The 56,445-nt window shown below is 70.7% G+C and carries 51 protein-coding genes and 3 pseudogenes (1 of these 54 only partly in view); 18 read left to right on the forward strand and 36 right to left on the reverse strand.

Annotated elements, in window-relative coordinates; translation table 11 throughout:
- The 10 genes and pseudogenes from ACIPSA_RS10945 to ACIPSA_RS10990 all read right to left on the reverse strand — a co-directional run.
- Positions 1-165 (reverse strand): annotated as a pseudogene (locus ACIPSA_RS10945) (sulfate adenylyltransferase small subunit); the annotation flags it as partial.
- Positions 162-731: an adenylyl-sulfate kinase gene (cysC, locus tag ACIPSA_RS10950; RefSeq protein WP_402631787.1), complete on the reverse strand. Its 570-nt coding sequence runs from the start codon at positions 729-731 to the stop codon at positions 162-164. The pseudogene ACIPSA_RS10945 and the gene cysC, both read right to left, overlap by 4 nt.
- 1 nt (position 732) lies before the next feature.
- The gene (locus ACIPSA_RS10955) at positions 733-1,443 is read right to left on the reverse strand and encodes a phosphoadenylyl-sulfate reductase (RefSeq protein ID WP_402631790.1); all 711 of its coding nucleotides are present in this window, start codon (positions 1,441-1,443) and stop codon (positions 733-735) included.
- Positions 1,440-1,631, reverse strand: coding sequence for a hypothetical protein (locus ACIPSA_RS10960; protein ID WP_402631793.1), 192 nt, complete (start codon positions 1,629-1,631; stop codon positions 1,440-1,442). Before ACIPSA_RS10960 ends, ACIPSA_RS10955 begins: the two co-directional genes overlap by 4 nt.
- Entirely contained in the window at positions 1,628-3,325 is a 1,698-nt protein-coding gene (locus ACIPSA_RS10965) for a nitrite/sulfite reductase (RefSeq protein ID WP_402631796.1), read from the reverse strand. The genes ACIPSA_RS10960 and ACIPSA_RS10965 overlap by 4 nt, the downstream gene beginning before the upstream one ends.
- 147 nt (positions 3,326-3,472) lie before the next feature.
- On the reverse strand, positions 3,473-3,556 hold the full coding sequence (locus ACIPSA_RS10970) for a putative leader peptide (RefSeq protein WP_309486338.1): 84 nt from the start codon (positions 3,554-3,556) through the stop codon (positions 3,473-3,475).
- A 127-nt stretch (positions 3,557-3,683) separates the two neighbouring features.
- Positions 3,684-4,256, reverse strand: a complete 573-nt coding sequence (locus ACIPSA_RS10975) for a GNAT family N-acetyltransferase (protein ID WP_402631799.1) — start codon at positions 4,254-4,256, stop codon at positions 3,684-3,686.
- A gap of 17 nt (positions 4,257-4,273) precedes the next feature.
- Positions 4,274-5,608, reverse strand: a complete 1,335-nt coding sequence (locus ACIPSA_RS10980) for a hypothetical protein (protein ID WP_402631802.1) — start codon at positions 5,606-5,608, stop codon at positions 4,274-4,276.
- Between the two features lie 187 nt (positions 5,609-5,795).
- Complete coding sequence (locus ACIPSA_RS10985; RefSeq protein WP_402633712.1) at positions 5,796-7,070, reverse strand: GAF domain-containing protein; 1,275 nt, start codon at positions 7,068-7,070, stop codon at positions 5,796-5,798.
- A 324-nt stretch (positions 7,071-7,394) separates the two neighbouring features.
- Positions 7,395-9,032, reverse strand: a complete 1,638-nt coding sequence (locus ACIPSA_RS10990) for an acyl-CoA dehydrogenase family protein (protein ID WP_402631805.1) — start codon at positions 9,030-9,032, stop codon at positions 7,395-7,397.
- Positions 9,033-9,184: 152 nt separating this feature from the next.
- On the opposite strand from ACIPSA_RS10990, the gene ACIPSA_RS10995 reads away from it, so the two are divergent.
- Positions 9,185-10,342, forward strand: a complete 1,158-nt coding sequence (locus ACIPSA_RS10995; protein WP_402631808.1) for a YihY/virulence factor BrkB family protein — start codon at positions 9,185-9,187, stop codon at positions 10,340-10,342.
- A 148-nt stretch (positions 10,343-10,490) separates the two neighbouring features.
- Here the strand turns inward: ACIPSA_RS10995 and ACIPSA_RS11000 are convergent, their stop codons facing one another.
- Entirely contained in the window at positions 10,491-11,339 is an 849-nt protein-coding gene (locus ACIPSA_RS11000) for an NmrA family transcriptional regulator (RefSeq protein ID WP_402631811.1), read from the reverse strand.
- 81 nt (positions 11,340-11,420) lie between these two features.
- On the opposite strand from ACIPSA_RS11000, the gene ACIPSA_RS11005 reads away from it, so the two are divergent.
- Positions 11,421-12,395 carry an AraC family transcriptional regulator gene (locus tag ACIPSA_RS11005; protein ID WP_402631814.1) on the forward strand — a complete coding sequence of 325 codons (975 nt, stop codon included), beginning with the start codon at positions 11,421-11,423 and terminating at the stop codon, positions 12,393-12,395.
- A gap of 10 nt (positions 12,396-12,405) precedes the next feature.
- On the forward strand, positions 12,406-13,095 hold the full coding sequence (locus ACIPSA_RS11010; RefSeq protein ID WP_402631817.1) for a helix-turn-helix domain-containing protein: 690 nt from the start codon (positions 12,406-12,408) through the stop codon (positions 13,093-13,095).
- Here ACIPSA_RS11010 and ACIPSA_RS11015 read toward each other — a convergent pair.
- From ACIPSA_RS11015 to ACIPSA_RS11025, 3 genes are all read right to left on the reverse strand, one after another.
- Complete coding sequence (locus ACIPSA_RS11015) at positions 13,066-13,479, reverse strand: VOC family protein (RefSeq protein ID WP_402631820.1); 414 nt, start codon at positions 13,477-13,479, stop codon at positions 13,066-13,068. The genes ACIPSA_RS11010 and ACIPSA_RS11015 overlap by 30 nt on opposite strands.
- Positions 13,480-13,586: 107 nt before the next feature.
- Positions 13,587-14,480 carry a DUF1963 domain-containing protein gene (locus ACIPSA_RS11020; RefSeq protein ID WP_402631823.1) on the reverse strand — a complete coding sequence of 298 codons (894 nt, stop codon included), beginning with the start codon at positions 14,478-14,480 and terminating at the stop codon, positions 13,587-13,589.
- Between the two features lie 57 nt (positions 14,481-14,537).
- Entirely contained in the window at positions 14,538-15,170 is a 633-nt protein-coding gene (locus ACIPSA_RS11025; RefSeq protein ID WP_402631826.1) for a VOC family protein, read from the reverse strand.
- A 107-nt stretch (positions 15,171-15,277) separates the two neighbouring features.
- Between ACIPSA_RS11025 and ACIPSA_RS11030 the strand changes: the two genes are divergently transcribed.
- From ACIPSA_RS11030 to ACIPSA_RS11040, 3 genes and pseudogenes are all read left to right on the forward strand, one after another.
- On the forward strand, positions 15,278-15,847 hold the full coding sequence (locus ACIPSA_RS11030; protein WP_402631829.1) for a membrane lipoprotein: 570 nt from the start codon (positions 15,278-15,280) through the stop codon (positions 15,845-15,847).
- A gap of 51 nt (positions 15,848-15,898) precedes the next feature.
- Positions 15,899-16,324 (forward strand): annotated as a pseudogene (locus ACIPSA_RS11035) (ThuA domain-containing protein); the annotation flags it as partial.
- 569 nt (positions 16,325-16,893) lie between these two features.
- Entirely contained in the window at positions 16,894-17,649 is a 756-nt protein-coding gene (locus tag ACIPSA_RS11040; RefSeq protein ID WP_402633715.1) for a class I SAM-dependent methyltransferase, read from the forward strand.
- A gap of 122 nt (positions 17,650-17,771) precedes the next feature.
- Here the strand turns inward: ACIPSA_RS11040 and ACIPSA_RS11045 are convergent, their stop codons facing one another.
- From ACIPSA_RS11045 to ACIPSA_RS11060, 4 genes are all read right to left on the reverse strand, one after another.
- The gene (locus tag ACIPSA_RS11045; protein WP_402631832.1) at positions 17,772-17,966 is read right to left on the reverse strand and encodes a hypothetical protein; all 195 of its coding nucleotides are present in this window, start codon (positions 17,964-17,966) and stop codon (positions 17,772-17,774) included.
- Between the two features lie 136 nt (positions 17,967-18,102).
- Positions 18,103-18,318: a hypothetical protein gene (locus tag ACIPSA_RS11050; protein WP_402631835.1), complete on the reverse strand. Its 216-nt coding sequence runs from the start codon at positions 18,316-18,318 to the stop codon at positions 18,103-18,105.
- 47 nt (positions 18,319-18,365) lie between these two features.
- On the reverse strand, positions 18,366-19,544 hold the full coding sequence (locus ACIPSA_RS11055; protein ID WP_402631838.1) for a hypothetical protein: 1,179 nt from the start codon (positions 19,542-19,544) through the stop codon (positions 18,366-18,368).
- 59 nt (positions 19,545-19,603) lie between these two features.
- A complete protein-coding gene (locus ACIPSA_RS11060; RefSeq protein WP_402631841.1) occupies positions 19,604-20,743 on the reverse strand; it encodes a tyrosine-type recombinase/integrase in 1,140 nt (379 codons plus the stop codon).
- Positions 20,744-20,897: 154 nt separating this feature from the next.
- On the opposite strand from ACIPSA_RS11060, the pseudogene ACIPSA_RS11065 reads away from it, so the two are divergent.
- The 3 genes and pseudogenes from ACIPSA_RS11065 to ACIPSA_RS11075 form a co-directional block, all read left to right on the forward strand.
- Positions 20,898-21,128: pseudogene (locus tag ACIPSA_RS11065) on the forward strand (ThuA domain-containing protein); the annotation flags it as partial.
- Between the two features lie 122 nt (positions 21,129-21,250).
- Positions 21,251-22,117 (forward strand): oxaloacetate decarboxylase, encoded by an 867-nt coding sequence (locus ACIPSA_RS11070; RefSeq protein WP_402631843.1) that lies wholly within the window; start codon positions 21,251-21,253, stop codon positions 22,115-22,117.
- Positions 22,114-22,374 (forward strand): hypothetical protein, encoded by a 261-nt coding sequence (locus tag ACIPSA_RS11075; RefSeq protein ID WP_402631846.1) that lies wholly within the window; start codon positions 22,114-22,116, stop codon positions 22,372-22,374. Before ACIPSA_RS11070 ends, ACIPSA_RS11075 begins: the two co-directional genes overlap by 4 nt.
- A 100-nt stretch (positions 22,375-22,474) precedes the next feature.
- Here the strand turns inward: ACIPSA_RS11075 and ACIPSA_RS11080 are convergent, their stop codons facing one another.
- A complete protein-coding gene (locus ACIPSA_RS11080) occupies positions 22,475-23,542 on the reverse strand; it encodes a LacI family DNA-binding transcriptional regulator (RefSeq protein WP_402631849.1) in 1,068 nt (355 codons plus the stop codon).
- A 387-nt stretch (positions 23,543-23,929) separates the two neighbouring features.
- Between ACIPSA_RS11080 and ACIPSA_RS11085 the strand changes: the two genes are divergently transcribed.
- The gene (locus ACIPSA_RS11085; RefSeq protein ID WP_402631851.1) at positions 23,930-25,501 is read left to right on the forward strand and encodes a carboxylesterase/lipase family protein; all 1,572 of its coding nucleotides are present in this window, start codon (positions 23,930-23,932) and stop codon (positions 25,499-25,501) included.
- A 159-nt stretch (positions 25,502-25,660) separates the two neighbouring features.
- On the opposite strand, the gene mmuM is transcribed toward ACIPSA_RS11085, so the two are convergent.
- Positions 25,661-26,608, reverse strand: a complete 948-nt coding sequence (gene mmuM / locus ACIPSA_RS11090; protein WP_402631854.1) for a homocysteine S-methyltransferase — start codon at positions 26,606-26,608, stop codon at positions 25,661-25,663.
- 157 nt (positions 26,609-26,765) lie between these two features.
- On the opposite strand from mmuM, the gene ACIPSA_RS11095 reads away from it, so the two are divergent.
- Positions 26,766-28,154, forward strand: coding sequence for an amino acid permease (locus ACIPSA_RS11095; RefSeq protein ID WP_402631857.1), 1,389 nt, complete (start codon positions 26,766-26,768; stop codon positions 28,152-28,154).
- Between the two features lie 11 nt (positions 28,155-28,165).
- Here the strand turns inward: ACIPSA_RS11095 and ACIPSA_RS11100 are convergent, their stop codons facing one another.
- Positions 28,166-30,271, reverse strand: a complete 2,106-nt coding sequence (locus tag ACIPSA_RS11100) for an autotransporter (protein WP_402631860.1) — start codon at positions 30,269-30,271, stop codon at positions 28,166-28,168.
- 224 nt (positions 30,272-30,495) lie between these two features.
- Between ACIPSA_RS11100 and ACIPSA_RS11105 the strand changes: the two genes are divergently transcribed.
- Entirely contained in the window at positions 30,496-31,905 is a 1,410-nt protein-coding gene (locus ACIPSA_RS11105; RefSeq protein WP_402631863.1) for an RICIN domain-containing protein, read from the forward strand.
- A gap of 116 nt (positions 31,906-32,021) precedes the next feature.
- Positions 32,022-32,468: an SseB family protein gene (locus tag ACIPSA_RS11110; protein ID WP_402631866.1), complete on the forward strand. Its 447-nt coding sequence runs from the start codon at positions 32,022-32,024 to the stop codon at positions 32,466-32,468.
- Here ACIPSA_RS11110 and ACIPSA_RS11115 read toward each other — a convergent pair.
- Positions 32,425-34,104, reverse strand: a complete 1,680-nt coding sequence (locus tag ACIPSA_RS11115; protein WP_402631869.1) for a rhamnogalacturonan lyase B N-terminal domain-containing protein — start codon at positions 34,102-34,104, stop codon at positions 32,425-32,427. The two genes, ACIPSA_RS11110 and ACIPSA_RS11115, sit on opposite strands and share 44 nt — an antisense overlap.
- A 190-nt stretch (positions 34,105-34,294) precedes the next feature.
- Between ACIPSA_RS11115 and ACIPSA_RS11120 the strand changes: the two genes are divergently transcribed.
- Both ACIPSA_RS11120 and ACIPSA_RS11125 read left to right on the forward strand, forming a co-directional pair.
- A complete protein-coding gene (locus ACIPSA_RS11120) occupies positions 34,295-35,359 on the forward strand; it encodes a rhamnogalacturonan acetylesterase (RefSeq protein ID WP_402631871.1) in 1,065 nt (354 codons plus the stop codon).
- A gap of 70 nt (positions 35,360-35,429) precedes the next feature.
- Positions 35,430-37,148 (forward strand): DUF2264 domain-containing protein, encoded by a 1,719-nt coding sequence (locus tag ACIPSA_RS11125; RefSeq protein WP_402631874.1) that lies wholly within the window; start codon positions 35,430-35,432, stop codon positions 37,146-37,148.
- On the opposite strand, the gene ACIPSA_RS11130 is transcribed toward ACIPSA_RS11125, so the two are convergent.
- Positions 37,093-38,472, reverse strand: coding sequence for a hypothetical protein (locus tag ACIPSA_RS11130; RefSeq protein ID WP_402631876.1), 1,380 nt, complete (start codon positions 38,470-38,472; stop codon positions 37,093-37,095). The two genes, ACIPSA_RS11125 and ACIPSA_RS11130, sit on opposite strands and share 56 nt — an antisense overlap.
- An 80-nt stretch (positions 38,473-38,552) precedes the next feature.
- Here ACIPSA_RS11130 and ACIPSA_RS11135 point away from each other — a divergent pair, with 80 nt between their 5' ends.
- Entirely contained in the window at positions 38,553-38,921 is a 369-nt protein-coding gene (locus tag ACIPSA_RS11135) for a VOC family protein (protein WP_402631879.1), read from the forward strand.
- 80 nt (positions 38,922-39,001) lie between these two features.
- Positions 39,002-39,934: an isocitrate lyase/phosphoenolpyruvate mutase family protein gene (locus tag ACIPSA_RS11140; protein ID WP_402631882.1), complete on the forward strand. Its 933-nt coding sequence runs from the start codon at positions 39,002-39,004 to the stop codon at positions 39,932-39,934.
- Here ACIPSA_RS11140 and ACIPSA_RS11145 read toward each other — a convergent pair.
- Both ACIPSA_RS11145 and ACIPSA_RS11150 read right to left on the reverse strand, forming a co-directional pair.
- On the reverse strand, positions 39,894-40,475 hold the full coding sequence (locus ACIPSA_RS11145) for a TetR/AcrR family transcriptional regulator (protein ID WP_402631885.1): 582 nt from the start codon (positions 40,473-40,475) through the stop codon (positions 39,894-39,896). The two genes, ACIPSA_RS11140 and ACIPSA_RS11145, sit on opposite strands and share 41 nt — an antisense overlap.
- Before the next feature lie 79 nt (positions 40,476-40,554).
- Positions 40,555-42,087 (reverse strand): hypothetical protein, encoded by a 1,533-nt coding sequence (locus tag ACIPSA_RS11150; RefSeq protein WP_402631888.1) that lies wholly within the window; start codon positions 42,085-42,087, stop codon positions 40,555-40,557.
- A gap of 145 nt (positions 42,088-42,232) precedes the next feature.
- Here ACIPSA_RS11150 and ACIPSA_RS11155 point away from each other — a divergent pair, with 145 nt between their 5' ends.
- Positions 42,233-43,480, forward strand: coding sequence for an MFS transporter (locus tag ACIPSA_RS11155; RefSeq protein ID WP_402633718.1), 1,248 nt, complete (start codon positions 42,233-42,235; stop codon positions 43,478-43,480).
- On the opposite strand, the gene ACIPSA_RS11160 is transcribed toward ACIPSA_RS11155, so the two are convergent.
- The 11 genes from ACIPSA_RS11160 to ACIPSA_RS11210 all read right to left on the reverse strand — a co-directional run.
- Positions 43,449-44,042, reverse strand: a complete 594-nt coding sequence (locus tag ACIPSA_RS11160) for a hypothetical protein (RefSeq protein WP_402631891.1) — start codon at positions 44,040-44,042, stop codon at positions 43,449-43,451. The two genes, ACIPSA_RS11155 and ACIPSA_RS11160, sit on opposite strands and share 32 nt — an antisense overlap.
- A 27-nt stretch (positions 44,043-44,069) precedes the next feature.
- Positions 44,070-44,870: an ABC transporter permease gene (locus tag ACIPSA_RS11165; protein ID WP_402633720.1), complete on the reverse strand. Its 801-nt coding sequence runs from the start codon at positions 44,868-44,870 to the stop codon at positions 44,070-44,072.
- Between the two features lie 5 nt (positions 44,871-44,875).
- Positions 44,876-45,679, reverse strand: coding sequence for an ABC transporter permease (locus ACIPSA_RS11170; protein ID WP_402631894.1), 804 nt, complete (start codon positions 45,677-45,679; stop codon positions 44,876-44,878).
- A 1-nt stretch (position 45,680) separates the two neighbouring features.
- Entirely contained in the window at positions 45,681-46,676 is a 996-nt protein-coding gene (locus ACIPSA_RS11175; protein ID WP_402631897.1) for an ATP-binding cassette domain-containing protein, read from the reverse strand.
- Positions 46,673-47,764 carry an MFS transporter gene (locus ACIPSA_RS11180; protein WP_402631900.1) on the reverse strand — a complete coding sequence of 364 codons (1,092 nt, stop codon included), beginning with the start codon at positions 47,762-47,764 and terminating at the stop codon, positions 46,673-46,675. The genes ACIPSA_RS11175 and ACIPSA_RS11180 overlap by 4 nt, the downstream gene beginning before the upstream one ends.
- Positions 47,761-50,652, reverse strand: a complete 2,892-nt coding sequence (locus ACIPSA_RS11185) for a glycoside hydrolase family 2 TIM barrel-domain containing protein (protein ID WP_402631903.1) — start codon at positions 50,650-50,652, stop codon at positions 47,761-47,763. Before ACIPSA_RS11185 ends, ACIPSA_RS11180 begins: the two co-directional genes overlap by 4 nt.
- 12 nt (positions 50,653-50,664) lie before the next feature.
- Complete coding sequence (locus ACIPSA_RS11190) at positions 50,665-51,558, reverse strand: carbohydrate ABC transporter permease (protein ID WP_402631905.1); 894 nt, start codon at positions 51,556-51,558, stop codon at positions 50,665-50,667.
- The gene (locus ACIPSA_RS11195; RefSeq protein ID WP_402631908.1) at positions 51,555-52,517 is read right to left on the reverse strand and encodes a carbohydrate ABC transporter permease; all 963 of its coding nucleotides are present in this window, start codon (positions 52,515-52,517) and stop codon (positions 51,555-51,557) included. The genes ACIPSA_RS11190 and ACIPSA_RS11195 overlap by 4 nt, the downstream gene beginning before the upstream one ends.
- Before the next feature lie 20 nt (positions 52,518-52,537).
- A complete protein-coding gene (locus ACIPSA_RS11200) occupies positions 52,538-53,803 on the reverse strand; it encodes an ABC transporter substrate-binding protein (protein WP_402631911.1) in 1,266 nt (421 codons plus the stop codon).
- 231 nt (positions 53,804-54,034) lie between these two features.
- Positions 54,035-55,867: a glycoside hydrolase gene (locus tag ACIPSA_RS11205; protein WP_402631914.1), complete on the reverse strand. Its 1,833-nt coding sequence runs from the start codon at positions 55,865-55,867 to the stop codon at positions 54,035-54,037.
- Between the two features lie 19 nt (positions 55,868-55,886).
- Positions 55,887-56,445, reverse strand: partial view of an ROK family protein gene (locus tag ACIPSA_RS11210; RefSeq protein WP_402631917.1) — the end only. 689 nt of this gene lie beyond the right edge of the window; the window shows 559 of its 1,248 coding nt (coding positions 690-1,248); its start codon lies beyond the right edge, outside the window; it ends in the stop codon at positions 55,887-55,889.

Here is a 56,445-nt window from a genome sequence, read left to right on the forward strand (position 1 = left end):
CATGACGATGGAGTCCTTGCCGCCGGAGAACAGGATCACCGGCCGCTCGAACTCGCCCGCCACCTCACGGAAGATGTGCACCGCCTCGGACTCCAACGAGTCCAGGTGGGAGAGGGTGTAGGGCGTGCCCGTGCCCTCCTCGGCCGTCGCGACGGGCGTCGTCATGCCAGTCCCCTCTCGATGAGCAGGGCGTGCAACGACGCCGCGGACTCCTGCACGGTCTGGTTCTGCGACTCGATCCGCAGATCGGGCGACTCGGGCGCCTCGTACGGGTCGTCGACCCCGGTGAGCCCCGTCAGCTCGCCCGCGGCCTGCTTGGCGTACAGACCCTTCACATCGCGTACGGAGCACACCTCGACCGGGGTCGCCACGTGCACCTCCAGGTACGGCGTCCCGCCCTCCTGGTGGCGCCCCCGTACCGCCTCGCGGCTGTCGGCGTAGGGCGCGATGACCGGGACCAGCGCCTTGACGCCGTTGCGGGCGAGCAGCTCGGCGAGGAAGCCGATGCGCTGCACGTTGGTGTGCCGGTCTTCGCGGCTGAAGCCGAGGCCCGCCGAGATGAACTCGCGGATCTCGTCACCGTCGAGCACCTCGACGAGGTGGCCCTCCGCACGCAGCCGGCCGGCCAGCTCGTACGCGATGGTGGTCTTGCCGGCACTCGGCAGACCCGTGAGCCAGACGGTGGCTCCGGTCGTCACGTCGTTCTCCAATGTCGTAGTGGGCACGGTCATGTCAGCCGTGCAGCCCGCACTCGGTCTTGGCGCGGCCCGCCCAGCGGCCGGCCCGCGCGTCCTCGCCCGCCAGGACCCGGCGGGTGCAGGGGGCGCAGCCGACGGAGGCGTAGCCGTCCATCAGCAGGGGGTTGGTCAGTACGCCGTGTTCGGCGACGTACGCGTCCACGTCCTCCTGCGTCCAGCGGGCGATCGGGGAGATCTTGACCTTCCGGCGCTTCTCGTCCCAGCCGACGACGGGGGTGTTCGCCCGGGTCGGGGACTCGTCGCGGCGCAGACCGGTCGCCCAGGCCTGGTAGTCCTTCAGGCCCTCCTCCAGCGGCTGGACCTTGCGGAGCTTGCAGCACAGGTCGGGGTCGCGGTCGTGCAGCTTCGGGCCGTACTCCGCGTCCTGCTCGGCGACCGTCTGACGCGGGGTGAGCGTGATGACGTTGACGTCCATCACGGCCTCGACCGCGTCGCGGGTGCCGATGGTCTCCGGGAAGTGGTAGCCGGTGTCGAGGAAGACGACGTCCACGCCCTTCATCGCACGGGATGCGAGATGGGCGACCACCGCGTCCTCCATCGAGGAGGTCACACAGAAGCGCCTGCCGAAGGTGTCCGCCGCCCACTGGAGGATCTCCAGGGCGGAGGCGTCCTCCAGGTCACGTCCCGCCTGCTCGGCGAGCGCCTTCAACTCCTCGGCCGTACGCTCTTCCTGAGCCGTCGTCATATCCGGTCGTCCCCTCCGTTGTCGGCTCGCTGAAGCCCCCTGGCGAGCAGCCCGAGGAACTTCAGCTGGAAAGCGCGGTTGCACGCCGCGCATTCCCAGGCGCCGTGACCGCCTTCGAGCGCCTCGCTCGGACGCAGGTCCTCGTCGCCGCAGTAGGGGCAGTAGAAAGGCGCCGCACGCTCGCTCACGACAGTGCCTCCTCGGAAGCTCGGGCGGCCCACGTCGCGAACCGTTCGCCGTCCTCGCGCTCCGCCTGGAACCGCTTGAGCACGCGCTCGACGTAGTCCGGCAGCTCCTGCGAGGTGACCTTCAGGCCGCGGACCTTGCGGCCGAACCCGGCCTCCAGGCCCAGCGCGCCGCCCAGGTGCACCTGGAAGCCCTCGACCTGCTCGCCCTTGTCGTCGAGGACGAGCTGGCCCTTGAGGCCGATGTCCGCCACCTGGATACGGGCGCAGGCGTTCGGGCAGCCGTTGATGTTGATGGTGAGCGGCTCGTCGAAGTCCGGGAGCCGGCGCTCCAGCTCGTCGATCAGCGAGATGCCGCGCGCCTTCGTCTCCACGATGGCGAGCTTGCAGTACTCGATGCCGGTGCAGGCCATGGTGCCGCGCCGGAACGGGGACGGGTGCACGGTGAGGTCCAGTGCCTCCAGCCCCTCGACGAGCGAGTCGACCTGGGTCTCGTCGACGTCCAGCACGAGCATCTTCTGCTCGGCGGTCGTGCGGACCCGGCCCGAACCGTGTGCCTCGGCGAGGTCGGCGATCTTCGACAGCGTGGTGCCGTCGACCCGGCCGACGCGCGGCGCGAAGCCGACGTAGTAGCGGCCGTCCTGCTGCCGGTGCACACCGACGTGGTCGCGCCACCGCTCCACGGGCTGGGCGGGCGCGGGTCCGTCGACGAGCTTCCGCTTGAGGTACTCGTCCTCCAGCACCTGCCGGAACTTCTCCGCGCCCCAGTCCGCCACCAGGAACTTCAGGCGGGCGCGCGTACGAAGGCGCCGGTAGCCGTAGTCCCGGAAGATCGAGATGACGCCCTCATAGACGTCGGGGACCTCGTCCAGCGGCACCCAGGCGCCGAGCCGGACGCCGATCTTCGGGTTGGTGGACAGGCCGCCGCCGACCCACAGGTCGAAGCCGGGGCCGTGCTCGGGGTGCTCGACACCCACGAACGCGATGTCGTTGATCTCGTGCGCCACGTCGAGCAGCGGGGAGCCGGAGATCGCGGACTTGAACTTGCGGGGCAGGTTGGAGAAGTCCTTGTTGCCGATGATCCGGCGCTGGATCTCGTCGACGGCCGGGGTGCCGTCGATGATCTCGTCCTCGGCGATCCCGGCGACGGGCGAGCCGAGGATGACGCGGGGGGTGTCACCGCAGGCCTCGGTCGTGGAGAGCCCGACCGCTTCGAGGCGCTCCCAGATCTCGGGAACGTCCTCGATCCGGATCCAGTGGTACTGCACGTTCTGCCGGTCGGTGATGTCCGCGGTGCCCCGCGCGAACTCCTGGGAGATCTCACCGATGACCCGCAGCTGCTGGGTGGTGAGCCGTCCGCCGTCGATCCGCACCCGCAGCATGAAGTGGGTGTCGTCCAGCTCCTCCGGCTCCAGGATCGCGGTCTTGCCGCCGTCGATCCCGGGACGGCGCTGGGTGTAGAGCCCCCACCAGCGCATACGCCCGCGCAGGTCGTTGGGGTCGATCGAGTCGAAGCCGCGTTTGGAGTAGATCGTCTCAATGCGTGTCCGCACATTGAGACCGTCGTCGTCCTTCTTGAACTGTTCGTTGCCGTTGAGCGGGGTGAAGTGCCCCGCGGCCCACTGACCCTCACCGCGATGACGGCTCACCCTGCGGCGGGGCGCGGAGGCGGCAGGGTTCTGCGGGGTGGCGGCCATGGTTCTACGTCCTTCGGGACCGGCGGAAAGCGGCTTTGACCTGCGCATATGGGCGCATTGGGGCATACGTGCGCGTCATTGCGCGAGAGGTGAAAACGGGGAATGTCGGCGTTGCTGGGCCCGTGGCCGAAGGCCACCAGGGGCAGTTCAGCTCGCCGGACAGATGGCGCTGGACATGCGGCCGAGGTCGACGTGCCGCCGACTCACCAAGGCAATTCCAGTTCCAGACATGACGGAAGCGTGTCACGGAGATCTGGACACAGTCCAGCTTTATCCATCATGCGGACACCCTTGTCCCGGCATGCGAGACAAGGGTGTCGTCGGTCACACGATGTGCGCGGGGTCTTGTCGGCGCAGGTCAGGCGGGGTAGGCCCCGGACCAGGGGCCCGGCGTGGGCGCCTCGGCCTCCTCCTCGACCTTGGTGTCGAACAGCTTGAAGCCGCGGCGCTGGTAGTTGGCCATGGCGTGCTCGCCGTCCTTGCTGCACGTGTGCAGCCACACCCGCTTCGTCGGGACGCGCTCCGGCCGGCGTTCCGCCAGGTCCCATGCCCGGGCCGTGCCGTAGGACAGCAGGTGTCCACCGATCCGCCGTCCCCGGAAGGCTGGGATCAGACCGAAGTAGCTGATCTCCACGGCCCCGTCGTCCTGGGGGTCGAGCTCGACGTAGCCGGCGGGCGTGCCCCGGTCGTAGGCCACCCACGTCTCCACACCCGGCCGGTCCAGGTGCTCCTGCCACCGGGCGTAGGTCCAGCCGAGCCGGTCGGTCCACAGGATGTCACCGCCCACCGAGGCGTAGAGGAAGCGGCTGAACTCGGGGGAGGGGACCTCGGAGAGGACGATCCGGACGTCGCCGTCGGGGGCGGCCGCGGGAAGGAGGTCGGCCGGGGACGTCTGCTCCAGGGACCAGGTGGTGACGATGACGCTGCTCATGCAGGCCAGGGAATCATCTACCCCAGTGAACTGTCGATCGAGCTCAGCGGGACGGAGAACAGCATCCGGTCCGACAGTGACCAGACCTCGCCCGTCTCCTGCCAGTAGGAGAGCGGCCCCGCGCCCTGTGCCCAGCAGTGGTGGGTCGCGTCCGAGCCGCAGCGGGCGGCCTTCGCGCCCGCGGAGTCCTGGCGCCACAGGCTGCCGCGGCCGTCCGGGGAATCGGCCTGGCGTCCGACGTACCAGGCGGTCCGTGTCGTCCCGGGCGGGTGGTGGGCCAGCACGCCCCGGATTCCGGCGGCCCGTGTCTCGTACGCCTCGACGGCGTCCACCCGCCCCGCCGGGTCCGTGGCGAGCAGGCCGCTGCGGGCGGGATCCCTGCTGAAGTCGTAGCGCCACAGGCGGGCGTGCCGGTCGCTGTCGGCCGGGGTCCACTCGCTCATGACGAGACTGTCGGGCGCCGAGCCGCGGTCGAGGGAGAGGCTGCCCGGACAGGGCGGCCCGGAGGCGGAGCATCGTCCGGCCGGGAAGCGGTAGGTGCCCACCGCCGGCATCACGAACCGGTAGCCGTCGGCCGACCAGCCGCCGGGCACTTTGCCGATCGCCGGGCTGTCGACCGTGGTGCGCTGTATGCGGTTGAGGTCGTAGACGTAGAGGGCGTCGCTGTCGCCCGCCTCCGTGGTGACCAGCAGTTTGTCCTGGTACCACACCATGCCTGAGACATGCGAGGCCAGGCCCCGGTAGTCACGGCCGTCGGCGGTCGGGACCACCAGCAGTACCCAGCCGTACGCGGGACGGGCGGGGTCGTCGGCGTCGACGAAGGCGACCCGGGCCAGGCCCCGTTCGGCGGCGGGGCCGGAGGTCGTGCTGTGTGTCCAGCCGGCCAGGATCACCCGGTTCGCGCCCCAGAGGCCGTCGTCGTCGGCGTCCCCGGACGTGGTCACCGACGCGGGTCGCCAGTCCGGCGTGGCGCTGTCGGAGGGGTCCCAGCAGTACGCGTGCGCGGCCCCCGGCGCGGCGGGCAGCGACTCCCGCTCGGCGGAGGTGCAGTCGGCCGCGTCGAGCAGGGTGCGGTCGGCGCTGTCCAGTACGGCGGAGACACCGACCGGGCGGCCCATCGCACCGGCCAGCCGGTCGAGCGTGCGCCGCGGCACCAGATGCTCCTGGAGTCGCAGTTTCCCGGTCTCGGCGGAGGAGGTGACCGGCTTCAGCGCGCCCAGGTCCTCGGCGACCGTGGCCTGCGAGGCGCTGATCATGGTGGCGGCCGCGGTGAGCGCGATCGCGGTTCCGGCCAGGAACGCACGCAGGGCACGGCCCCGCTTGCGCCGGCGATGTCTGCCGCGATGCTTCATGCTTCCTCCCTGGCGGGCCAACTGCGCCTGATGGTCTGTACGTTGACCAAGGAGCAGGTGGGGAGGCCCGTAGAGGGGATGCTACGACAGCCGGACGCGGCACAGGCCGAAGACCCTGCAAAAATGCGGAAGACACCCCCCGGATGCGCCGAATCGGTACAAGGCATATGCCGGCGGCGGTACCCTTTCACGGAGTGTGTGCCGTCGCCCACCCCTGGGTGACCGCCGGGGCCGTCGAGTGCGGCAGCAGGTCACGGGGGTCGTCGGGCAACAGCACCTCGACTTCCGCGTCTTCGCAGAAACGATACGGCCGGTGTTCCAGAAACGCCCCCAGATACCGCCGGATCCGCGACATCTCCGCCCGGACCGTCACCGTACGGGACGGATCACCGAACATGTCCTCCGCCAGGCCCGCCGCGCTGCGGCCCGACCGGCGCACCGCCAGCAGGTACAGCAACTCGGCATGCCGGGGACTGAGTTCACGCGACCAGGAGCCCGCGCAACCGGAGACGGACACCGACCAGCGGCGCGGCTGGGTGAGATCCAGCACCACACGGGAGACGCCGGACGGCGGCGCATCGTCCACCACACGCACCAGCCAGCCCCCGGCCAGCGGCTCCACCGAGCACAGCCCGAGCGCCGGCAGCCACCGACGGCCCGCCGACAGGGACTTGGGCAGCGCGACCCGCCGCACGTACGGCATCCCGGTGACCGCCGCCGTCCAGCCGTCCCGGTCCACCACCAGCGCCCGCCCGTCGAGCCGGGCAAGGACCGGGGCCGCCACGGCACGCAAGCGCTCCAACGAGTTCAGGTGCAGCTCCCGCAGCCGTGCCTCGGCGAGCCTGGCCACCGAGTCCACCCAGGCGAGCGTGGCCGGATGCATCGTCTCCAGGGGACCGCTGACGTCCACCACGCCCAGCAGCGCGCCGTCCCGGGGATCGGTGATCGGGGCGCCCGCACACGTCCAGGACGTGTGCGACCGCGCGAAGTGCTCGGCCGCGAAGACCTGGACGGGCCGGCGCACCACGGCCACCGTGCCCACACCGTTGGTGCCGACGACGTCCTCCCGCCAGTCCGCGCCCAGCTCCAGCCCGACCCCGTCCGCCTTGCGCAGCACCGGCGAACAGCCCTCCCGCCACAACACCCGGCCGTCCGCGTCCGCGACCACCATGATGTGCCGGGCGACGTCCGCCACCGAGAGCAGCCCCTCCCGCAGCACCGGCAGCACATGCCGCAACGGCGACTCCTCCCGCCTGCGCCGCAGCTCCCCGGCGCCGAGCAGCCCGGACCTGAAATCGCGGTCCGGGTCGACCCCGCTGCGCAGCATCCGCCCCCAGGACTGCCCGATCACCGGCCGGGGCGCGATCCGCGTACGCTCTCCGGCGAGCGCGGCCTCCCGCACCTCACTGAGCAGCCGAGCCGCCTGCACCGCGTCGACGGCGGCGAGTTGCGCCACATTCATCGGCGGGTTCGCCACGGGGGTCCTCCCGGAAACGCTGGAACACACGGTTGCCGAGCCGTCCGGGTGGCGGGTTCCGGTCCGACTGCACGTCTCATAGTGCCGTTCGACGGCCCGTGAGGAACACGGTCCGCGCATATATGCCAACAAGTTGCAACCCCTTGCAACCCTGGCGAACGGCCGGAGCGTGTCTGAAACTTGAGCAGCGCCGCCCCGGGCGGCGTTCGTGGCCTCGAACAGGCCGTGAGCCGGGGGTGGTGCCGTGTCGGCGCGGCACCACCCCCGCGACCTGTGCCCGCGAGCCGGAAAACGAGGCGTTCGGGCAGGTCAGGAAACCGGCCGAGCCCGCGCCACCACCGACGCAAGGTCCAAGGTGTGCGGCAGCGTGCCGAACGCCGAGCCCCAGTCGCCGCCCAGCCGGGACGCGCAGAACGCGTCGGCGACCTCCGGCGGTGCGTACCGCACCAGCAGCGACCCCTGCAACACCAGCGCCATACGCTCCACCAGCCGCCGGCCACGCCCCTCGGCACCCTCCAGGTCACCGAGTTCGGCCAGCAGATGCTTGACCGCGGCATCCAGCCGGTGATCGGCGCCGCGCGCCCGGCCGATCTCCAGAAGGTAGGCGTCGAACGCCTCCGGCTCCCGCCGCAACGCCCGCAGCACGTCCAGCGCCTGGACGTTCCCCGCGCCCTCCCAGATGGAGTTCAGCGGCGACTCGCGCACCAGCCGCGGCAGCCCCCACTCCTCGACGTAACCGTTGCCGCCCAGGCACTCGGCCGCCTCCACCGCCACCGGCGCACAGCGCTTCGTCACCCAGTACTTGGCGGCCGGCACCGCCAGCCGCAGCAACGCCCGCTCCTGCTCGCCCCCGTCGTCGTACGCGGCCGCCAGCCGCAGCGCGAGCGCCGTCGCCGCCTCCGACTCCAGCGCGAGGTCGGCCAGAACATTGCGCATCAGCGGCTTGTCGACCAGCTTCCCGCCGAACGCCTCGCGGTACGAGCAGTGGTGCACCGCCTGCGCCACCGCCTGCCGCATCAGCCCCGCGGAGCCGAGCACACAGTCGAGCCGGGTCGCGGCGACCATCTCGATGATCGTCCGCACCCCGCGCCCCTCCTCGCCCACCCGGCGCGCCCAGGTCCCGTCGAACTCGACCTCACCGGAGGCGTTCGACCGGTTGCCCAGCTTGTCCTTGAGCCGCTGGACGAGAAACGTGTTCCGCGCGCCGTCCTCCAGCACACGCGGCACCAGGAAGCAGGTCAGCCCGCCGTCGGCCTGGGCGAGGACCAGGAACCCGTCCGACATCGGCGCCGAGCAGAACCACTTGTGCCCGGTCAGCTCATACGTCCCGTCCTCGGCGAGCGGCCGTGCCACGGTCGTGTTCGCCCGCACGTCGCTGCCGCCCTGTTTCTCGGTCATGCCCATCCCGAAAACAGCTCCGGCCTTCAGCCGGGCGGGCCGCAGCTCGCGCTCGTAGACCGTGGACGTCAGCCGCGGCTCCCACTCGGCGGCCAGCCCCGGATCGGTGCGCAGCGCGGGAACCGCCGCGTGCGTCATCGACAGCGGGCAGCAGTTGCCAGCGTCCACCTGCGTCCACACCAGGAACCCGGCCGCCCGCCGCACATGCCCCGCCGGACGCACCCACGCGGTGGTCAGCCCCGCCCCGACCCCCTTGCCGAGCAGCCGGTGCCAGGCCGGATGGAACTCGACCTCGTCGATCCGGTTCCCGTACCGGTCGTGCGTGCGCAGCCGCGGCGGGTTCTCGTTCGCCTGCACCCCCCACTCCTGCACCTGCGCCGAGCCCGCGCTCCGGCCCAGCGCGGACAGCTCGTCGCGCACCTCGCCGAGCACACCGGCGTCGGTGTGCCGCTCGACGGCCTCCACCAAGGCGCGGTCGGCCGCGAAGACGTCGTATCCGACCAGCGCAGGAGGCTGGTTCGTCACGGTGTGGGTGGTGCTGCGTGCCATGTCTGCGAACCTGCCCGGAGCCGACGACGGTGGTCACCAGACTGACACACCGCCCGGACCGGACGCGTCCGCTCCGGTCACCGGCCGCGGGACCCTCCCGGCGATCATCCCGGAAGGTGAGGAGGGTGCGGCGCGGCGGATACCTTTAGGTCGTGCAGCCAGCAAGTGAACCCCCAGAGCAGCCGGCCGGTCGGCTCCACCGGGCCAGAGCCCTCTACCGGAACGTCTCCAAGCGCAGGACCGCCTGGCTGCTGCTGAAGGACACCGTCGACTCATGCATGGAGTACCGCATCCTCGGCCTCGCGGCCGAGGCGGCGTTCTTCACCCTGCTGTCGGTCCCGCCCCTGCTGCTCAGCCTGATCGGGCTGCTCGGCTACGTCGACGACTGGACCGGCGCGGACACCATCGCCAGCCTGGAGAACAACCTCCTGGAGGCGTCCCGCACCATCCTCTCCGACAAGGGCGTACGCGAGATCGCGGAGCCGATCCTGCACGACGTGATGAAGGGCGGCCGCCCCGACGTCATCTCCATCGGCTTCCTGTTCGCCCTGTGGTCGGGCTCCCGCGCGGTGAACGTCTTCATCGACACGATCACCGTGATGTACGGCCTCGACGGCGTCCGCGGCATCGTCAAGACCCGGATCATGGCGTTCCTGCTGTTCATCGTGGCCCTGCTGATCGGCTCGGTGGCACTGCCGCTGATGGTGGCCGGGCCCGACGCGGTGGTGCGGATCGTGCCGTGGTCGGAGACGGTCGTACAGGTCCTGTACTGGCCCGTCGTGATCGTCCTGTCGGTCGCCTTCCTGACGACGCTCTACCACGTGTCCGTGCCCGTCCGCTCCCCGTGGATCGAGGACGTGCCCGGCGCGCTGGTCGCCCTGGCCATGTGGATCCTGGGCAGCTTCCTGCTGCGCATCTACCTCACGAACACCATCGAGGGCGCCACGATCTACGGCTCCCTCGCCGCCGCGGTCGCCGTACTCCTGTGGATCGGTGTGTCCGCCTTCGCCGTGCTGGTCGGCGCCGCGGTGAACGCCGCGATCGACCGGGTCTGGCCGGCCGCCGCCACGGCCGCGGCCCGCGCCACCACCGAGCGGCTGCGCGAGGCGGAGGTCGCCGAGTACGTCGCCCGCGTCGCCGCGGCCCGCGAGGCCGACCCCGACGACCTCGACATGCCGTCCGAGTTCCCGGAACGCTGGTCCCGCTTCCTGCCCCCGGACGATGTCACGGCGCGACTGCGCACCCACGTGAAGAGCACCCACCACCACTCGCACAAGGGAAGCGGCAACGGGACACCGAAGGACAAGTGACGCAGCCGTAACCGGCAGGCGGGAGCGACCACCTGGCGGCAGCGACTGCCCGGCCGCAGCGACCACCCGGGGGAGCGATCACCTGGCGGCAGCGACCACCCAGCGGGAGCGACCATCCTGGCGGCAGCACCCCCCGTCCGACCGCCGCCTACGGCTTCCACACCCCGGCCGCCGCGGCCTCCCTCGCGAAGTCCCCGAAGTCCCGCGGCTCCCGTCCCAGCACCTCCCGCACCCCGTCCGAGAGGTACGCGTTCCGTCCGTCGAGCAGCGACTCGAACAGGTCCACCAGGAACTCGACCTCCGCGGCCGGCACTCCGAACCCGGCCAGGATCTCGCCGTACTCCCGGGCCGGCACGGGCCGGTACGTCAGCTCGCGCCCCGTCGCCGCCGCGATCTCCGCGACCGCCGCCCCGAACGTCAGCAGCCGGGGCCCGGTAAGGGCCAGAGCCCGGCCGGCGTACCGGTCGTCGACCGCACCGAGCACCGCCACCACCACGTCCGCGATGTCCCGCACGTCGATGAACGGCTCGCGCACCTCACCGCCCGGGAACACCAGCTCCCCGCCCTCCCGCAACCCCTCCACCAGCGGACCCTCACTGAAGTTCTGGAAGAACCAGGCGGCCCGTACGACCGTCCAGTCCGCCCCCGACTCACGCAGCGCCTCCTCCGTCGGCCGTGCCACCTCCTCGCCCCGCGACGACAGCAGCACCAGCCGCCGTACCCCGAGCGAGACCGCCTCGTGCGCGAGCAGCCCCACTGCCAGCGCCGCCTCCGGCGAGCCCACGTCCGACGGATACACCAGGTACGCCCCCTCGGCGCCCCGCAGCGTGTCCGCCCAGGTCGACCGGTCCCGCCAGTCGAAGCCCCGCGCCCGCGACGCCTCCCGCACCGCCAGCCCCGCCGCCCGCGCGGCGTCCGCCACCCGGCGCCCGGTACGACCCGACGCGCCCGTCACCACCACCGTCATGTTCCGCATGTTCTGCGTGTCCTGTGCCATGCCACCGAGTCAACTCCGGCCCGCCCCGAGCGACCATCGCTGAACGGCTCATTCTCATAAGTGCGCGTCTACGCTGACCCCATGGAAGCTCCCCCACGCTCGAACACGCTCACGCGGGGGGACCCCCTTGCATGCCTGCTGGAGGGCCCCCGCGCGCGTGGCGCCTTCATGATCAGAGCGTGCTTCGACCCGCCCTGGGCCGTACGGGTGGAGGACCGCGCCCCGCTCACGGTCATGCTCATGATCCGCGGAGACGCCTGGATCACACCGGACGGCGGCGGCGAACGGGTACGGCTGCGCGCCGGTGACCTGGCCATCGCCCGCGGCCCGGACCCGTACACCTGCGCCGACGCCCCCGGCACGACGCCCCAGGCGCTGATCCTGCCGGGCGGCGAGTGCCGCTACCCCGACGGTACCTCCCTGAAGGGCTCCATGGACCTGGGCATACGCACCTGGGGCGACCGCCCCGACGGCTCCACGGCCATGCTCATCGGCACCTACCTCATGCAGGGCGAGATCAGCGGCCGCCTGCTCGACGCCCTCCCGCCGCTGCTCTCCCTCACCTCCGACGTGTGGCCGTGCCCGCTCACCCCGCTCCTCATGGAGGAGATCGTGCGCGACGAACCCGGCCAGGAGGTCGTCCTCGACCGCCTCCTCGACCTGCTGGTCATCGCCGCGCTCCGGGCCTGGTTCTCCCGGCCGGAGGCGGAGGCCCCCGCCTGGTACCGGGCGCTGGCCGACCCGGTGGTCGGCCGGGCGCTGAGGCTGCTGCAGAACGACCCGGCGCACCCCTGGACGGTGGCGTCCCTCGCCGCCAAGGCCGGCGTGTCGCGGGCGGCGCTCGCCCGCCGCTTCACCGACCTGGTCGGCGAACCCCCGATGTCCTACCTCACCGGCTGGCGCCTCGCCCTCGCCGCCGACCGCCTGCGCGACACCGACGACACCATAGGCGCCATCGCCCGCCAGATCGGCTACGGCAGCGCCTTCGCACTGTCCGGCGCCTTCAAGCGGGTCTACGGCGTCAGCCCCCAGGAACACCGCACACGCACGGCGTAGCCTGGCGCACGTGTACGAGGAGAGGGCGTCCCGGCTCACCGGCGCCGTCGTGTGGCGCCGCACCCTGGAGGATCCCGTCGTCCGGCCGGTGCTGCCCGACGGCTGCATGGATCTGCTGTGGAGCGAGGGCCGGCTGCTCGTCGCGGGCCCGGACACACGCGCGTACGTCCCCGCGGGCCCGCCCGCCCGCTGGGCGGGCGTCCGCTTCCACCCCGGCACCGCGCCCGCCCACCTGGGCGTACCGGCGCACGAACTGCGCGACCGGCGGGTGGAGTTGGCCGACCTGTGGCCCGCGGCGGAGGTACGACGCCTGCGCGCCCGCGTGAACGCGGCACCGGACCCCGCGACCGCACTGGAGGAGATCGCGCTGGAGCGGGCCACGGACCTGGACCCACCCGACCCCTTCCTCGGACACCTGGTCACGGCTCTGGCGGCGGGCCGCCCGGTGGCCGCGACGGCCGACGAACTCAACCTGGGCGCACGCCAGTTGCACCGCCGCTGCCTGACCGCCTTCGGCTACGGCCCCAAGACCCTGGCCCGGATCCTCCGCATGCAGAAGGCGCTCGCGCTGGCCCGCTCCGGAGTGCCCTTCGCGGAGACGGCGGTGCGCGCCGGGTACGCGGACCAGCCTCATCTGGCCCGGGAGGTGAGCGAGTTGGCGGGCGCGACGCTAGGCGAGCTGATCGGAGCCGTCCGATAGGGGCGCGAACAGATCGACACCGTTGCCGTCGGGGTCGTGCACGGTCGCGTACCGCTGCCCCCAGAAGGCGTCCCAGGGCTTGAGCTCCCCGTGGTACCCCGCGCCCACCAGGTCCTCGTACACGGCGTCCACCTCGGCGGGTGACCCGCACCGGAAGGCGAGCCCCACCCGCCCTCCACCGTCCGGTGCCCGCCACCCGGCATGGAAGGAACGGACGGTCTCCTCGGTGTCCAGGGCGAGGACCAGCCCACCGGGCAACTCGGCCTCGACATGCGGCTGATCCTCGGCGCCTTCGGGAAAGACGAGCCCGAGGCGACGGTAGAAGGCGAGCGAGGCGGCCAGGTCGGAGGCCACCACACCGATCACGGCGAATCGTGGAGTCATGCGGCCACCGTAGGAGGGGCGCGGGCGGCCGGTCTTGAAGGAATCGGACGTGAGCGACCGCTGCCCGGCCGGCACCTGTCCGGTTCTTCGATCCGGACGGGGCGGGGTCAGGAGCAGTCGGAGCGATAGGCGAAGGGCCTGCCGGGGCAGCTCGGGCATTCGAACAGGTATATGCCGCCCATGTCGCCGAGCATGAGCCCCGGCGGGCTCTGGATCCGCCTTCGTTCCTCGTAGGGCAGGTCCCAGATAGTGCCCGTGGCCGGGGTGTCCTCGACGGGCAGCCACGCCCGCCAGCTCTCGCCGTCGAACTCCGCGCTGTTGACGGTCAGCAGATGCTCCATGCGCCGCCTGCACGTCGGGCATGTGGGCCAGTTCGGTTCCTGCGTCCAGGTCGGGTAGCCGCCGACCTTGATCCCGTCGGACACCGAGAGGTGCGACCAGTACGACCAGCCGGATTCCTCCTCGAGTTGCTCGAACCTGTCTTCCAGTGCGTCGGCGAGGCCGTCCGGCAGGTCCCAGTGCGGGTAGTCGGTGACGCGTTCCGGGTGCAGGACGCACGGGTCCGGCAGGTAGTCGCTGTCGGCACCGGTGGGGCGGGGCGGGTCAGCCGGTTCGAGGCCGCTCTCGGCGCTGTCGCGCCAGAAGATCTCGGGGCGGGGTACGTATCCGTGCTCGTGGTCGAAGGGGCACCACAACACCTGAAGCACGTCGGTGCCGTCCGGAAAGCTCGGTTCAGGCACGTCGGCGGCGAAGAGCTGGAGAACCGGGACGAGCGGGATCTGCCCGTCGGCAGGCGGGGAGAACGCCGTGCGCGGGTGGTCGTCCTCGCAGTGCGGCCACGGCTGCGAACGCGGCCACAGCACGGGCCCACCGAGCGAGCTGTCTCGTGCGCCCGGGTTCCCCCGACGCGGATGCAGCCGGACGGCAGCCTTCCGATGGACCGCCACCTCGGGAAACAGTGCCTCCACATCGAGGGGACGCGGTGGGGTGGTACGTGCCATCGGACGTGCTCCTCACGGGCCAGGTCGGGTGTCGCAACGGCCGGTGTGCTCGGCGGCCTAGCCGAAGGTTACGGGCCCCTTGGGTGTCTCCACGGTGAAGGAGATGCCCACCGGCCCCTCGCCGAGGCGGAGTTCGGTGCCCAGGGTGGCCAGCAGCGCACGGATCTCGCCAGGGTCGGGAGCGGTGGCCGAGACTTCCACCAGGGGCGTGACGGGCAGCCCCGACGCGGACGGGTGCACCGAGGAGCCCCAGTCGATGAGGAACGGCACCAGGCCGGAGGGGTGCGCCGTGTCGCTGTCGGTCAGGCGCCATTCCAGGAGGGTTCCGTCGGGTCTGCGGCGGCTCATCGGGTGCGGCGAGCCGGGGTCGTAGTCACGGGCACGCGCGGCCGCGACCGCCGCGTCCAGGTCCGGCGGGCTGATCGCCCAGGTCACCGTGCGCGCGCCGGTGAGCCCGTCGACACCGAAGGGCCGGAAGCTCTCCGGCGGCGACTGTTCCGGATCGGGGCCGATGATCTCCAGATAACTGCTGCCGCCCAGTGACACGAGGTAGTTGCGGGTACCGAGGTCCGGGTGGGCACCGCCGACGGCCGGTGTCACGCCGGTCCGTCGGGCGAACTCGGCGACCGTGGCCGTGAGATCGGGGGTCGCCAGCACGAGGTGGTCCAGAAGCGGGGGGATGGCATTCATTCCGGCCGAGGCTAGGGGCGCCGGTGTCCCACGTTCAAGGGACATGCCTCATGGAAACCGTCAAAACGCCGCCTTCCTGGGGAACGCCTGTGCGGAATGATGGGTGCGTGATCCGTACCGCGCGAGTCCTGCCGCTGTCCTTCCTGCCACTGTTATGCCTGCTCCCCGCCCTGCTCACCGGCTGCGGAACCGAGAAGTCGGGCGCCGGAGCCGGGGGAACCGCGTCCGCCACCCCCGACACGGCCGAACTCGACTCCCGCGTCCGGGCGATGGGCGTCGCGCCGGAACTCGTCTACGTCACCGAGGCATCCGGCTTCGCCCCCGCACAGCAGTCCGTCGGCGTGAACGGGGACGACGGCTTCTCCGTCTCCTACTGGTCGAGGAGCGGCGGCATCCTCCACCTCTACGTCGACCGGGGCACGTTGACCCACGCCACCTGCCCCAAGCAGGAGGAGTGCGTGGTACCCGAGAAGGGGAAAGTGGTGCACATCGGCGGCGAGCAGGTCTCCCGCACAGTCCTGCGCGAGGCGGCCCGTGCCGTGCACCGCCCCTCGGCCGAGGAGCTCGCCGCGCTGCTGCCGTCACCCGCGCCGACACCGACCGAGCCGCTGCAAAGGGGCGACCTTCCCTCGAACGGGGACGGGGCGCCCGACAACAGCGTGGGGGAGGGCGGTTAGGCCCGGGGCGGCATCGGGAACGCGGTCCGGGCGGAGGGGAGACTCGGTCACATGACTCCGCGGCTGCTGATCCACACCCGCACCACCGACTACCGTCACGACTCCATACCGGCCGCCATCGCCGCCGTACGCGCACTCGGCGGCTTCGAGGTGGACGCCACCGAGGACCCCGCGGCCCTGGAAGCCCCGCTGGAGGCGTACGCGGCCGTCGTCTTCCTCTCCACCAGCGGGGAGGTGCTGACCCCGGCCGGGCGGGAGCGGCTCGCCGAATACGTGGAGTCGGGCGGCGGGTTCGCCGGGGTGCACGCGGCCGCCTGCACCGAGTACGACTGGCCGTACTACGGCGAGCTGCTCGGTGCCCGCTTCGCCCGGCACCCGCATCTCCAGCCGGGCCGGGCCGTGGTCGAGGACCGCGGTCACCCCGCCACCCGGCATCTGCCGGCCGTCTGGCACTTCACCGACGAGTGGTACGACTTCCCCGACTTCTCAGGGGGAGTGAGGCTGTCGTAGTGATGTGCACCTCAGGTTTGTGCAGCTCAGCCACTCGTGGTCGAACTCTAGCTAGTGCAACAGCTGTGGTGCTATCGCTGGTTGGAGTGTCTCTGATGGCAACTGAGTGATCCGCCGGCGCTCTGCCGCAGGAACCGACGAGATGCCGCCCGTGGAGTGACGGAATGGCAGACCGTGCTCACCGTTAGGGACCTGTGAAGGACCGCAACCGAGCGCAGGTCTGGAGTGTCTTGAGGGAATGTGAGTGCACAGCTGCCCCGACGCCGGGCCGAGCGACGCAGCCCGAGGCTGTGGCCGGTCGGAACGGTCCTCGCCCTGACCTTCACCGTGGCGGCCCTCGTAGTGGACAGCCTGCGTATCAAGTCCGGGCGTATTGATAGTCCCGAAGCGCCGAACACGGCGATGACCGAGCGGACCAGCTCGGGCTCTCCGCGGCATGCGCGGACGGGTTCCTTGCGAAAAGCGTTGGTGCCCCGGCTTGCTCCGCTGATGGACTGACTCCGCCGTGAGCCTGCTGCGTGACGGAGGTAGTGGTTGTGACGGAATATGACGTGCTTGCCGAGGTGTACGAATGGCTCATCTCGGATGCAAAGTTGCCTCCCGCCGAGTTCGCTGCGTCGTTCGATGACGTTCTCAGTCTCCTGCCGCCGAGCGCACACGTCCTCGACTGTTCGTGCGGGACCGGACAGTTGGCGGTTGGCCTCGCCGGTCTCGGCATGCAGGTTGTCGCAACTGACGCCAGCGAAGCGATGGTTCGTCGGACTGCAGAGTTGTCGGACGAGTACGGGGCATCCGTTCGGGCGGTGCGGGCGAACTGGGAAGAGTTGCCCGACCATTTCGAGGACGACACGTTCGACATGGTGTTCTGCGTTGGCAACTCGCTTCACCATGCCGCGGGCGCCGCAGGCAGAGGTGCTGCTCTGGAGTCGATGTCACGGCTTCTGCGCCCGGGAGGGCGCTTGGTGCTCACATCCCGGACTTGGGAACTCGTGAGGGCCAGAGGTTCCCGGCTGGACATCTGGGACCGACTCGTCCGCCGGAACGGTCGCGATGCCGTCGTGGTCTACCGCTGGGAGATTGCGCCGCATTGGGAGGAGGAGCACCACATCGAGATTGCGATCGCGCAAGTTGAGGCGACTGGGCCGGTTCTCGTCCGATCGGAACTGCTGTCCTGCTGGCCCTACCGGTACGAGGAACTCGAAGGCGAGCTGCACCGGGTCGGCCTCCGGACGGAAGTGAGCACGTTCGATCTTGAGGCCGAGAACTACAAGGTGGTCGCGAGCAAGATGTAGATACCGGGCTCTCAGCCCGTGGCCGGGCCGCGCGGTTGCTCGCAGGACGCTTGAGCCCTCTCAATCGGTGCTGGTTCAGACGGTCAACGCAACGCCGCGGCTGAGCAGTCCTGCTGCCTGCATTACGGCGAGTGGACACGGCGGCCCGCGTAGCGGGCCCAGGGTTCGGCGGCCTTGTCGGCGTGAAGGAAAGCGACCTGATAGCTGTAGCCGAGCGCGTCCGCGACGAGCGACGGTGGGCACTCGAGCACGAGCTCGCCGATGGCGCGGTTGCGGGCGCCGAGGAGGTTGACCCCGAGGTCACGGAGGCGCTTCATGACCGTGTTGGGGTGAAGATGGCGGCCGGCGTACCGCGAATAGCCCGGAACCTCTGCATTCCTTCACGGGACTGCCACTGCCCGGAGGCCGTATTTCAGCAGGCCGGCGAATTCCGTCGGTTGGCCGCAGATGGCGTCAGCGGGCCTGGTTCAGTGCCCGAGTCAGTTCTCGGTTGGCCGCTCGCGCGGCATCAAGTTCCTCGGTCCGCTCTTCGAGTTGGCCCCTTATGTCGGTCAGGTCTTGTTCGAGCAGCGTGATGCGGCGTTGAAGCTGGTCGATGTCGGCGGACGCACCAAGGCCGGATTCCTTCCATGCGGTTTCACCGAGGCTCTCAGACAGGCGCTTCTCCAACCGCCGGACCCGGACTGTCAGCCGTCTGTTCCGTTCCAGCGCGTTGGTCAGGTCTGCCCGCAGCGAGGCCCGGCTGACGGCCGCGATCCGGCTCTGGTGTCGCGGACGGTCATGTACTGCGTGCAGTCGGAGATGTCGCCGCGTTCGTTGAGGAAGCTCAGCCGGCCCAGGAAGGCAGTGATGTCGACGCGGCCGAGCACAGGCAGGTCGACGCCGTGGTCATCCCGACTCAGGTGCAGGCTCGTGGAGAAGCGGCTCAGGGACTTCAGGGTGCGTTGGACGGTGGTTTTTCCGCTCTTTCCGCGGCGGCGGGGGATGTCGTCGAGGGCCCAGGCCTTGGCTCCTTCCCTCAGCCAGGGCTGGGTGATCCCGGTGAAGGAGAAGGTGCCACCGAGGCCGAAGACGCTCGCGTCCCAGACATCCTTGTGGCGTTCGGTCTCCGGGCTCAGGCCGAAGCGGCGAATGTGCTTGAGGAAGCCCCTGGCCAGGGTCCTGTCATGGCGGGCGAGGACGTCCAAATCGAGCTCGTCGAGTGAAGTGACTTGCTGGGCACGGGCGTTGGTGGACAGATTGCGCAGCTGGTAGTCCTTGTGCCGGAGTCCCTGAGCGATCCGTTCCTGGAGGCCGAAGAGGATCTCGGCGACCACGCGGTCGGGCAGCCCGCGCAGGCTGACCTTGCGGGACTCTGCGATGGCCGGGGTGGTCAGCCGCCAAAGATCCTCGTCCTCCAAGGCTCCTGCTTGGCGGAGGTCACGGCATTGGTCGGCGTGGGGCATGCAGTACCCGCTCCCGGTCTCGCCTTGCCGGTCACAGGCAGCGACCTGGCAGGGCCCCAGGGCGGGCAGCGGCTGTACTTCGGGGTGGGCGAGGAAGTCTTCCAGCGGGAGCCCGTAGACCTTGCGCCTCTGGTAGTCATGCGACGAGCACAGGAGTGTCGCGCGTCTGCCCGGCCGCTCGCAGTGCGCGACCTGGCATGGGAAGTACCCGACCATCCGGCCCGACCGTCTGATGGTGACGAACTCGTCGAAGGGCAGGTCGCTCTTCTTCCACCGCTCGGTGCAACCGGTGCACATTCCCTTCTGGTGGGCGAAGTAGGACATCTTGTCGCAGCCGGCCACCAGGCAATCCTCACCGCTGAACTGCGGGTGCGAGCGAGGCAGCAGCAGAACCCGGACGTGAGGATCCCAGCTGAGCAGCTGCAGGAACTCCGGTTGGACGGCGCCCATGAGCCCAGCGGTGACCGTGTCTTCCCCTGCCCCGTGTCGGGGCGTTGCGAGTGCCAGGTTCACCGGGCCTCCCCCTCAGTCAGCCGGGGCGAGGGCACACGCTCAACGGCCGCGCGCAGGCGTGAACGGTCCGGATGCAGGTAGGGACGGGGTGACGCCGGGTTCTTCTGGCCCAGCAGGGCCTGAACCTCATCCAGCGTGCCGCCGGCGTCCACGACGTTGCTGGCCATCGCATGCCGGCACATCCGCGGCCCAACTCGGCGGCCCAGCCCCGCCCGTCCCGACAGCGACTCGCACAGCTCTCCGATCGCGCCGGTGGTCACCGGCGAGCCGAAGGGCGGGCGGAAGAGGTTGACCAGCAAGAAGTCGCTTCCGCCCTCCCCAAGGATCTCGTAACGCTCCACCGCGTACTGGTCGGCGGCCTGCACCACCAGGAAGTCCACCGGCATCACCCACGACTTCCTCGACTTCGACCAGGCGCCATTCACGTTCTGCCGCCGGATCACGTGCAGATGGGCCCCCTCGACATCGCACCCCAGCGAGCGCGAATCCATCAGCAGGTGGACATCACAGCGGTGCAGCCCCGCGACCTGTCCCGGACGCAACCCCACCCGGGACAGCAGCAGCACGATCAACCTGTCCCGGGCCGACCGACAGGCCCGCAGCATCGCCACGACTTCCTCGTCGCTGGCCCGGTCCACTTCCGTCTCCGGCTCCTGCAGCCGGTGACGGGCCCGCAGCCGATACCGCATCCCACCGCTCTCGCCCCGTGCCTCCACCGGCAGGTCACGGTCATCCCCGAGCTCGTAGAGCTGCTCAAGGACCCAGGCTGGGGCGACCTTGTTGACCACCGCGTGCAGCAGGAACATCCGTACTGCGGTCAGCACCTTGTTGATTCGCGTATCCCCGCGGACCGGCTTTCCGCCCGGCCCCCGGACCACGGCCTGGCGGTGGCCACCGTCGCCCGGCGCCCAGCGCAGCCACACCATGAACAGCCCCATATCCCGGGCCGCTGTCGACCAGTCCCGCCCGGTGCCCGCGCACCAGCGCAGGAACAAGGTCACCGCCTCGGCGTACGCCTTCGTTGTCGTCTCTGCCCGGCCCCGGGCCAGGCGCAGCTCTCTCAGGAAGCGGTCCGCCTCTTGGACTACCTCCAGCTCGTCGTCCACCACGGTCCAGTACCGGGTCCCCGACGGCATCAAGACAGGAAATGTTCCGTACATTTGTTCCCATGCTCCGTATGTCGATCGCAACGATCCACTACAAGAGCCACACCCCCGGAGAACCGCCGTAATACCACAAACGACAGCAACAGGCGCAATGTCACACCACAGCCATCAAAACCCCAAAGAACGGACCAATCCGCGAGACGCGGTGCGCGTGCTCGTACGTGCGGACGAGACGTCGTACGTCGGAGGCGGCATGGGGGAGGACCATCCGTTGGTCTGGTGCCGCGAGCAGGGGGCCGGGCGCGTCTTCTACACGGCCCTGGGCCACGCCACGGAGGCCTACGCCGACCCCGAGTTCCTCGCCCACCTGCGCGGCGGGATCGCCTGGGCGGCACGACTCGGCCGGGATCAGTGACGTTTCTCCGGTGAACCGGATACGCCATCGGAGTGAGTAAAGCTCGCGTACGGAGAAAGTCACGTGGATATCTAGGAATCCTTTTGTCCTGGCAAAGTGCCATCCACAGGAGGAGCCAGACGGTGACTTACGGGAAGAAGCTGCGCGAGCAGATCGCCGGACCGGGGACCACCCCGCTGATCGGCGTGTACGACATGTACTCGGCCTCCATCGCGGCCAAGCACTACGACGGGATGTTCGTCTCCGGCTTCGGCTTCGCGGCCTCGTACTACGGGCTGCCGGACATCGGCTTCATCGCCTGGCCGGACATGGTGGCGTTCGTCCAGCGGCTGCGGGGCGCGTTCCCGCGCCACCACCTGCTGGTGGACATCGACGACGGGTACGTCGACCCCGAGGTCGCCTGTCATGTCGTCGAGGGGCTGGAGCGGATCGGCGCCTCCGGGGTGATCCTGGAGGACCAGAAGCGGCCGCGTCGGTGCGGGCACGCCGACGGCAAGCAGGTACTGCCGCTGGAGGAGTACCTGGAGAAGCTGGAGAAGGTGCTGGCGACCCGTCAGGACCTGGTGGTGGTGGCCCGTACGGACGCCACGGACGAGAAGGACATCCTGCACCGGGCCGAGCGGCTGGCGGCCACGGACGCCGACGTGGTCCTGGTCGACGGGGTGCGCAGCGTCGACTGGATCCGCCGGATCCGGAAGGTCGTCGGCCACAAGCCACTGCTGTTCAACCAGATCGCCGGCGGCAAGTCGCCCCGGCTGTCGCTGACCGAACTGGACGAACTCGGCGTCGACGTCGCGATCTACAGCACTCCGTGTCTGTTCGCCGCCCACCAGGCGGTGGACTCGGCACTGGGCGAGCTGAAGGCGGCGGACGGCCGGTTGCCAGAGGTCGACGCGGCGAGCGGTGTCGGCGTCAAGGCGGCCACGAGCCTCCTGGAGCGGAACATCGCCCGGGACCGGCTCGACGAGCCCGAGGGGATGGGCGCGTGACGCGTGCCGTGGCCCGGTTGCGGACGGCCACCGCCGTGGCAGCGGTGCTCCTCGGAGCCGCCGCCACTCCGGCGGCCGCGGGCGACGGAGACCTCATCACCGTCATCGACAACCGACAGGCCGACTCGATTCTCGAAGTCGACCGCACCGCCAACCTGCAGACCGGCAGCGGCACCGCCGGCAGCGACCATGACGGGAGCGCCGTCGACCTGATGGAGGCTCTCGTCGGCGCGGCCGACCGGGACGGGGAGGACTGAGCAACAGGAGCAGGAGCAGGAGCAGGCTGCGGCCGGGCGCCCCGTGCGGGGAGGGCCCGGCCGCAGCCCTGACGAGCCTGGATGTACGAGGTCTACGAGGTCACCGCGCCGCGTTCGTCCGGGTGGGCCGTACCGCCGTGCTCGCCCGCCGCACCAGCCGGGTCGACAGCTCCGTACGCGTTCCCTCCGGGCGCTCGCCCTGCATCATCCGCACCAGCAGGCGCAGGGCCGTCGCCGCCATCTCCGACAGCGGCTGACGGACCGTGGTCAGCGCCGGGGCGACCCAGCGGGCCTCGGGCAGGTCGTCGAAACCGACCACGCTGATGTCGTCCGGCACCCGCAGCCCCCGCTCGGCCAGCGCCGCGTACACCCCGAGCGCCATCCGGTCCGAACAGACGAACACCGCCGTCGGCGGCTCGGGCAGGTCCAGCAGCTCCAGCATGCGCAGGCGGGCGGTGGTCTCGGCGAAGCCCGCGTACCGCACGTACTCGGGCCGCTGCCGCACCCCGGCCGAGGCGAGCGCGGAGCGGTAGCCGGCCACCCGGGCGCCACTGCACATCCAGCGCCGGTGCCCGGCGATCACGGCCACACGCTCGTGACCCAACGCCAGCAGGTGCTCGGTCGCGATCACCCCGCCCTGCCAGTTCGCCGCCCCGACCGACACCACACCCGGCGGCGGCTCGTGCGCCGGGTCGATCAGCACGTACGGGATGCGGTGGTGGTCGAGCCAGGCATACTGCGCCGGCGACAACTCGGCCAGGTTGAACAGCACCCCCGACGAGCCGCGCGCCGTCAGCTTGTCCAGCCAGCCGCGCTCCGGGCGGCCCGCCAGAGGCCGGGTCAGCCCGGCCGAGACCACCACCTCCAGTCCCGACTCGTGCGCCGCCTCCGCCACCCCGTGCAGCACCGCGCCCGACCAGGAGCTGTCCAGCGACTGCACGACGACGTCGACCAGACCCGGCGCCTTGGCCGCGTCGAAACGGGGTCTGCGCACGTAACCCAGCCGGTCCAGCGCCTCGGTGACCCGGCGGCGCGTTTCGGGCGCCACGTCCTCCCGGCCGTTGACCACCTTCGACGCCGTCGGCACCGACACCCCGGCCTCGCGGGCCACCACGGCCAGCGTCGGACCCGTCGTCGCCACCGCGCTCGCACTCCCCGCACGGACCATCGCCGAACCCCGCCTCTCCGGCCCGCCCGAGGGCCATCGAAAGTTGCGACCAACGTTGCTTCCGCGGCCGGCCCGAAGACCGTACAGAAAGCGCTTCCTACGATAGATGTGTTCCCAACTCTGCGTGAAGACACGGGAATTCACGGGATCATGGGCGCTGCGACTTTCGAAACTTCGAACAGCGGGATCCATTGGCCTGCCAAAGTGATCAACGCGGCCATTGGCCCCGCACCGGCCGCCGCCCCGCACCGGCACGCCGTCACTCGAACGGCCGCCCGGCCGCCCCGTGCGCCGGAATACCGGCAGCCGATGTGATGCTCTGTATGCACCGGTGCGCGAGCGATTCACCGGTGCGCGAGCACGAGCGCGGGAGGAGCTGGTGGGCGGATGACGGCAGACCAGGCGGACCCCGTGGTCAGGACGCCGTACGGGGCGGTACGCGGCAGATACGAGCGCGGGGTCGCGGTGTTCCGCGGCATCCCGTACGCCGCCCCGCCCTTCGGACCCCGCCGGTTCCGCCCGCCCGAGCCGCACGAGCCCTGGGACGGTGTGCGCGACGCGGGCGCGTTCGGGCCGACCGCGCCGAAACCCCCGTACTCCGAGGCGTTCGCCCACTACCTCTCCGACCCCGTCGTGGCCGGCGACGACTGCCTCAACCTGAACATCTGGACCCCCGAGCCGGGCCCCGCCGCCCGGCTCCCGGTTCTGGTGTGGCTGCACGGCGGCGCCCTGACCAGGGGCTCCTCGGCCGTACCCGTGTACGGCGGGCACGGCTTCGCCCGCGACGGCGTCATCCTCGTCTCGGTCAACTACCGGCTCGGCGTCGAAGGCTACGGCCTGTTCCCGGACGCACCCCCCAACCCCGGACTACGCGACCAACTGGCCGCGCTCGAATGGGTGCACGAGTCGATCGCGGCCTTCGGCGGCGACCCCGACCGGATCACCCTGGCCGGGCAGTCGGCCGGCGCGATCAGCATCGGCGCCCTGATCGCCGCACCGCGCGCCCAGGGCCTGTTCCGCCGCGCCATCCTGCAGAGCGGAGCGCCGGAGGCCTCTGAGCGCGACAAGGTACGGCGGATGGCGCGCCGCATGGCGTCCCGGCTCAGGATCCCCGCCACCGCCGAGGCCTTCGCCGCCGTCGACCGCGACCTGCTCCTGCGCACCCAGGCCGAGGTGGGGCGGCTGAGCAGCCCGGTCCTGGGCGGTCCCGCCTTCGGGATCGTCGTCGACGGCGACCTCGTCCCGCGCGAACCGCTGGAAGCCCTGATCGAGGGCGAGGCCGCCAGGGGCATCGACCTGCTCATGGGCTGGACCCGCGACGAGTACCGGCTGTGGCTGGTGCCGGGAGGACTCGTGGACCACGTCGACCGGCTCGGCCCGGTCGCGATCGCCGGAGCCATGGCCCGCTGCCACTGCGGCCACGAGGTACCGCGCGGCTACCGCGCCCTGCTCCCCGAGGCCGCCACCTCCGAAATCGTCGGCCAGATGGTCACCGACCACCTCCTGCGCATCCCGCTGCACCGTCTGGCCGACGCCCGCCCCGGATCCTCCTACGTCTACGAGTTCGCCTGGCCCTCCAACCTCCCCGGCCTCCGCGCCTGCCACGCACTGGAACTCGGCTTCGTCTTCGACACCGGCGACGTCCCGGACTCCGCGAAGCTCGCCGGCGAAGGCGCCCCCAAGGAGCTGTGCGACACCATGCACGCGGCCTGGGTGCGCTTCGTCGCCACCGGGGACCCCGGCTGGGAGCCATGGGATCCCGCCCACCCGGTACAGATCCTGGGCGACGGTCGACCGCATATCGCATACGGTCCACGAGATCCTGAATTCGCTCTGTGGGCGGCGGACGCCACCGCCGCACCGGAGCCGGCCGTGGTCGACGGCATGCCCGCGCGCCGTGCGGAAATGGCGGCCGCGGTACGTCGTCTGCGCCGCTCGGTCGGCGCACGCAGACACTGAACAGTGCCGTTGCCCGGCTTCACCGCGCGGGCCGACCGGCCGTATACACGCGACCAGTCGCATACAGTCGGCAGTCGGCAGTCGCCCGACCGACACAAGCACCGATGACACAAGCATCGACGGCGAGGGATGCCGCCGACCGCCGGCGGAGCCGACCGCTCAGGCCGCGCCCAGCGTCCGCGCGATCGACGTGATCGCCTCCGGACCCACCCGGCAGCAGCCTCCGATCAGCCGGGCGCCCGCGTCCCGCCACGTCTTGACCTGCTCGGCCGTGAAACTGGAGCGGCCGGCCCAGGCACGGGCCTCGGCGTCCCAGGCCTCGCCGCTGTTGGGATAGACGACGACCGGCTTGCCGGTCACCCGCGCCGCGGTCTCCACCGCCCGCTCCACGTCCTCGGGGGCGCAGCAGTTGACACCGACCGCGATGACCTCGTCCGCGTCGGCGGCCGGCGCGAACGCCTCCTCCAAGGGCTGGCCGGCGCGAGTCCGGTCCCCGTCGACGGTATACGAAAGCCAGGTCGGCACACCGAGTCCGCGCACCGCCCGCAGCAGCGCCGTCGCCTCGTCGGTGTCCGGGATCGTCTCCAGCGCCAGGACGTCGGGAGCGGCCGCCGCCAGCACTTCCAGACGGGGGCGGTGGAAGCGCTCCAGCTCGTCGACCCCCAGCCCGTACCGGCCCCGGTACTCCGAGCCGTCCGCGAGCATCGCGCCGTACGGGCCGACCGAGGCGGCCACCCACAGCGGGCGCACGATCCCCTCGCCATGGGCCCGCCGCGCCGCCTCCCGGGCCAGCTCCACGCTCAGCGTGAGCAGCCGGGCCGCCTCCGCACGGTCGATCCCACGTTTGGCGAACCCCTCGAACGTGGCCTGGTAGCTGGCGGTGATCGCCACGTTCGCACCCGCCGTGAAGTAGGCGAGGTGCGCCTCGGTGACCGCCTCGGGCCGCTCGGCAAGCAGCCGCGCCGACCACAGCTCGTCGCTCAGATCGTGCCCGGCGGACTCCAGCTGGTTGGACATGCCGCCGTCGAGCACGACCGTCCCCGCGGCGAGGGCTTCGGCGAGGGCTTCTGCGGGGGAGGGGGAGACATCGGGGGTGTTGCTGTTCATGTCACGACGCTAGTCGATCGGGCCGTGCGCCCCCGATTGTGTCCAACTGATGAACGGAACGCCCACCATGTGGACTCCCGGTATACGATCACCCGACTCCCCGCCCCCGCCGTACGCCGCCCCCACCGCGCGTGCCCCCGCACACCCGGAACCGCACATGACTGCCCCCAGCCCCGCCGAGGCCGCCGAGCCCACCCGGCCTGCCACCGAGCCCGCCCCCGCCCGCCGCACCTTCGGCCTGGCCGCCGCCACCGCCCTCGTCATGGGCAACATCATCGGCGGCGGCATCTTCGTGCTGCCCGCCACCGTCGCCCCGTACGGCACGGTCAGCCTCCTCGCCTTCGTCGTCCTGTCCGTCGCCGCGGTGCTGCTCGCCCTGCTCTTCGGCAGACTCGCCCGGCGCAGCCCGGTCACCGGCGGCCTGTACGTCTACCCGCGCGACGCCTTCGGCCCGTTCGCGGGCTTTCTGTCGGCCTGGTCGTACTGGACGATGTGCTGGGTCAGCATCGCCGCCCTCGCGGTCGCCGTCGTCGGCTACGTCGACGTCCTGATACCCCTGCACGGCAACCACCTCGCCGAGGCCCTCGTCGCCCTCGCCGCCCTGTGGCTCCCCGCCGCCGCGAACTTCGCCGGCACCCGCTGGGTCGGCGCCGTGCAGATCGTCTCCACGATCCTGAAGTTCGTCCCCCTCCTGCTGGTCGCCACCATCGGCCTGTTCTTCGTCGACACCGACAACTTCGGCCCCTTCAACGCCTCCGGCGACAGCGTCCCCGGCGCCCTCGCCGCCTCCGCCGCGCTGCTCCTGTACAGCTTCCTCGGCGTCGAGTCGGCCGCGGTCAGCGCGGGCGAGGTGGACGACCCGGAGCGAACGGTCGGCCGGGCCAGTGTCCTCGGCACGCTCGGCTCCGCCCTCGTCTACATCCTCGGCACGGTCGCCGTCTTCGGCCTGGTCCCGCACGACGAACTGGCCGACTCCGGCGCGCCCTTCGCCGACGCCGTGAACGCGATCACCGGCGGCCACTGGGGTGGCACAGCGATGGCCCTGGTCGCCGTCGCCTCGATCACCGGCTGCCTCAACGGCTGGATCCTGATGGCCGCGCAGATGCCGTACGCCGCCGCCCGTGACGGACTCTTCCCGGCGCCCTTCGCCAAGGTCGGCAAGGGCGGGGTGCCCGGCTTCGGCGTCTGGGCCTGCGCGGTCCTCGGCACGGCCCTGATCGCCCTCAACTACACGGCGGGACCGGACACCACCTTCCGCGTCCTGGTCCTGATCACGACGTTCACCGGCTGCGTCCCCTACCTGCTCTCGGCAGCCGCCCAGCTGTACTGGCTGGCGAAGGGCACCCGTGAGCAGGTCCGCCCGGCCGGCCTCGCCCGCGACCTGATCGTCGCCGCCCTCTCCTTCGCCTTCTCCTTCTGGCTGATCGCGGGCGCCGGCTACGCGGCCGTCTACCAGGGCGTACTGTTCCTCTTCGCGGGCATCCCGCTGTACGTGTGGATGCGCGGCCGCCGTCGGACGGCGGAGCCGGAGGAGGCCGCGGTCTGACCCCGGGCCCCCTACGCCGCGTGCCGCCCGGCCCTCCGTCGCCCCCTGCGCCGGGCGCGCAGGCCCGCCGGGAACGCCAGTCCGCCCAGGAGTCCGGCCGCGAGGGCGTACGGCCACCAGCCGAAGCCGTCGGCCGCGGTGTTCGCGCTGCGGGTGTCCACCGCCTCCGGGCGGGCGGACGCGGCACCGGGGTGTGTACTCGGCGAAGGGCTGTGGCCGCCGGTGGGGGTGAGGACGACGTCGTTGCCGTCGCCGCCCCGGTAGCTGATCCGGTAGGCGGTGTCCGCGAGCTTCAAGCGGGCGCCCTCGCGCAGGCCGTCGAAGGCGCCGGTCGTCCGGGAGCGGCCCGTGTGGTCGACGACGGTGATCTCGCGAGCGGGACCGGTTCCGGCGGCGGACATGTCGAAGGACCCGGCCAGCCGGACCGCGCCCGCCACCTTCAACGGCTTGCCCCGCAGGACCAGTTCCCCCTTCGCGTGCTGGGTGTAGTCCCCGGTCACCGTCAGCCCGCCCGCCACCAGGCCGTCGTTCGTCACCGAACCCCGCACCGTGCCCTTGCCGGTGAGCGTGGTGGCCACCCGCAGCCCCGAGGCGCCCGCGTCGAGTCGTGCGCCCGCCGACGTGAGCCGGATCGCCTTGCTGTGGGCGAGCGCGGCCCCCGAGCGCAGGGCGAGTGTGCCCTTCGCGACGGTCGTCGTCCCGGTGTACGCCACCGCGCCGCCCGTGAGCGTGGTCGTGGCGGCACCCGACTGCACCAGGGCGCCGCTCCCGCCGACGTGGGTCAGTCTCACGGGAGTCGTCGTGTTCCGCAGGAACAGGGTTCCGTCGTTCACGATCCGGCGCCGCGCGGTCCCCGTCAGCAGGGAACCGTCGCCGCCCTTCGCGCCGGACCCCAGCCGCAGCACGGCGCCCTTCCCGATGGTCGTCGAGCCGTCGTAGTACTGCGCGGCCGCGAAGGTCACGTCGTTCCCGCGGGTCCCCGCGATCACGATGTCCCCGGCGCCGGGCGCGGCCAGCGTGTCGTGGTACCTGCCACCGCCGATGGGGGCGCCCAGGGTGACCGGGCCGTTGTAGTCGAAGGTGAGGCGGGACCGTCGACCGCTCGCCGTATGCAGGTTGATGTACACGGTATCCCGCGTACCCGGCATGAAGATCCGGTGCGTGGTCCCGTCGCCCCACCGCACGTCGGCACCCTCGATGTTGGTCCCGCGCTTGTTCAACTGGTGCGGGACGGCCCGCCAGTTGAGGTCCGGGTCGCTCAGTGAGGGGTCGGTGTCGCCGCCCCGGTCGCTGTAGCCGTACTGCCCGGTGAGCACGACCTTGCCGCCCGGCCGTGTGTGGACGTTGACGTCGCTGCCGTACGCGCGCTGGTAGAAGTCCTGCCGCAGGGTGATCGTCTGGTACAGCGGGGTGTCGATGATCCACGAGCCCTGGTTGAGGATGGCGCGGGCGTTGGGCAGCGCCACGGGGTACTCGGGGCGGCCCACGGCCATCCCGGTGCCGTTGTCGATGACCCCGGAGAAGGGGTGGGTCCCGGCGAGGTCGAGGGTGCCCCACATGTTGCGCGGCTGCGTGACCAGGCCCGAGCCGCTGATGGTGCCGATGTTGAAGGTGCGGGTGAGGGAGAGGCGGAGGGTGCCGTCGACCCGGATGTTGAGCTGGTTCAGCCGGTAGCCGGGGGTGTCGTAGGGGAAATGGCCGATCAGGCCGGTGCCGCCGCCCGTGCCGTACTGCAGGGTCGTGCCGCGCTCGACCGTGATCGCGGGCGGGTCGGGGTTGCTCACGGTGGTGTACGGGTGACTGCCGCCCTGCGTGCGCACCACCTGCCGCTGCCGGGACTCCGGCAGCGTGAAGTCGCTGTCCCTGGTGAGCACCAGCGTGCCGCCGCCGCGCACGGTGAGCGTGCCCCGGCCGCGGAAGACGCCGTCGTACGTGGTCGTCCCGGACGGCACGGTGACCACCGAGTCGCCGGTGAGCGACACGTCCCGGTTCGCGAGCACGTCGGCGGTGACGTCCCGGATGCCGGCGGCCGCCGCCGGGGGAGCGGTGGCCAGCAGGGCGGCGACCGCCGCGAGGGCGCCGAACGCGGCTGTCGTGGTGTGGAGTTGGCTGCGCACGCATCGGAGACGGGCCGGGGCGACCCGGATAACAAAAAAACGCCCCGTCGAGAAAGGGCTTTCCCCAGTCTCGTCAGACCCGTTGACCTCCCCGTAACACACCCTTACCTTTTGCGCGTTCGTCATGACAACTGAGGTTCGAAATCCCGAACGCCCGAGCCACCCCGAGCCACCCCGAGCCACCCCGAACACCCCGAACCATCCGGTGAAGGAGCGTGTGTGAGATGAGACGTGCCTACGCGATCCTGCTCGCCCTCTGTCTGGCCCTGATCGGCGCCTTGGCCGCCGCCGGACCCGCCGCGGCCGCGACCCAGACCGTCACCAACGGCACCCAGTTCACCGACACCGCGGGCGCCGTCGTGCACGCGCACGGCGGCGGCGTCATCAAGGTCGGCAGCTACTACTACTGGTTCGGCGAGGACCGGAACTCCGACAACACCTTCAAGTACGTGGACGCCTACCGCTCCACCGACCTGAAGACCTGGGAGTTCCGCAACCACGTCCTCACCCAGTCCAGCGCCTCCGAGCTGGGTACCGCCTACATCGAGCGGCCCAAGGTCATCTACAACGCGTCCACGGGCAAGTTCGTCATGTGGATGCACAAGGAGAACGGCGTCGACTACAGCCAGGCCCGCGCCGCCGTCGCCGTCTCCGACACCGTCGACGGGGACTACAGCTACCAGGGCAGCTTCCGCCCGCTCGACCAGTACATGTCCCGGGACCTGACGACCTACGTGGACACCGACGGCACGGCCTACATGGTCTCGGCCGCCAACGAGAACTACGACCTGCACATCTACAAGCTCACCTCCGACTACACCGCCATCGACAGCCTGGTCGCCAACCCCTGGCCCGGCGGCCACCGCGAGGCCCCCGCGCTGTTCAAGCGCGGCGACGTCTACTTCATGCTCACCTCAGGCGCGACCGGCTGGAACGCCAACCAGCAGCAGTACGCCACCGCGACCTCCCTGACCGGGCCCTGGACGTCCTGGACGAACGTCGGCGACTCGACGGCGTACAACTCGCAGACCGCCTACGTCCTCCCGGTCACGGGAACCTCGGGCACCTCGTACCTCTACATGGGCGACCGCTGGGGCAACTCCTTCGGCGGGACCGTCAACGACTCCCGCTACGTGTGGCTGCCGCTGTCCTTCCCCACCTCCACCACGATGTCCATGTCCTGGTACCCCGAGGTCTCCGTCGACACCGCCGCCGGAACGGTCACCGGCACGAGCGCCACGTACAACACGCTGATCGCCCGGCACAGCTCCAAGTGCGCGGACGTGCCCAGCCAGTCCCTCTGGCAGTCCGTCGCGATCAGCCAGTACACCTGCAACAGCGGCACCAACCAGAAGTGGTGGTTCAAGGATCTGGGCACCGGCTACTACGAACTGATGGGCCGGGGCAGCTCCCTGTGCCTCCAGGAGAACTCCACCGACGTCACCCAGGAGGACTGCACCGGCGCCACCACCCAGCAGTGGTCGGTCGTCACGTCCGGCTCCTACGTCAGCATCAAGGCCAGGGCGACCGGCGAATGCCTGGACGTGTCCGGCGCGTCCACCGCCAACTCCGCCGCGATCATCACCTACACCTGCAACGGAGGCACCAACCAGCAGTGGACGCGCGGCACGTGAGCAGCACGTCCAGGACCGGACCCGCCGAGGCAGCCGCATGAGCGGTCCGATCGCGGGTAGGCGAGCCCCCGTGACGGCGGGACACGGGGGCCTGTGACGGAGGAGGGCGTGGCGCCATGACCGAGATCCCCGCAGAAGTCTTCGAGGCAGTGGCGCGCGAGGCCCTGCGGGATCTGGCCGAAGCGCCCGACCCCCGCGTGTGGGAAGTGCTGGCGGGCTGCGATGTCCTGATCCCCGCGATCGGCGGTATCGGTTGCTCGGACGGCCGCACCGAGTTCGTGCGGCTGGTGCTGCCGGTGGTCGAAAGCGTCCGCCGCGCCCCCGCGGTCATGGTCTTCACATCGGAGGAGGAACTGCTCAGGGCTTTCCCCCAGGTGCCCTGCTACCGGTGTATCACCCTGGGGCAGTTGGCCGCCCATTGGCCGGCCGACGAGGTGGTGTTGGTCGTCGATGCCGGTGGCGAGGACTCGCTGACCCTGTCTGCACCGCAGGCGCGGCGGCTGCTCGCCGGCTGCCCCGTCAGGCCAGCAGATCCAGCGCGTCGACCGACGTCCCCGCACTGAGGAAGCCCGTCGTCCCCGAACCACTCACCACGTTGATCTTCAACACGTTGTACTGACTGGTGTCCGTGAGCCAGGCGCTCGCCGGAACGCTGTAGGTGAAGGTGTAGTTGTTGCCCCGGTACGAACCCACGGTCAGCGACCGGGTGCTCGGCTGGGCCGGCGGCGAGGGGATCGACGACGTCCAGGAGTCATTGACGACGACCTGCGGCCGGCCATTGGCGTATGCGGTCGTCACGCCGATCCGCAGGGTGTGCGCGGCGGCGGCCTGGGCGGCGGTCAGCCTGAAGTAGACCAGCAGGCCGCTGTTGACGTCCTTCCAGATGTAGCAAGGGAACGCGGACGTCTCCGTGCCGCTGCCGATCACCACGTTGCCGGTCCAGGACGCGGCCCGGACGTCCGACGGATGCGCGTAGGTCATCAGGTCCGCGTTCTTGAAGCCGCTCGGGGTGCCGTTCCAGTCGCCGATCCGCCAGATCGCGGTCGCGTTGCCCGGGTCGTTCGTCGACGGGATGGTGATGGTGTTGAGGGTCGTGGTCGTGCCTGCGGATACAGTCGTCGATGTACTGTATACAGCCAACTCTCCCTTGTAGACGGTCAGCGTGTATGCACCCGGCAGTACACCGGCGACGGAGAAGTACCCGTCGGACGAGCGCGCCGACCCCCAGTACTGCGCCGCCGAGTTGGCCAGCCCGACCGTGTACGCGTACGCCGTGTCGCGCCCGGAGATGCCGACGCCCGCCACCCGGCCCCGGCCGCTCGCCGGAACGTACCCGGAGATGCCCAGCGAATCCGCCCACGAGGTCGTCAGGGTGCCCGGGGACAGTGACGAGGAGGGCGCACCGCCCTCCGTGAAGGCGATGACATACGGGCCCTGGAGGCCGAAGCGCTCGGCCTCCGTCTGGTTCTCGCCGTAGTACAGGATCTCGTACAGGCCGCCGCCGTCGGCGCTCTGGTGGCGCAGCAGGGAGCGGTAGAAGGGGCCGCCGGATGCCTTCTCGTGGTTGCTGCGCACGATCCACAGGCCCACGCCACCGGTCGTCCAGCCGATGGAGTCGTAGTCCATGACCCGCAGCTTCGAGTAGTGCTTGGAGCGGGTCTGGCCGTCGGACTTCTCGAACACGTCCGAGGCCTCGATGGTGGTCGGCGCGTAGGTGTAGGAGTCCGGCTCGTCGTTGAGGAACAGGCCCGCCTTGACGCGCACGATGTAACGGGTCGCGCTGACGGACGCGTCCGCCTTGTTCGTCCAGAGGTAGACGTTGTTCTCGCCGCTGCGGGCGGCGTAGTAGTGCTTGAGTGTGCCGTACGCGACGGAGATCAGGATCGTCGAGCCGGACTGGGCGATGGTCACGGTGGAGGTGCCGAGGCCCGACTCGACGTGCGAGTTCTTGCCGCCGTAGCCCTGGTACTCGGTGCCGCGGTAGACCAGCGAGGTCAGGTCGCCGTTGGTCTTGCTGACCTTGAGGACGAGGTTGGCGCCGGTGTCGACGACGTAGTTCGAGCCGTCGTCGCTCCAGCCGAAGCCCGCGGCCGACGCGGTGCCCGCGAGGGGGCCGGCGAGGGCCGCCGAACCGGCGGCGGCCGCGGTGCCGAGCACGAAGGTACGGCGGCGTACGGACCTGTCGGTGGATCCGGACATGGGGTGCCTCCTTCGAGAGGGGTGGGTGTGCGGGTGTTGGCAGGGTGGCAGTTGAATCGATTTCGCGAAAGGGCTTTCACCCGCACTACGGTTTGCAATCTCAGGAAAATGACCCAAGGTCTAGAAAGCGCTTGTCCGCCGCGATAGCGTCCAGCCTTCAGGCCTTGTCGCCGTGACGGAGGAGACCAGGGTGAGACGTTTCAACGGTTTACGCGTCGCAGGACCGGCGGTGGTCCTGCTGGGCGTCGTACTGTCCCCCGCCCCCGCCCCCGCCCCCGCCCAGGCCCACGACCGCCACCAGCCGCTCGGCATCGAGAACTGCACCGCCACCGCCTGCCACTTCGACGTCCCGCCCGGCACCTACGACGTTCAGGTCCGCCTGGGCGGCGAGGAGGCGTCCGGCACGAGCATCAGCGGCGAGACCCGGCGCTCCCTCCTGCCCGAGACGGCCGCCGCGGCAGGCGAGCACGTCACCCGCGGCTTCACCGTCGACGTCCGGACCCCCGAGGGCGAACCGACCGGCCCCGACGGAACTCCCGGACTGGACCTCGCCATCGGCGGTACGGCACCCGCACTCGCCGACATCCGCGTCACCCCCTCCTACCGTTCCCGCCAGATCATCCTCATCGGCGACTCCACGGTCTGCGACCAGCCCGGTGACCCCTACTCCGGCTGGGGCCAGCAGCTCCCGCAGTACCTCCGCAAGGGCATCTCCGTCGCCAACTACGCGGACTCCGGCGAGAGTACGGTCACCTACCTGCAGAACCCCCTGCTCTGGGCGACCGTCCAGCCGCTGATCCGCCCCGGCGACCCGGTCCTGATCCAACTGGCCCACAACGACAAGACGACCGACGAGGCGACGTACCGGGCCAACCTGGAGACACTGGTGGCGGGTGTACGGGACAAGGGCGGCAGGCCGGTCCTCGTCACCCCGATCGTGCGCCGCTGGTTCAACCCCGACGGCACCCTGAACAACAACACAGCCCTCCTGGTCAACGGCCTCGGAGTCGACCACCCGGCCGTCATCCGCTCCGTCGCCGCCGCCGAGGACGTCCCGCTGATCGACCTCACCGCGAAGACGAAGGAGTTGGTGGAATCGTTGGGTGTGGAAGGCTCCAAGTCGATCTACCTCTACAACGAGAAGCGCGACAACACGCACACCTCCGTGCACGGCGCCACGGTCTACGCGGGCCTGGTCCGCGACGAACTCCTCGCCCTGCATCTGGTGCCGAAGGGCAAGGTGCGGGTGGGATGAAGCCCTGGGGCGTCCCGACCGGAACCGGGGCGCCCCAGGTCCGGCCCCGCTGGAAGGAAAGACACCGCTGATGCACCTGCCCCCGCCCGACCGCACCCTCAGCCCGCGCACCGGCTTCACCCGCGCGCACTGGGAGACCGCGGCCGACGCCTTGCTGGCCGCGGTGGAGCCGTACGCCACCGAGGACCGCGCCCTCTACCACCTCCCCGGTGACCGCGAGAGCTGGTCGGGCCGCCTCTCCGACGGCCTGGAGGGATACGCCCGCACGCTCCTGCTGGCCGCCTTCCGCCGGGACGAGAACGCCCTCGGCCGCTACGCCGAGGGCCTCGCCGCCGGGGCGGCCGGAGTCTGGCCGCGTATCGGGGACCGCAGCCAGCCCCTGGTCGAGGCGGCCTCGATCGCCCTCGCCCTGCGGCTGACAAGGGACCTGCTCTGGGACCGGCTGGAGGATCCCGTACGGGAGCGGGCCGCGGCCTGGCTGGCCGACGCGCTGACGGCCGAACCCTGGCCCTGCAACTGGGAGTTGTTCCCGGTCACCGTCGGCGGATTCCTCCAGGAGATCGGGTACGAGGCCGACGCCTCGCGCAAGGCGGTCGAGCGGGGCCTGGAACGCATCGAGGAGTGGTACGCCGGCGACGGCTGGTACACGGACGGCCCCGGCCGCGCCTTCGACTACTACAACGGCTGGGCCATGCACCTGTACCCGGTGCTGCACGCGTGGCTGGCGGACGACGCGGAGCTGCTCGACCTGTACGGCGGCCGGCTCGAACGTCATCTCGCCGACTACGCCCGCCTGTTCGGCGGCGACGGCGCCCCGATGCACCAGGGCCGCTCCCTGACGTACCGCTTCGCGACGGCGGCCCCCCTGTGGCTGGGCGCGCTCACCGGCCGTACCCCGCTGGCGCCCGGGGAGACCCGGCGACTGGCCTCCGGTGCGCTCAGGTACTTCCTGGACCGGGGTGCCGTCGACGAGCGGGGTCTGCTCACCCTCGGCTGGCACGGCCCCGACGAGGCGGTCCTGCAGGGCTATTCGGGACCGGCGTCCCCGTACTGGGCGAGCAAGGGCTTCCTCGGACTGCTCCTGCCCGCGGACCACGAGGTGTGGACGGCGGCCGAGGAACCCGGCCCGGCGGAGCGCGCGGACGCCGTGACGCCGATCGGGGGCCCCAACTGGCTTCTTCAGTCGACGCGTTCGGACGGTGTGGTCCGGCTGCACAACCACGGCAGCGAGGACGTCCGCTACGACCCCTTCTACACGCGGTTCGCGTACTCGACGGTCACGCGGCCCCTGGGCTCGCCGCCCGACAACACTTTCATGGTCGGCGGCGACCCGGCCCGCACGGGCATCGTGCCGCTGGGAGCGGGCGAGGGCTGGGCGGCCTCCCGGTACACGACGGGTTCCGGCGCCGAGGTGACCAGCCTGGTGGTGGCCGACGGCGCGGTGGAGGTGCGAGCCCATCTGGTGGCCGGCGCGGATCCCGGCACGCAGGTGCACGTCACCGGCTGGGCGCCATGGGGTGACGAGGAGGCCGAACTGGTGCCGGTCCACGGTCTGTCGGGCGGGTTCGCGCTGTCCGGCGTGACGGACGACGGGCCCACCCTCTTCGTCGCCCTGGCCCGGCTCACCGCGGAACCGGACCCCCTGCCCCTCCCGGACCTGGTGTCCGTGGAGGTGCGGGGAGACGGCGACCTGAGCGTGCGCTGGGCCGGCGGAGAGATCAGGGACTTCCGGTTCAGGGCGTCACACGGGCGATCCTCAGGCTCGTCGTGGTCGGTGACGCCCCGCTGAGCCCGGTGGCGTAGGACGGGGTGACGGGCGCGTAGGCCCAGGTCAGGGAGCCGTCCTTGGAGACGGCGATGTCACCGGTGATATGGGCGCCCACCACCTTGTCCGTGCCGACGAACCTGCCGTTCCAGTCGACGAGCCGCAGGTGGGTGCCCGCGAAGGTGCCGGTGCAGGTGCCCGCGGAGCACTTCGCGTTCTTCAGGGACTCCCAGGACAGCAGCAGCTCGTCCTTGCCGTACGGCGCGAGGTGCACGTCGACGTGCTCGGTGCCCTTGGTGTTCGACAGGTAGACCGCCTTGCCCGGACCGGAGTTGCGGTTCTTGAGGAAGGCGATCGCCACCTGGTGGGTGCTGGTCCTCGGCGTGACCGTCCAGCCGCGTCCGCTGGAGTCGTCCGGGTTCTTCCTGGCGGAGGCGGCACCGCGGGAGGCGAACGCGGTCGCGTACCGGCCGGTGGAGGACTTCACCAGGTCGCCGCTGCGGCTGGGGAAGGTACCCCCGCAGTACCCCGCCCAGCACTGCTCGCGCTGCACGACCGGGGCCACGTCCGGGGCGCCGATCCCGGTGGAGACGAACAGGCCCGAACGCCAGTCGTCGAAGCACAGGGAGGTGAACGCGCCGGACGTCTCCGCGTGCAGGGCTATGCCCTCGTTGTGGCTGCAGCCCCAGCTCCAGCCGCCGCTCAGCTTGGCGCCCTCGGCGCTGATGTACGACAGCTTGTCGCCGTAGTGCCCGTCGGCGAAGCCGCCCGCGCCGTGCACCACGAAGTAGGCGCCGTACTTGGTGCCGTTCCAGGTGAGCTCGCCGTCGAGCGTCGGGGCGGTGTCGTGGGAGGCGGTGCCGGTGAGCTTGGTGCTCCAGGTCCTGGTGCCGTTCGTGTAGCGGACGATCGCGGCCGCGGTCTCGTGCCACTTGTTGCTGTCGGAGACGCGGGTCAGCAGCGCGAAGCCGTTGTCGTGCGCGACCAGGCCGCCGACCTCCTTGGCGCCCTTGACCACCGTGTCCGTGCCCGAGCGCTTCCCGGCGGAGGTCAGCGGGGTGACGTGGACGCCGTCCGAGGCGGGCCAGGCCACCCGCAGGGTGCCGTCGGGGGCCACGGCCGTCGCTGTCCGGTTCCACTCGCGGGTGTTGTTGTAACCCGCTGACAAATAAGGGTACTTGGCGCTCAGGCTCACTGTCGTGCTGGTGACCGTGAGGGAGGTCGTCGCCGCCCCGGCGGTGGCGTACCACGCGCCGGCGAGCAGTCCGGCGGCCGCGAGGACACCGACGGCGGGCTTGCGGGCCGCCCGGACCCGGCGGTGACGTGTCGTGCGTCGTGCAGATGTCATGACCCCGGGTTGCCGCCGGGCCGGGAAAGGTTGCCGAAATTCGTTCACCTTTTTCTCAGGCGTCCACAAGAATCGCGCCCATGACTTCCAAAATCCGTCACACCACGGTCGATTGCGCCGACGCCTACACGCTCGCCTCCTTCTGGTCCCAGGTGCTGGACCTGCCCGTGCACGACGACGACAAGCCGGGCGACCCGGAGGCACTGATCGAGGGCGCCGGCCTGCTCTTCGTCACCGTGCCCGAACCCAAGACCGTCAAGAATCGCGTCCATCTGGACCTCCAGCCGCAGGACCGCACCCGGGACCAGGAGGCCGAGCGCCTGCTCGCGCTCGGTGCCACGCTCGTCGACGACCACCGGCGGGAGGACGGCAAGGGCTGGGTGACGCTCGCCGACCCGGAGGGCAACGAGTTCTGCGTGGAGCGCAGCGCGGCGGAACGCGGACAGTAGGCGGGTCCGGGCCGAGTCGCTTCGGAACGGCTCGGGACACTTCGGCGGGCACCGAAGCGATGCGGGCCTAGCGTTCCCGTATGAGCGCCGACACCGGACCCGAGACGCCTCCCGTCATGACCGCGTTCGGCGGTCTCCATCGCGCGGGTGAGCCCCTGTTCCTGCCCAACGCCTGGGACCACGCCTCGGCGGCCGCCCTCGCGGCACGGGGCTTCGCCGCCATCGGCACCACGAGCCTCGGCGTGGCCGCGGCCGTCGGCCTGCCCGACGGCTCGGCCGCGACCCGCGAGCACACCCTCCGGCTCGCCCTGACCCTCGGCGCGGAACCCTTCCTCCTCTCCGTCGACGCTGAGGGCGGCTTCAGCGACGACCCGGACGAAGTGGGGTGTTTCGCACGGGAGTTGTGGGCCGTCGGAGCGGTCGGGATCAATCTGGAGGACGGTCTCGGACCGGTGGACCGGCACGCGGCGAAGATCGCCGCGGTCAAGGCGGCCGCGCCGGGGCTCTTCGTCAACGCGCGCACCGACACGTACTGGCTGGGCGGCGGAGAGGAGACGCTCCGGCGCCTGGACGCCTACCGGCAGGCGGGCGCCGACGGCGTGTTCGTGCCCGGCCTGACCGATCCCGGCCGGATCGCCGCCCTGGTGCGGCACCTCGACATCCCCCTCAACATCCTCTACTCACCGGCCGGCCCCGACGTCCCCCACCTCACCGACCTCGGCGTACGCCGGATCAGCCTCGGCTCCCTGCTGTACCGGCGGGCGCTGGGCGCCGCCCTGGACGCCGCCACCGACATCGCCGCCGGGCGGGTTCCGGGCGGTACGACACCCTCGTACGGCGATGTACGGGCGCTGGAGCGCCGGCCCGGTGACCCGCCCGGGACGACCGGCGGGACGGGCCCCGCGGGACGGGCCCCGCAGGACAGGCCCAGCAGGACGGGCCGGCTGCCGCTCACGTCGTCGTGCGGCTCGGTCAGCGGGACGTCCGCTCCCGTGGCCAGTGCTCGAGCGTGATGTGCAGGGCCTCGACCGCCTTGTCCCAGGAGGCCTGCACGTCGCGGGCGGCACCGAAGCCGCCGGTGGACTCCAGGGCGCAGTAACCGTGGAAGGTGCTGCGCAGCAGGCGTACGGCGTCGGTGAGGTCGGGCTCGTCGAGGCCGTAGGCGCGCAGCATTCCGTAGGTGATCTCGGCGGTGCGGCGCAGGGCGGGGGAGTCGGCGACGAGGGCCTGGTCGATACGGATCTGGGTGGCCGCGTACCGGCCGGGTCGCTCCAGCGCGTACTCCCGGTAGGCGCCCGCGAACGCCGCCAGCGCGTCCTTCCCGGCCCGCCCGGCCACGGCCGCCGCGATCCGCTCGATCAGTTCGGCGCCCGCGAACAGCGCGAGCCGGGTGCGCAGGTCCTGCAGATTCCTGACGTGTGAATACAGGCTCGCGTCCTTCACGCCGAAGCGGCGGGCGAGCGCGGAGAGGGTGACGTTCTCGAAGCCGACGTCGTCCGCGAGTTCGGCTGCCGCCGCGACCAGTCGGTCGACGGAGAGTCCGGCGCGGGCCATGGAAGCCACCTCCTTGGATGCCTAGGGCAGATCCTAGGACATCTAGGTGCCAGGCAGGTGGGAGGCAGGTGTCAGGTGTTCAGCAGTGCCTGCCACGGGCGGCGACCAGCTGCACGTCCTCCGCCCTCAGACGCAGGGCGTGGCGGGCGGTGTCCTTGCCCCGGGCCGGGTCCGGGTCCCAGAGCCACACGGTGTCGCCGCTCGCCCGGAAGGACAGGACCGGGTGCGTGGTCGGAACGGGCCCGTTGATGACCGGGATCTTCGAGTTGAGCGGTCTGACGCAGAAGAGTTCGCCCTGGAGGCCGAAGTAGGCGGACGGACGACGCCCTTGGGCGGCGGTCTCCATCGCCCCGTCGGCGGCCCTGTCCACGCCGTCGACGGCGTCGACCGCCACGGTCAGGATCATGACCAGCACCATCAACGGCAGGACCCACCGGACGAGTCCGCTCACACCGGTCTGGATGTTGTAGTGCCGGGCCCAGCCACCCAGCGCGACGAGGAACAGGGAGCACGCCACGGCCAGTCCGAGCGGCCGCAGCGCTATGGCGTACTGCCAGTAGAAGGCCACGTGCACCGAGTCGGCCGGGATCCCGAAGCGTTCCTCCAGGTACATGGCGTGCAGGAACGACCCGGCCCAGGGCAGCGCGAACGGCAGCGGAGCCGCGAGGACGGGCAGGAACCACTGCATGTTGCGGCTGAACCAGGACTCGCTCAGGGCGTACCACAGGCCGAAGGCCGTGAACCCGATGAGCAGGGTGAGGAGCACACCCGCGAACTGCCGGGACAGCCCCACGGGCTGGGAGCCCGCCCAGAAGAAACCGAAGACGGTCAGGCTCCCGACCAGGGCCACGCCCATCGCCAGCCGGACGAGCCACGGCCGGGGCGCGTTCGCCGACACCCATGTGCCCACCGGCCAGCACATACCGAGAGGCCATGCCAGCGCCAGGAACCGCCACGGCGTCGTCAGCGCGCCGATCACGACTCCGCACGCGAGGCTGACGAGCACCACCACGCCGACCACCGCGATCAGGATCGCCTTGCGGCGCGGATCGGCCGACCGGTCGCGCGGCCGCGGCCCGATCGACATGCGGATGTCGTGCACCTCGGGATCGAAAGGCGGGCCGCCGATGTTGCGCCGCTCCAACTCACCGAGAACCCGGTCCCGTTGCTCCTCGCTGTACTCACCGCGCAGATGCAGGGTGTGGTGCAGGTCCCACCCGCCGACGGCGATCCAGTGCTCGACCAGCCGGCGCAGCGCGGGGCTCGCACCGTCCGGCACCTTGTGGTGGACGTGGTAGGTCGTGTTCGGCTCGGCAGGCTTGGGCCGGACGAGCTTGGCCTCCCGTACCCACACGTCGATCTTCCGCCGCGCGGCGAGCGAGGTCAGCCGCTCGCGGGCCGCCGACCTGGCGGTCAACCGTGACCCACGGAGCGGGACTTCGACGATCAGCCCGGTGTACCCGTCGTCCGCGCCGACCGCTTCACCGTCCCGCGCCGGGCGCACCCGCCACCCCTGCGCCGCGAACACACCGGTCGCCAGCTCCAGTTCGTCCCGCTCGTCGCGGACCTCGACGACCAGGCGCACTCTGCGGTTGAACGGATCCGGTATCACCGGCGAAGTTTCGCACAGCACATACACGGCGAACTCCGAGAGGCAAGGCCTCTCCTTGCGCCGGTGGCGGGTTGCGTCATTCCGCAGCCGCCGCCGGGCGGCGTAGGGTTGCCGTGAAGGGGGAGGGGACAGCGTGACGCGTGAGATGCGACGTGAGGGAGAGTCGGCCACCTCGGACGTACCCGCATCACCTCCCCTCTGGCGGCAACGGGACTTCGGCGTCTTCTGGGCCGCGCAGACCCTCTCCTTCCTGGGCGACTCCTTCGCGCTGATCGCCCTGCCCCTGCTGGTGCTCCAGGCCACGGGCTCCCTCGCCGCGATGGGCCTGCTGACCGCCGTCGGCGGGGCGGCCTCGGTGCTGGCGGCGGTGTTCGCCGGGGTGCTGGTGGACCGCGTCGACCGCCGTCGGCTGCTCATCGCCTGCGACCTGGTGCGCATGGTGCTGTACGGGCTGATCCCGCTGGTATGGCTGTCCGGCCCGCATGTCTGGGTGCTGTACACGGTCCTGCCGGTCTGCGAGGCCGTGGGCATGCTGTTCGCGGTCGGTTATGTGACGGTCGTACGCGGACTGGTCGGCACCGCCCGACTGACAGAGGCCAACGGCCGCTTGAACGCGACCGCCGCGGCGGCCGGCGTACTCGGCCCCCTGGGCGCGGGCATCGTGGCCGCGTGGACGGGCCCGGCCGCCGCCGTGGCCGTGGACGCGGCGAGCTTCGCGGTGTCGGCGGCCTGCCTGTTCTACGTACGGATCCGGGAGCGCGCCGGAGACGACGACCGCCCCAGGAACACGAACCTCTGGCAGGACCTGCGCACCGGCGTGTCCTTCCTGCGCGGGCACCCGGTGCTGCGCTCGATCACCGCCCTGCTGTTCGTGTTCAGCTTTCTCACCCTGGGCCTGAACGACCTGATCATCTACCACGTGAAACACGACCTCGGCCACGACGACGGCACGGTCGGCACCGTCATGGCCGTCGCCGCGCTCGGCATGATCGCCGGTTCCCTCCTCGTCGCCCGCGTCCGCCGCCGCCTGGGCTTCGGACCGACCTGGATCGGCTCGACCGCGGTGTGCGGCCTGGCGTTCGCGGGCCTGGGCTGGGTACACCCCGTACCCGCCGTCGCGGCCCTCGGCGCCGCCTACCTCGCCTGCGTGGGCATGGCGGGCACCTGCTCCATGTCCTTCCGCCAGGAAGTCACCCCCGAACACCTCCTGGGCCGCGTCACCTCCGCCTTCTGGACTCTCCAGTACTCGGCGGCCCCCATCGGCGCGGCAGTCCTCACCTGGGCGGCGGAACGAGGCGGCACCGCCCCCGTGGCCCTGGTCGCCGGCCTGTGCTGCGTCCTGATCGCCGTCGTCGCGCTGCTCACGCCGATACGCCGTTCGGGCCGCTCCTGACGCAGCCCGCACGCAGAGCGGTCAGCGCCCGCCAGGCTGCGTCGCGTTCCTCGTGGTCGAACACCTGGGGCGCGACGGAGCGGTCCGGTGCGAAGACGGCGTAGAGGCGCGGGAGATACGACAGATCGCCCCACCACTCCCGCTCGTGTCCCCGGGCCGGCACCCGGCCACAGCCCGTGCACGTGATCCACGGGACCAGGAGCAGCTCCGACGACGGGTGGTCCGGCACCACTGATCGCCCCGGGATCACATCCTCGGCGTCGAGCACCCGCAGCAGCGTGGGCTGTCCGGGATCACCCGGGCACTTGACGATGTCCGCCCCGAGCCGGTCCCACACGCCCCACTGCCGGGCCATCACCGCGATCTCGGCACGCTCCACGCCACCCAGCGGCAGACCGAGTTCACGGATCCGCCGGACCAGCACCGTGAGCCCGGCCTCCTGCTCCCCGATGTCCCAGCAGTCCCGCACCTCGGCCACGTCCTCGGGGAAGGGAAGGAGCGCGGCGAGCCGGCTCCACAGGGCGGCTTCGTCGGCGTACGGCGGCTCGGTCGCGTCGGTCATGCCGGAACCCTCGCACAGACGCCGTCGTCAGCCGTTCACCCCGGTGTAGTGCCGCAGGCTCCACCGCCACAGCAGCCGGGACAGCAGGTAGGCGAGGGCCCCCAGGAGCGGTGATGCCGCCGCCAGCCAGTACGGCGCGCCGGTCGCGTGGCCGTGACCCGTCAGCACCGCCGCCGGGAAGTACGCGACGAAGGCGAGCGGAAGGCCGTACGTCAGGAAGCCGCCCAACGCCTTCGGCAGGACATTGAGCGGGTAACTGCCGAACGTGCCCAGCAGCTCCTCCAGCCAGCGTCCCCAGTAGTCGGCGGCCGGGAAGCGCAACGAGGCGGCGGCCACCACCGTGAACAGGGCCGCCTCCAGCAGCATCCCGCCGAGCACGGCGGCGACCAGGTACACGCTCCGGCCCGCCGTCCAGTCCAGGTGGCTGCGGCTCAGCGCCCCCACCGTCAGACCCACCGCCACCGTCAGGTCGCCGATCGCGTTGGTGGGGAAGAACTGGAGCTGGACCTGGCGGTGGACCGGCATCGGGCGCAGGAGGTAGCCGTCGATCCTGCCCTCCTGGATGGACCGGCCCAGGAGGTGCACCCTGCCCAGGAACAGCACGAACAGACCGTGGGCGAGCATACGGGTCGCCGGGATGAGCAGGACGTCCGAGCTGTCCCAGCCGCCCATCCCGGTGAACCGGGTCAGCAGCACGGTCGCGAACACGATCACCGACACCTGCCAGATCGCGCCGATCGCGATGTTCATCAGGAACTCGGCCCGGTACTCCAGCTGGGCACGGAAGTTGAGACGCGTGACGCGCCACACGATCCGGACGGCATTCATGGGCATCAGCCTCCTTGGGAGACGACACGGCGCCCCGCCCGCCGCCACAGGAACCGGGTGAAGAGCGCCAGCACGACCACCCAGCCCGCCTGCACGGCGAGTTGGAGGCCCGCGTCGGACAGCGGGATGCGGCCGACGTACAGCGACAGCGGCACGTTCAGCGTGGCCTGGAACGGGAGGAAGGAGCTGAGCGTCACGAACCAGTCGGGGAAGAACCACAACGGCGCGTACACCCCGGACAGCAGGTTCTGCGCGAAGAGCAGGATCATCAGCGCGGCGCCGTTGCGCAGGGTCCAGAAACACAGCTGGTCGATGACGAGCATGATGGAGTACAGGACCCACTGGCCGAGCAGCAGGCTCAGCGCGAACACCCCCGCCACGGCGGCCGACCCGGGGGCTTCGACCACTCCGGCCGCCCGGCAGACCGCGTATCCGGTCAGCGCCCACGCCAGCCCGTACAACTGCTCGCCCAGGGCACGCAGCGCGTAGTAGCGACGGGGCGGCAGCGGGCGCAGGTACCAGTAGACGATCGTGCCGAAATGCACGTGCTGCTGCACGGTGTCCCGACCCGTGTACTGGTCCAACTCCCGTAGCCGGGAGGCGAGTACGGCCAGCACGGCGTACGTCACCGCCTGGTCGCGGCCGAGTCCGGCGGTCGTACCGGCGTGCGCGTACAGCCCCCGCCACAGGGACGCGACGAGCACGACCTGGACGGTGAGCCGGAGCAGGGCCGCGGTGACGCGGAGCGGGGCGTTCAGCTCGCCGAGCGGGGTGACGCGGGCGGCGCGCCAGGCATGAACGACCGCCATGTCACACCGCCTCGGCCTGGGCGTAGGCCGTGCGCATCACGTCCTCCAGGTCCGCCTCGTCCACGGCGACGCCCGTCACCTCGTACCGCTCGATGACCAGCTTCAGCGCCTGGTGGACCGTGGGCGCGGCGGGACCGTCCGGGCCGAAGACCGCCTGCGGGCCCTCCCGGCGCAGCAGCGCGATACCCGGCAGCGCGCCGACCGGGGTGTGCGGGTCGGCGAGCGTCGCCCTCACCTGCCAGGTCGAGCCGAAGGTGCGGCGGATCTCGTCCAGGGTGCCGTCGAGGACCAGCCGGCCGTGGTTGACCAGCACCACGCGCTCCGCGAGCCGCTCGACCTCGGTCATGTCGTGCGTGGTCAGCAGCACGGTACGGCCGCGATCGGCCACCTGGTGCCGCAGGAACTCGCGGACCTGCTCCTTGACCACCACGTCCATGCCGATGGTCGGCTCGTCGAGGAAGACGACCGGCGGATCGTGCAGCAGCGCCGCCGCCAGGTCGCAGCGCACGCGCTGACCGAGCGAGAGGTGCCGCACCCGGGTGTCCCAGAAGGAGGAGAGTTCGAGGATCTCGTCGAACTCCCGCAGCCGGGCGGCGTGTTCGGCCTTCGGGACCTGGTAGATGTCCCGCAGGATCGCGAACGACTCGCGCACCGGCAGGTCCCACCACAGCTGGGTGCGCTGCCCGAACACCGCCCCGATGTTGCGGGCGTTGCGCTCGCGCTCCTCGTACGGCACCACACCGGCCACCCGGGCCTCGCCCGAGGTGGGGGTGAGGATGCCGGTCAGCATCTTGATCGTGGTGGACTTGCCCGCCCCGTTCGGGCCGAGCAGGGCGAGCAGTTCGCCCGGGGCGACGTCGAAGCTGATGTCGCAGACCGCGTGTTTGGCGACGCGCTCCGGATCGACCAGGGACCTGAGCGCCCCGGCGAAACCGGGGCGGCGAACCGTCGTGTGGAAGGTGCGGGACAGGGCGCGGACCTCGATGCTGCCGATCACTCGATGTATCTCCTCGTCAGCCGGATCAGCCAGACCGTCGCCAGCAGCGACGCGGCGGACAACACGGTCAACAGCCAGGGCACGGCATGGATCCCGGACGCCTCGATACCGGCGCCCAGCAGCGGCGGCGCGGCCACCCCACCGATCACGGAGGCGGCGATCACCCAGGCGCCGGCTCGTCCGGCCTGCGGAAGAGCCCTGTTCAGCCAGGGCAGACCGGTCGGGAAGACCGGTGCGATGAACAACCCAACACCCGCGTACGCCACCGGCGCCACTCCTTTTACGAGCGCCGGCAGCAGGCAGACGGTCATGCCGGCCGCGCAGACCGTGAGGATGCGCTCGGGGGAGTGCCTGAGCGTGATCGGTACGACGAGGAAGCGGCCCGCCGTCATCATCAGCCAGTACACCGAGGTCGCCACCAACGCCGGGCGGCCGACCCCCTTCAGAGGCCGACTCCCAGCCACTGTCGCCCGCGGTGACGGCGACGTTGAGGATGTGGAGCTCTCTTGCGCGCGAGCGCGGGAGACTCTCTCCTGGATCGCTCCGGAGAGTTCGACGGCCCTTGCGTCCGCCTGACGACTGCCCTCCCGGCAACCGGGGCGGGTCGGGGACCTGCCCGGCAATGCCGGTGGCTTGGCTGTCGTCACCGGCGATCGACAACCTAGCCGGGCGGTGGGAACGCCGCTCAGGATGCGCCGGGACCAACCTGAAGGGGTGACTCGTCGCGCGAGTGTCCGAGGGTGTGTGGGCGGGGTGGCGGCCATGGCCGTCGGCCAGTCCGCCAGCGCCAAGCCGGCGCCGCCCGCCGCCATGAGACCGTAACTCGCGGCCAGCAACGCCCTGTTGCTGATGCTGGAGTGGATGGCGTTGAAGGCGAGAACGCCCGCGACCCCGCCCGCGAAGTGCAGGCTGAGGCCGAGCCCGGCGCCCGACGGGGACAGACCGAACTCCGCGCGCAGGCCGGGCACCGCCGGGCCGTAGAGGGCCTGGAGCATGCCGATGAGGACGAAACCGGCGCAGGACGCGACCGCGGCCGGCCGGGTGAACAGCCGGCCGGCCGCGGGGGCCCTCAGGACCGTCTCGCTCAATTGGCCTCCGAGAACACGAACGAGAACTCGGCGGGCTCGGCCCACAGGTAGTACTGGGGCAGCGGGCCCGGACCGCAGGACTGCGAGCCGATCCCGTGCTGACCGTGGTCGAGGCTGACCCACACACCCGCGGCGGAGCCGCTCTCTGCGGCGGCGCCGGGCGTGAGGTCGGTGCGGTGCGCGGCGGCGTCCAGCTGCTCGGTGGTCCAGCGCCGGGCGGTGAACCAGAATTCCGGGTCGCCCTCGATGCGCAGGCCGCCGATCTCCGCCCGGCGGACGTCGGCGCGGGCGCCGTTCTCCTGCGGACGGACGTATGGCGTCTGCATACGGTCGACGGTCGACTGCCAGCTGCCGACCGCCGACGCGGCCTTGGTATCCGGGTACGCCTCACCGGGGCCGCCGCCGAACCACTTCACCGCGTCGGCCTCGGACAGCCCGAACCGGATGCCGAGCCGCGGCAGCGGCACCGTCCAGTCGCCCTCGGGGACCACGGACACCGTCAGCTTCAGCCGGTTGCCGTCCGACGTCCAGCGGTACACCGTGGACAGACCCACCTCCCAGGCCGCGGGCGCCACCCGGGTGCGTACCGTCAGCGCGTCGTCGCCCAGCTCCACACCGTCGAGCCGGTGCCGCATGCGGTGCAGGCCGTACTTCCGCCACAGCTCGCCGTGGCGGATGTCCGTCTGCCAGGCCGCGCCGTCGTCGTTGTCGGTGGTCGCCCGCCACACGTCCAGGCGCAGACCGGTGACGCCCACGCCGCCGATCGTCCGCAGGGCGCCGGTCCGGGCGTCGAAGGAGGCCGGGCCGAGCGTGATCAGGCCCTCGCCGAGCGCGGGCCCGTCGGTCGGGGCGACGGACGGCACCTGTCGCGCCGACACCGGGACCTGACCCCAGGCGACCACATGGTCCTTGGGCCCCCACGCGGTGTCGGCGGCGAGCAGTGCCCGTACCGTCCACTGCGTCTCGCCGGCCGCGGCCGCGGGCGGCTCGGGCAGCTTCACGTCGGCCGCCGCGCCGGGCGTCAGGGCCGGCACCGGGAGGCTGCCCGAGGCGACCGTCTCGCCGTCCACCTGGTACGACCACTCGAAGGCCAGCCCGGACAGGTCGGCGAAGTCCTGCTTGTTGGTGACGCGGACGGTGCCGTCGGCGCTGTCGCCCTCGATGCCGACCGGCTCGATCACCTTCTTGTACTCGATCAGACCGGGGGAAGGCTCCCGGTCGGGGAACAGCAGCCCGTCGCAGACGAAGTTCCCGTCGTGCAGTTCCTCGCCGAAGTCGCCGCCGTACGCGAACCCGTACCGCTCGTCCTTGATGCCGTGGTCGATCCACTCCCAGATGAAGCCGCCCTGGAGCCGCTCGTACGACTCGAAGATCCGCTGGTAGTCGGCGATCCCGCCGGGGCCGTTGCCCATGGCGTGGCCGTACTCGCAGAGAATGAACGGCAGTTCGCGGCGTCTGTGGGTGCCGCCGTCCAGGCCGCGGCCGATCCGCTCGACCTCCGCGTGGTCGGCGTACATCCGCGAATAGACGTCCGTGTCCCGGCAGTTGATGTCGCCCTCGTAGTGCACGAGCCGCGAGGAGTCCCGGCCGTGGATCCACTCGGCCATCGCGGTCAGGCCGCGGCCGGTGCCCGCCTCGTTGCCGAGGGACCAGATGACGACCGACGGATGGTTCTTGTCGCGCTCGACCATGCGGGCGGCGCGGTCCAGCAGCGCCGGGGTCCAGCGCTCGTCGTCGACGGGGTTGTCCCGCCAGGCCTGCTCGGTGAAGCCGTGGGTCTCCAGGTCGCACTCGTCGACGACCCACAGGCCGTACTCGTCGCAGAGGGAGAGGAAGGCGGGGTGGGGCGGGTAGTGGGAGGTGCGCACGGCGTTGATGTTGTGCCGCTTCATCAGCAGCACGTCCTCGCGCATGGTCTCCGGATCGAGGGCGCGGCCCTTCTCCGGATGCCACTCGTGCCGGTTGACCCCCTTGAAGAGGACCGGTTTTCCGTTGACCTTGATCAGGCCGTCCTCGAGGACGACGGTGCGGAAGCCGATGCGCAGCGGCACGCGCTCGCCCTCGGTGACCAGCAGGCCGTCGTACAGCTTCGGGGTCTCCGCGGTCCACGGCTGGACCGCGACCGTGACCGGTTCGCCGGTTGCCACGTCGATGCCCAGGTCCGGCACGGTCACCCGGCCGTCCACGTCGGACTCGACGTGCAGGGTGCCCTCGCCGGTGACGTGGTCGTAGGAGGCGTGCACGAAGAAGTCGAGGACGGCGCCCGCCGGGCGGTGCAGCAGGGTCACGTCACGGAAGATGCCGGGCAGCCACCACTGGTCCTGGTCCTCCAGGTACGAGCCCGCCGACCACTGGTGGACGCGGACGGCCAGGACGTTGCCGGCGGGCTTCAGCAGGTGGCCGACCGCGAACTCGTGCGGCAGCCGGGAGCCCTTGAACTCGCCGATGTCCGTGCCGTTCAGCCAGACGCGGGCGCAGGACTCGACGCCGTCGAACCGCAGCACCGCGCCGCCGCCCTGGGAAAGGTCCGGCCAGTCGGACGGCAGGTCGAAGACGCGCAGGTGGTCGCCGGTGGGGTTCTCGGTCGGCACGCGCGGCGGGTCGACCGGGAAGGGATAGAGATGGTTGGTGTAGATGGGGGAGCCGTGTCCTTGCAGCACCCAGTGGCCCGGGACCGTCACCTCGGCCCAGTCTCCGGCGTCGTGGCCCTCAGCCGCGAAGCCGTCGTCCTGCTCGTCGGCCGTCTGCGACAGCCTGAAGCGCCAACTGCCATTGAGAGAGAGGGACTTCGCGTCGGAGTGGGCGTACCAGGCGCGGGGCGGCAGGGCGCCGCTGCCCGGGGACACGTCCTCGACGTAATCGATGGATGTCGGGGTGCGGAAGGACATCGGTCTCCTAGCTCAGCCCTTGATGCCGGTCTGCGCGATTCCCTGGACCAGCCAGCGCTGGAGGAAGAGGAACACGAACACCAGGGGCAGGATGGAAATGGTGGTGGCCATGAAGATCTGGTGGAAGATGACCGTCTGGTTGGTCATGTACGACGACAGCGCGACCTGGACGGTCCATGAGCCCGGGTCCTGGCCGATGACCAGCGGCCACAGGAAGGCGTTCCAGCCGTTGATGAAGGTGATGGTCGCCATCGCCGCGAAGAAGTTCAGCGAGTTGGGCACGACGACGCGCCAGTACGCGCCCCAGTAGCCGAGCCCGTCCACGCGTGCCGCCTCCTCCAGCTCCTTCGGGAACCCGAGGAAGTACTGCCGGAAGAGGAAGCAGGTGAAACCACTGAACAGGCCCGGAATGATCAGGCCGCGGTAGCTGTCCACCCATCCGAGTGACGAGACCAGCACGAAGCTGGGCACGAAGGTCACCGAGGTCGGGACCATCAGGGTGCCCAGAACGGCGTAGAAGATCTTGTTGGCGTGTTTGTACGGGATGCGGGCCAGGGCGTATCCGGCGAGGGAGCACACCAGCAGGATGCCGACGGTCATGGAGACGGCGACGACCAGCGAGTTCCACAGCGACCGGGCGAAGTCCACCGACGTGTCGTCGAACAGCTCGCTGACGTTGCCCCACTGGAGGTGGGTGGGGAAGAACTTCCAGTGCTCCCCGGTGATCTCGGCGTCCGTGGAAAGGGAGTTGCGGACCAGTATGTAGAACGGGATCAGGAAGAGGAGGGCGGCGATTCCGATGGCGATGTAGAGGCCGGTGTTGCCCATCATGCCGCCGACGCGCCCGCTGCGGCGCTTTTCTGCCGTGGGCCTGGTCTTCCGTATGCCGGGCGTGGTGGTGGTCACTTGGACTCGTCCCCCCTTCCGAAGCCCATGATCTTGCCCTGGAACAGGGTCACGATGATGATGAGCAGGGTCAGGATGACCGCGCCCGCGCTGCCGGCGCCGTAGTCCTGTTCCGTGCCCAGGGCCTTGTAGTAGAGCTCGACCAGCGGCGGCCGGCCCCAGGTCGTCTTGTCCAGCAGGTTGAAGAACTCGTCGAAGGCCTGGTAGGCGGCGATGAGCAGGAGCAGGATCACCGCGGTCGAGGTCGCCCGCAGCTGGGGCAGGGTGATGTACCGGAAGGTCTGCCAGCCCGGCTTGGCGCCGTCGATGGCGGCGGCCTCGTACAGCTCCGACGGGATGTTCTGCAGCGCGGCCAGGAAGAGGATCATGTAGAAGCCTGACTGCAGCCACAGGCGGACCGTGACGATGACCAGCCAGTACCAGGGCGGGTCGGGGGAGGCCAGCCAGGCGATGTTGTCGATCCCGAACCAGCCGATGACCGTGTTCGCCAGGCCGAAGCGGACACCGCTGAAGATGGACATCTTCCAGATCAGCGCCGCGGCGACATAGCTGCACGCGGTCGGCAGGAAGAACACCGAGCGGAAGAACGCCCGCATGAAGCGCAGCCGGTTCACCAGCAGGGCGATGCCCAGGGACAGTGCCCAGGTGGTGGGCACGATGAACGCGGCGAAGACGGTGAAGGTGCCGAGCGACCCCACGAACTTGGGATCCGTCAGCATGTACGAGTAGTTGTCGAAGCCGATGAACTTCTCCGGCGTGACGGTGAAACGCGCGTCGAAGAAGCTGAGGTAGACGCTCCAGCCGATCGGCACGTAGATGAAGACGATCAGCCCGATGAGGAACGGGGCGGTGAAGAGCCAGAAGTTGAAGGTGCGGCTGGCCCGCAGACCCCGCCGCGGCCTGGCCGATGTGGCCTTGACCGGGGCGGGGCTCGCGAGGTCGCGCGTCGTCGTCGACATGTCGCAGTCCGTCCGTCGACCTATCCGAAGAGCTTCTTCAGCTGGCGGTTGACTTCCGTGTCGCACTGGTCGAGAGCCTTCTCCGGGTCACCGCCCTTGCGGACGCAGTTGGCGAACAGGTCCCATGTCGCCTGGATCATCGCCTGGGTCCAGCCGATGTTGTCGAAGTGGCCGTACGTGTTGAAGAGCTTGACGCCCTCGGCCGGCAGGCCCGACTTGAGCTTGGTGGCGGTCGAGGCGATGGAGGTGCGCGGCGGGATGTGGAAGCCGTACGAAGTGGCCCAGTCCTCCTGGTACTTCTTCTGCTCGATCCACAGCCACTTCACGTATTCCTTGGCCGCGTCGACGTTGCTGCCCTTGGCGTTGACGAACATCGACCAGCCGCCGTTGTAGACCGAGGGCTTGCCGTCGTCCGTGACCTTCGGGAAGGGGAAGATCCCGAGGTCGTCGCCGAGCGCCTTCTGGAACTGCGGCATGGCCCACATACCGCAGAACTGGATGGCACACAGGCCCTGGCTGAGCGAGGAGGGGTCCCAGAAGTCGGTCGGGGCGCCGAGGAGCAGGTGGCCGCTGGTGAAGAGCTTGCGCATCTTCTTGAGGCCATCGAGGACACCGGGCGTGTGGTAGGCGATCTGGTTCTTGGAGTCGAGGGTGTCGGCGCCCGCGGACCAGATCATCGGGTTGACCACCGCGTGCAGGTCGTTGCCGAGGTAGAGGCCCTTGACCTTGCCGGTGGTGAGCTTGGCGGCGGCCTCGATCAGCTCGTCGAGGGTCTCCGGCACCTTGACGCCGGCCTTCTTGAAGAGCGAGGGCCGGTAGAAGAAGAACTGCGGGTCGTCGATCATCCGGACGCCGTATATCTTCCCGTCCACCGTGTGCGAGGCGATGTCGGCCGGGTTGAAGTCGTCCTTGACCGGGGTGACGATGTCGGTCAGGTCCGCCACCTGCCCGCTCTTGACCATCTGGATCTGCGGGTGGAACTCGAACAGATCCGGCGCCTGCTTGGTGAGCAGCGTCGCGAAGAGCTTGCTCTCGAAGTCGCTGCTGGTGATCCACTGCATGGTCACGTGCGCGTCCTTGTACGCGGCGGCGTACCGCTCGAGCGCCTGCTTCGTTCCCGTCTCACCGTAGGCGTGGAACATCTGGGTGAGCTGCTTGCCCGAACCGGACCCGCCGCCACGGCCGTTGTTGCCGCCGCACGCGGCCAGTGTCCCGGCGGCGGTCATGCCCGCGGCGGCGCGGAACAGTGATCGGCGGGACCAGTTGCTGTTGCTCATTGCCGACATGCTGACGTCCTTGTCTCGAAGTGCGGCTGCGGCTCCACAGCTCAGCTGCCAGGTGGCTCGAATTGCTTTGCGGTGCGGGACGTTAACCTTCGGCTAAGGCTTCGGCAAGGGGTTGGACGAAGTCTGTTCGAAGCGTTGTATCCGGTTCGGAATCCCGAACGCCGGTGGTTGGTGAGGGAGTTGAGGGCCGCCGGGTCAGGGAGGAGGCCGGCGGCCCTCGGCCGGGGGTTCCTACTGCCTGGACCAGGCCTCGTTGGCGCCGCCCGTGCAGCTGTAGAGGATCACCTCGCTGCCGTCGGCCGTGGCCTGTCCGCCGACGTCCAGGCAGGTGCCCGACGCCTCGTTGACGATCTGTCCGTTGGCATTCAGCAGCCAGCGTTGTGTGCCGTCACCGGCATAGGAGGCCGCGGTCGTCAGCCCCGAACTCCCCGCCGTCAGATACCCGTCGGCGCCCTTCAGGGTGCCCCGCGCGTCGTACGACCACGACTGCCCGGCGTCGCCCGTGCAGGTGGCGATCGTGGCGCCGGAGGCGTCGGCCGTCAGGCACTTGCCGGACTGCTTGCCCTGGAGGGCGCCGGTCAGGGCCGAACTGCCGCGGCCCCTCTGGTCGAGGACGTAGGTGGTGATGGAGCGGGGTGCCAGCGTCGCCAAGACCGAACCGCCGCTCACCGACGGCCTGGCGACATCCGCCCAGTTCTCGTCGGCCGACGTCCGCACCGCCTGCACCGCCCGCATCGGCGACCTGCTGTTGAAATGCAAACTCAGCGCCGTGTCCGTGGTGTTGTGGTTGTTCACCACGACCACCCACCTGCCGTCCCGGTCGTACGCCGACACCTCGACGCCGTCCGGCACGCCGGTCACGTTGTGTGCGACCGCGCCCGGCCTCACGAACTTGCTGTACTGGCCCAGAGCGTAGTAGCGCTTGGTGAAGTACAGCGTCTGGTTGCCGTTCGTCCGGTAGTTGGGGTCGTAGTAGATCAGGCCGTCGTTCCAGCCTTCGTCGTTCCTCGCCAGCGGATCGCCGCCGGTCATCTCCGACAGCGCGACCCACCACTGGAACGCCGAGTCGTGCGCGGTCGCGAAGTCCTTGTAGATGATCCGGGAGAGGTTCAGACCGCCGTCGATGGTCGGGTCGTACTCCTGTGCCCAGCCCGTGCCGCCCTTGCCGAAGCAGCAGATCTCCGTGGACCAGGACTGCCTGCCGAGGGACCTGGCGGTCTCGTAGACCTCCGCCCGGTTCGCGTCGCTCGGGTTGTCGTACGTGTGATGGGCCAGCCTGGAGACGTACTGCGCGGTGTCCGGCTGCGCCATCCACTGCGGTACCTCGGAGTTGAACCGGACCGTGCTGCTGGACTCGTCGGCGATGATGCCCGTCCGCTGGTGCCGGGCCCTTAGCTCGGCGCCGAGCGCCCGCACGATGTCGTCACGCTGGGAGACATCGACGAGCATGCCCTCCTGGCCGCAGGAGTCGAAGCTGTTCGTCGGCTCGTTGAACGGGCTGATGTAGTCCAGCCCGACACCCTGCCGGGCGAAGTGGCCGGTGACGTCCGCCACGTACTTCGCGAAGTCCTGCTCGTTCTCCGCCTTCAGATGGCCGCCGCAGCTCTTGCCGTCGGTCTTCCACGCGGCGGGCGCGCTGTTCACGAAGCCGATCAGGTCCCGGACGCCGTACCTGGCAGCTGCGTACAGGAAGTAACGGCCCCCCTTGTCCCTGCTCCAGTCGTACGTCCCGTCGTCGTTCAGGAAGTCCTCGGGCGCACGGGGAGCGTAGGCCACCCCGACGCCGCCACCGCCGATGTTGTAGCGGTACGAACTGAGGTCCAGGCCCTGCCGCGAGAACAGCAGCCCCGCCACCCGGGCCCGGACCCCGGGGTCGAAGTTCTGCAGGTCGTTGACCCACCAGGCGCCGGACGCACCGATGTTGTCGATCGTCTGCGCGGCGTGCGGCGAGACCTCGGCCGGGCCGGCAGCGGCGGCGTTCGCGGGTGGAGTGGCGAGCAGGGTCCCCGTGACGGCCAGCGCGGCTGCGGCGGTCGCTAGGACGGATCTGTTGGTGCGCGTCAAGACTGCATCCCTTCCGTCGTCATGAAGGCGGTGCGGTACGGCTCCTTACAGAGGTGGTGCGCTTCGTGCCGTTCCTCTGCCCGACCGACTGCAACGCCCCTTCGAGCGCGAACGTCGCCGCGCCCAGGGACACCGGGTCGGTGGGGATCGGGGAGAGGACGATCTCGGTGGCGGCCAGCGGCCGCCGCAGCGCGTGCCGGGCGACGGCCTCGCGCACCTCACCGAGCAGCGGCTCACCGAGCCGGGCGGCGACCCAGCTGCTGAGCACGACCACTTCGGGATTGAGGAGGTTGATCAGGTCGGAGATGCCCGCCCCGAGGTAACGGGCGGTGTCCCGGACCACCTTGACCGCCACCGGGTCGCTCGCGGCGACCCCGCGGGCCAGCGCCTCGATGGTGGCCGTCTGGTCCTCGGGGTGCAACAGCGTGCTCTGCGGGCTCAGTTCGCGCAGGTTCTGCATGATGCCGGGCGCGCCGACGTACGTCTCCACGCAGCCGTGGTTCCCGCAGTGGCACAGCCGCCCGTCCAGGACGAGCGTGGTGTGACCCCACTCGCCGGCGCTGTTGCTCACGCCCCGG

Source organism: Streptomyces sp. NPDC086549 (assembly GCF_044746205.1).
In the GTDB taxonomy this organism is placed as follows: domain Bacteria; phylum Actinomycetota; class Actinomycetes; order Streptomycetales; family Streptomycetaceae; genus Streptomyces.

Coding starts and splice junctions, on each gene's coding strand:
- cysC (WP_402631787.1), bottom strand. CDS start 731: ATGACCGTGCCCACTACGACATTGGAGAACGACGTGACGACCGGAGCC.
- ACIPSA_RS10955 (WP_402631790.1), bottom strand. CDS start 1,443: ATGACGACGGCTCAGGAAGAGCGTACGGCCGAGGAGTTGAAGGCGCTC.
- ACIPSA_RS10965 (WP_402631796.1), bottom strand. CDS start 3,325: ATGGCCGCCACCCCGCAGAACCCTGCCGCCTCCGCGCCCCGCCGCAGG.
- ACIPSA_RS10970 (WP_309486338.1), bottom strand. CDS start 3,556: ATGTCTGGAACTGGAATTGCCTTGGTGAGTCGGCGGCACGTCGACCTC.
- ACIPSA_RS10975 (WP_402631799.1), bottom strand. CDS start 4,256: ATGAGCAGCGTCATCGTCACCACCTGGTCCCTGGAGCAGACGTCCCCG.
- ACIPSA_RS10980 (WP_402631802.1), bottom strand. CDS start 5,608: ATGAAGCATCGCGGCAGACATCGCCGGCGCAAGCGGGGCCGTGCCCTG.
- ACIPSA_RS10985 (WP_402633712.1), bottom strand. CDS start 7,070: ATGAATGTGGCGCAACTCGCCGCCGTCGACGCGGTGCAGGCGGCTCGG.
- ACIPSA_RS10990 (WP_402631805.1), bottom strand. CDS start 9,032: ATGGCACGCAGCACCACCCACACCGTGACGAACCAGCCTCCTGCGCTG.
- ACIPSA_RS11000 (WP_402631811.1), bottom strand. CDS start 11,339: ATGGCACAGGACACGCAGAACATGCGGAACATGACGGTGGTGGTGACG.
- ACIPSA_RS11005 (WP_402631814.1), top strand. CDS start 11,421: ATGGAAGCTCCCCCACGCTCGAACACGCTCACGCGGGGGGACCCCCTT.
- ACIPSA_RS11015 (WP_402631820.1), bottom strand. CDS start 13,479: ATGACTCCACGATTCGCCGTGATCGGTGTGGTGGCCTCCGACCTGGCC.
- ACIPSA_RS11020 (WP_402631823.1), bottom strand. CDS start 14,480: ATGGCACGTACCACCCCACCGCGTCCCCTCGATGTGGAGGCACTGTTT.
- ACIPSA_RS11025 (WP_402631826.1), bottom strand. CDS start 15,170: ATGAATGCCATCCCCCCGCTTCTGGACCACCTCGTGCTGGCGACCCCC.
- ACIPSA_RS11045 (WP_402631832.1), bottom strand. CDS start 17,966: ATGAAGCGCCTCCGTGACCTCGGGGTCAACCTCCTCGGCGCCCGCAAC.
- ACIPSA_RS11055 (WP_402631838.1), bottom strand. CDS start 19,544: ATGGGCGCCGTCCAACCGGAGTTCCTGCAGCTGCTCAGCTGGGATCCT.
- ACIPSA_RS11060 (WP_402631841.1), bottom strand. CDS start 20,743: ATGCCGTCGGGGACCCGGTACTGGACCGTGGTGGACGACGAGCTGGAG.
- ACIPSA_RS11080 (WP_402631849.1), bottom strand. CDS start 23,542: ATGGTCCGTGCGGGGAGTGCGAGCGCGGTGGCGACGACGGGTCCGACG.
- ACIPSA_RS11085 (WP_402631851.1), top strand. CDS start 23,930: ATGACGGCAGACCAGGCGGACCCCGTGGTCAGGACGCCGTACGGGGCG.
- mmuM (WP_402631854.1), bottom strand. CDS start 26,608: ATGAACAGCAACACCCCCGATGTCTCCCCCTCCCCCGCAGAAGCCCTC.
- ACIPSA_RS11095 (WP_402631857.1), top strand. CDS start 26,766: ATGACTGCCCCCAGCCCCGCCGAGGCCGCCGAGCCCACCCGGCCTGCC.
- ACIPSA_RS11105 (WP_402631863.1), top strand. CDS start 30,496: ATGAGACGTGCCTACGCGATCCTGCTCGCCCTCTGTCTGGCCCTGATC.
- ACIPSA_RS11110 (WP_402631866.1), top strand. CDS start 32,022: ATGACCGAGATCCCCGCAGAAGTCTTCGAGGCAGTGGCGCGCGAGGCC.
- ACIPSA_RS11115 (WP_402631869.1), bottom strand. CDS start 34,104: ATGTCCGGATCCACCGACAGGTCCGTACGCCGCCGTACCTTCGTGCTC.
- ACIPSA_RS11125 (WP_402631874.1), top strand. CDS start 35,430: ATGCACCTGCCCCCGCCCGACCGCACCCTCAGCCCGCGCACCGGCTTC.
- ACIPSA_RS11130 (WP_402631876.1), bottom strand. CDS start 38,472: ATGACATCTGCACGACGCACGACACGTCACCGCCGGGTCCGGGCGGCC.
- ACIPSA_RS11135 (WP_402631879.1), top strand. CDS start 38,553: ATGACTTCCAAAATCCGTCACACCACGGTCGATTGCGCCGACGCCTAC.
- ACIPSA_RS11140 (WP_402631882.1), top strand. CDS start 39,002: ATGAGCGCCGACACCGGACCCGAGACGCCTCCCGTCATGACCGCGTTC.
- ACIPSA_RS11145 (WP_402631885.1), bottom strand. CDS start 40,475: ATGGCCCGCGCCGGACTCTCCGTCGACCGACTGGTCGCGGCGGCAGCC.
- ACIPSA_RS11155 (WP_402633718.1), top strand. CDS start 42,233: ATGCGACGTGAGGGAGAGTCGGCCACCTCGGACGTACCCGCATCACCT.
- ACIPSA_RS11160 (WP_402631891.1), bottom strand. CDS start 44,042: ATGACCGACGCGACCGAGCCGCCGTACGCCGACGAAGCCGCCCTGTGG.
- ACIPSA_RS11165 (WP_402633720.1), bottom strand. CDS start 44,870: ATGAATGCCGTCCGGATCGTGTGGCGCGTCACGCGTCTCAACTTCCGT.
- ACIPSA_RS11170 (WP_402631894.1), bottom strand. CDS start 45,679: ATGGCGGTCGTTCATGCCTGGCGCGCCGCCCGCGTCACCCCGCTCGGC.
- ACIPSA_RS11185 (WP_402631903.1), bottom strand. CDS start 50,652: ATGTCCTTCCGCACCCCGACATCCATCGATTACGTCGAGGACGTGTCC.
- ACIPSA_RS11195 (WP_402631908.1), bottom strand. CDS start 52,517: ATGTCGACGACGACGCGCGACCTCGCGAGCCCCGCCCCGGTCAAGGCC.
- ACIPSA_RS11200 (WP_402631911.1), bottom strand. CDS start 53,803: ATGTCGGCAATGAGCAACAGCAACTGGTCCCGCCGATCACTGTTCCGC.